This is a genomic window from Streptomyces sp. NPDC127100 (assembly GCF_042724095.1).
Lineage (GTDB): Bacteria > Actinomycetota > Actinomycetes > Streptomycetales > Streptomycetaceae > Streptomyces.
The window spans coordinates 1-55,458 of sequence record NZ_JBHXFL010000004.1 but is presented as its reverse complement, the minus strand read 5'-3'; the positions used below and the strand labels follow the sequence as shown (position 1 = coordinate 55,458).

The window sequence follows — 55,458 nt, the reverse complement described above, 5'->3', positions numbered from 1 at the left end:
TGGGACGGAGTGGCCATCGGCAGGGCCGCTCAGGACACCACGATGCTCGACGAGATGCTCGGTGAACTCCTCGAGCCGATGCACCGAGGACCGGGAAGCGACGGCTGACACTTGGGCGCGTACGACGAATGGGTCTGGGAGTACCGGGGCTACCGAGCCGATGAGGAGGGTGTGCGGGAGACCTTGTGTGCTCTCGGCAACGGGGTGTTCGGTGTCCGAGCGGCCGTTCCGGGAGAGGGAAGCGGTGCCGGTCACTACCGAGGCACCTACGCTGCCGGGTGCTACAGCAGTACCTCGGTGCGGGTCGAAGGGCGGACCGTGCGCTGCGAGGCGATGGTGAATCTTCCCGACTGGCTGTGGGTGCGCCTGCGGCCGATCGGCGAGAACGGAGCCGAGGAACCCTGGTTGTCGGTGGACGCCACCGAACTCCTGCAGTACCGGCAAGCACTCGATCTGCGTAAGGGCGTTCTGTCCCGCCTGATCCGCTATCAGGACCGGCGACGACGGCGCACCCGTGTGGAGCAGCGCATTCTGCTCAGCATGGACGATCCGGCCCTGGCCCTGGTGAGGGTGCGCATCACTGCGGAGAACTGGAGGGGAAGCCTGCAGGTCGAGTCGTCCGTGGACGGAACGGTGACGAACAGTCAAGTGGATCGGTACGAGGCCTTCGGCAACCAGTACTTGACCGACATCCGCTCCGGTCACCGTCCCGGCGACGGCATCGTGGTGGTCGCCTGCCGGCCCGCGGGCTCCCGTGTCTCGATCGCCGTGGCGGCTGCCACCCGTCTCCTCGGACCGGGCGACGCCGGCCTCGCATCTGTCCGTACCGAACATCCTGTCGCCCCAGGTCTTCGGCGCCCGAGCACACTGATCCACGTGCCCGTAGAGCCCGGGCGTACTGTGGACCTGGCCAAGACCGTCGCCTTGCTGACCTCGTCGACGTGCCCTCCCGGTCGGCTGACGGAACGAGCTGTGACACGGGTGGCGTCGGCACCCGATCCGGTCGAGCTCACCGCCCGGCACGAAGCGGCGTGGCGGGAAGTCTGGCACCGGTCGCCTCGCCCTTCCCCCGTCGTGGCGAAGCAGGGCTACCGCCTGCACCTGTTCCATCTCCTCCAAACGCTCTCCCCCCATAGGGCAGGGCTCGACGCCGGGTTCCCCGCCCGCGGGCTGCACGGTGAGGAGTACCAGGGAAGGGTCTTCTGGGACGAACTGTTCACCGTGCCCTGGCTGTCCCGTCACTGGCCCCCGACAGCTCGCGCACTTCTCGACTACCGCTACCGCCGGCTCCCCGCGGCCCGTGCGGCTGCCGCCGAAACCGGCCTGGACGGAGCGCTCTACCCGTGGCAGAGCGCAGCGAGCGGCAGCGAGGCCACCGTCCCTGCCGTACTCAATCCCCTCAGTCAGCGCTGGATCGCCGACCACAGCGCCCTGCAACGGCACGTCAACTCCGCGATCGCCTACAGCATCCACCAGTACACCCGGCTGAGTGGTGACGACGAGTACCTCCACGGGAGGGGAGCCGAGATGATCACCGAAATGGCCCGAATGTGGGCGTCCGCCGCAGCGCCCCACTTCGATGGTCACCGCTACCACATCGTCGGGATCATGGGACCGGACGAATACCACGACGCCTACCCCGACAGCGCACCGGGCCTGCGGGACAACGCCTACACCAACATGACGGCAGCCTGGGCCCTCTCCCACGCCCACCGGCTGTGGAACGGCCTGCCTCCACCCCGGCGTGAGCAGTTGGCCGAGCAACTCTCCATGGAGCCCGACGAGCCGGACCGCTGGCTGACGATCTCCCGCCGGATGTACATACCGTTTCACGACGACGTCATCAGCCAGTTCGACGGATACGGGCAGCTGGCCGAGTTCGACTGGGAGGGCTACCGTGCCCACCATTCCGACCTGCGAAGACTTGACCGCATACTGGAGCGGGAGGGTGATCACCCCAACCGCTACAAACTCAGCAAGCAGGCCGACACCCTGATGCTCGGCTACCTCTTCAGGCCGGACGAACTGACCGGCCTGCTCCGCCGACTCGGGTACTGCGTCGACGAAGGCATCTGGCAGCGCACCGTCGACTACTACCTGCCCCGGACCACCCACGGTTCCACCCTGAGCCTCGCGGTCCACGCGCACGTACTCAGCGATCTCGGGCACCCCGCCGCCGAGACGTTCACCCGGCGGGCCTTGCGGGCGGACCTGGACGGCACCGACAGGACGGGCACCTCCTACGGTGTCCACCTCGGTGCCATGGCCGCGGCCCTGCGTCTGGCCACCGAGCTCAGACCGAGGCCAGAGTGAACACGTCCAGTCCGACCTGTGAGGTCAGTCCCGCGGGCGTGGCACAGTCGAGGAGGTCCAGGGAGACGTTGGTTATGGTCCACGTGACCGTCGCTCCCTGGAACGTTCCGGAGGCCACCGACCCTGTGAAGGCGTCCACCTGCTGTCCGGCCACCTGGGAAACGGTCCGGGTCACTTGCAGGGTGCTCGTCGAGCCGTCCGACCACTTGACGACGTTGACGGCGCTGCCGCTGTCCAGCAGATCAAGGCAAGAGCTGCTTGCCGTCGCGGAGAACTCGATGGTCCCCGACGTGATCGAGGTGTTGGGCGCGACGCACGGGCCGAGATTGTTCGTGCCGGTGATGGTCACGGTGCGGGGTGCCAGCGTCAGCCCGGGACTGTACGAGATGTTCTGCGTACCCGTGCACGTTACGAGAGTGGCCGCGGACGCGGGAGACGTGCCGATGACCACACCCGCGCCGACGAGGCAGAACAGCGTCGACCACGTTCCCAGCCGGCGGCGAAGACGGGTTCGTCCGGAGTCGAGGAGGCCGGTGGTCCCGGCGGATGGCGAGGCGGTCATGGATTCTCTCCTGACGAGAGGGAAGGACGCGTTGCCTGTCAGCGTCGGCGCACCACGCACACGGGGCAAGGCGAGAAGTCGCCAACCGACGTCCGCCGGAACGCGGGCCGGCCGCCTGCCGGACGGTTGGCCGAGCCGGCGTCCACGGTCCGATGCCGCGTCACCCCGGACAGCGCTCGGAGGTGCCCGCCGCCGGGCCGTCACAGACACGACGTCACCGCCATGCGCCCGCTCACACCCCGTGTGCTGCCCGTGCCCCTTCCGAAGCCGCACACTCCCTGTCCGCGACCGTCCATGTCCACCACAGTCGAGGACGTCCTCACCCCTTCCACAAGAGGAAACAGCATGCCTGCCTTACGTCGCACCGCACTGGCCCTGGCCGCCGGCACCGCTGCCGCACTCCTGACCACCGGACAGGCTCTGGCCGCCTCCGGCAACGCCAGCGGCACCTTCTACTACACCGACCTCCTCGGTGGCAGCCAGCAGGTCACCAACCCCGAACGAGGCACCTGCAAGCTCGTCTCCACCGTCGGCACCAGCGTCGACAACCAGACCGACGCCACCGTCGTCCTCTACACCGACACCAGCTGCGCTCTGCTGGCCAACCCCGTCTCCCCGGGCAGCACCATCACCTTCCTCTTCAAGTCCTACCGGGTCCTCTGAAGTGCGTCACGGCCTCACGCGTCGGTTCCCCACGTCGCGTGAGGCCGTCGAAGTGCCATGAACCTGTCCGGTACAGACGACGAACGGGGAACATCCGTGTCGATTCTCGAGCCCGAGAGGCTGGCCGCCACGCCGGAGGGCCTTCAGGCACTCAGGGGCCTGGCCGATCAAGCGCTGGTCGCTGCGCAAGCGGGCGCACGGAACAAAGCGGGGCCGCTGCCCGCCGGCGGTCCCGCGGCGCTGGCCCGGCGAACCCGGCACCTGCTGCCTGAGGTACTGCCGGAACACGGGACGGGGGACGCCGAGGCCCTGGTGCCCCTGGCACGCCTGTTCAGCTGGGGAAGCGTGTCCCTGGGGCACCCCGCGACAGCGGCCTTCCTGCAATGCCCGGCGTTGACAGTGGCCGCGGCCGCCGACTTGGTGGCCAGCGCGATGAACCAGTCCGTCGACGTCTGGGACAGCGGGCCGCTCGCCATCGAGTTGGAGAAGGCGGTCCTGGAGGAGCTTCGCCGGCTGGCCGGCCTGCCGGCAGGGGCGTCGGGGGTGACGACGCCCGGCGGTTCCATCTCCAACCTGCTGGCGGTCATCGTGGCCCGCGACACCACGGGATCGGCGATGACCGGTGCCGATGTGACCCGCCTCGGTCTGCAGTCCGGCACCCGCCGCCTGCGCGTGGTGTGCTCGAGCGAGGCGCACATCAGCGTCACCCGCGCTCTCGCCGCCGCGGGTTTGGGAGACGCAGCAGCGAGCGTGGTGCCCGCCTGCGCCGACGGACGGATGACAGCGTCCGCGGTGGCGGCCGCACTTGCGGACCTGCCGCCCCGGGACGCCGCGTTCCTGCTGATGGCCACCGCGGGGACGACCGACCTCGGCGCCATCGATCCACTGCCGGAACTCGCCGACTTGGCACGAGAACGTGGCATGTGGTTGCACGTGGACGCGGCATACGGGGCCGGGATGCTCTTCTCTCCCACCCTGAAGCCTCTCTTCGCCGGTATCGACCGCGCGGACTCGGTCACCATGGACCTGCACAAGATGGCCTGGCAGCCGGCTTCCTCCAGTGTGCTCCTGCTGCGAAACCCCGATCACTTCGCACCGCTGCAGCGCGAAGTCGCGTATCTCAATCCCGGCGACGACGAAGAAGCCGGTTACCCCAACCGGCTGGGCCGCACCCTGGAGACCACGCGCCGTGCCGACGCCCTCAAGGCTGCCGCCGCCTTCCGGGCCCTGGGCAAGGACGGCATGGCCGCGTTGGTCGACCACTGCCACGCCCTTGCCGTGCACGCCCGGCAGGTCGTCGAGGCGCACCCCAAACTGGAGACGCACTACGCGGCCGTCCTCATCCGGGTGGTCTTCCGGTACCTACCGCGCCGCCCGGAACTGGCCGACCAGGTCAATGCCGCCCTCCGCCGACGGCTGCTGACCGAGGGCAGCGTCGTCATCGGCCGCACCGAGCGCGCGGTGGGCGGCGCAAAGCGCATCCACCTGAAGCTCACGTTGATCAATCCTTCGGCGACCCGTCAGGATGTCGAGAACCTGCTGGCCAAGGTGGTGAGCGCCGGAGAGGCGGAGGAAGAGCTGGCCGAACGCGCGCAGCGGGCACCTCGTGCGACCGAACCAGGTGCATCCCGGTGAGCGGGCCCGGACACGAGACGGCTCCCGCGCCGGTCCCGGGTGCTTCGCGGCGACCATGGCCACGCGTCGACCGGCAAGCGTTGCAGGCCGGCCGCACAGCCCGCCTGGCGCAGTGGATGGCGCGGCGCGACGTGGATCACCTGCTGCTCACCGGGCCGGACCAGATCCGCTATGCCACCGACTTCCGGGCGCAGTTGGTCAGCGAGAGCACCGACTGGTACGCCGCCGTGGTGGACGCGTACGGCGAAGGGGACATCTTCGTCCCCTATGTCGACGCCGCGGCGCCCGGACCGGCGTTGCCGCACAAGATGCGCGGTATCTTCCCCCTGCCTTCGTGGGCTCCTGCCGCCTGCCACCCACGGCAGTGGGTGCGGGCCGTGGCAGCGGTCCTGCGTGCCAGGCACGCCCACCACGTGGCCTACGACTCCTTGGACGCCGGGATCCTTCACGATCTGGCGGCCGAACTGCCTCAAGTGCGGTTCACGCCATGTGCCGCGGAACTGTTCGCCATTCGTGCGGTCAAGGACCCGCTGGAGATCAGCCTCGTCGAGGCGGCCTGCCGAATCAACGCCGCGGCTCTGCAGGCGGCGCTGGACGGTGCGCGCCCGGGCATGTCCGATCACGAACTGCTGGCGGTGGCCGCCGCCCACCAGCACGACTCGGGCGCCGAGTTCGTCACTCACTCGGTGTGCAACGTCCGCAAGGGGACGGGGGGCTGGTTCGCCGACGGAGCAGTGCTGCAGGAGGGAGAACCGTTCTTCCTCGACACGGGATGCCACGGCCACGGGGGCTACGCCTCCGACGCCGCCCGCACCGGGTGGCTGGGAGAGCCCGCCCCCGCGGTCCGGCGCGCGTGGCGGTCCCTGCTGACCGCTTACGAAGCCGGCCAGGAAGCCGCTCGCTGCGGGGTACGCGTCTCCCGGATTCACGAAGCGATGAACGACTGCCTCGTCCGGCAAGGGCTGCCGCCCACCCCGTACGGCACCGGTCACGGTATCGGCCTGCGCTGTTGCGAACTGCCCACGATCCACAGCGCGAGTCTCACCGATCACGACGACGTTCTCCGTAGCGGCCACGTCATCGCGCTGGAGCCGGAGACGGCGGTCGAGTCGGAAGGTCGCGTCTACGTCCTGAAGGTCGAGGACAATTTCGCTGTCGAGGAGCAGGGGCTGCGGCTGCTCACCACGCCTTCCACGACGTGGCCCGATTGATGTGGTTCCTCGCGGGCTTCCCGCGGACAGGACGTGGTCCACCCGTCGAATGTCGTGCAGGAGGTCGTCATGGCATGGATGGTTCTGGTGCTGGCCGGGATCATGGAAACCGTGTGGGCGACGGCACTGGACGCCTCACGCAACCTTTCCCGGTTGTGGCCGGCAGTGCTGTTCCTCGTCGCCCTCATCCTGAGTATGACCGGTCTGTCCTACGCGATACGGACTGTACCGATCGGTACCTCCTATGCCGTGTGGGTCGGCATAGGCGCCGTCGGCACCGCCGCGTACGGCATGGTCCACGACCACGACCCCGCGACCTCGGCCCGCCTTCTGTGCCTCGGTCTGATCGTCACAGGCGTTGTCGGCCTGAGGTTCCTGCCCTGATGCCACCGTGCTCGTGGGTAAGCCCCGCCATGCACACGTGTCGCCGCGGGACCCGCACGAGCGTTCACGAGTACCCCTCCACCTCACCGAAGGAGCCCCATGCGTACATTGCGTCGTATCACTCTCGGCGTCACCGCGGCTGCGGCCGGCGTCACCCTTGTCGCGACGACCACTGTCCCCGCCTCGGCCGCGACGCCGATCACCGGACAGTTCGAGTACAGCGACCTGCTGGGCGGCAACAACCGCATCATCAACCCCAGCGAAGGCACCTGTTACTACGTGACGAGCGTCGCCCTGAGCGGGTTCAACGACACCAACGCTCGCGCCACCACCTACACCGACCTCAACTGCACCCTGCTGGGTACCGTGGTCAACCCCGGCAACACCGCAGCCTTCCCCTTCAGCTCCGTCCGTTTCACCCTGCCTTAGCACCACGGGGCCTCAGCACCACGCGCGGCGCACCCCGCCTTCGCCCGGCCGCCGCGCCGGCTGCTGCTCCTGCGTCCTTTGGCCTGCCGGCCCTGGAGGACCGGCAGGCCAGAGGCAGCAACCGGGGAGCCGGGCGGAAGGCCGAAGGGCCGGGTTCCGTCCCGGCGGTGCGGGAGAACCTAGGCTTGCTCCATGAACCGATGGGAGAAGCTGACCGGTGGCAGTTCCGGCGAGCAGTACGCCGCTCGTTTCGCGGAGCTCGCCGAACAGGGACGGGACGTGCACGGCGAGGCGCGCTTCTGCGCCACGCTCGTGCCTCCCGGGTCACGCGTGCTGGACGCCGGCTGCGGCACCGGGCGGGTCCTGATCCAGCTCGCCGGCCTCGGCTACGACGGCGTGGGGGTGGACCTCGACGCCTCCATGCTGGCCGTGGCACGCCGGAACGCGCCACGGCTGACCTGGCTGCAGGCCGACCTCTCGGACTTCGACCCGGCCACCGCGGGCGTCACCCCCGGTTTCGACCTCGTCGTCGCCGCGGGCAACGTCTTCCCCCTCCTCGCTCCGGGCACCGAGGCCGCCGTCGTCGCCACGCTGGCCCGGGCCCTGCGCGCGGGCGGCCTGCTCGTCGCCGGCTTCGGCCTGGACCGGGACCACCTTCCCGTGCCGCCGACCCTGACCCTCGCGGAGTACGACGCCCACTGCGCCTCGGCCCTCCTCACCCTCACCGACCGCTTCGCCACCTGGGACGCCGACCCTTACGACGGCGGCGGATACGCGGTCAGCGTCCATCGCCGCTGAGGGCGGTCCCGCACACCGGCCGGCGCTCAGGCGGACTCCTCGACGAGGTCGGCCGGACCGGGTGTGGTGGGGGAGGCGTGTCCTGACAGGGCGAGCGTCAGGTCCAGTTCGGCGAGCAGGCAGCGGATCACGTGCTCGACGCCCGCCTGCCCGTCCAGGCCGAGGCCGTAGACGTACGGGCGGCCCAGCAGCACCGCCCGCGCGCCGAGCGCGAGCGCCTTGAAGACGTCGTCGCCGGTGCGGACGCCGCTGTCGAACAGCACGGTGAGCCGGTCGCCGACCGCCTCCGCCACGCCGGGCAGCGCGTCGGCCGCCGCGATCGAACCGGCCACCTGACGCCCGCCGTGGTTGGAGACCACCACGCCGTCCATCCCGGCGTCGGCGGCGAGCCGGGCGTCGTCCGGGTGCAGCACGCCCTTGAGGACGATGGGGCCGTCCCAGTTCTCCCGCAGGAACGCCAGATCCGGCCAGGTCTTGGCCGGGTCGGAGAACATGCCGACGAAGTGCATCACCGCCGCGTTCGGGTCCTCGTGCACCGGCTTCGCCAGACCCGCCCGGAAGGCCGGGTCGGAGAAGTAGTTGGCGGTGCCCACGCCGTGCAGGAAGGGCAGGTACGCCTGGTCCAGGTCGCGCGGGCGCCACGACAGCAGCGGGGTGTCCAGGGTGACGAAGAGGGCCGTGAACCCGGCCGCCCGCGCCCGGCCGAGGAAGCTGCGGGCCACCTCGCGGTCCTTCGGCCAGTACAGCTGGAACCAGCGTTCGGCGTCCCCCATGGCCTCGGCGACCTGCTCCATCGGCGTACTGGACGCCGAGGACAGCACGAACGGCACGCCCTGCGCGGCGGCGGCCCGGGCGGCGGCCCGCTCCGCGTCCGGATGCATGATCGACAGCACGCCCACCGGCGCCAGGGCCAGCGGGGCCGGCAGGGCGCGCCCCAGCACCTCGACCGAGAGGTCCCGCTCGTGCACGTCCCGCAGCATCCGCGGCACGATCCGGCGTCGCTCGAGGGCCCGCCGGTTGGCGCGGGCCGTGGAGCCGTCGCCCGCGCTGCCCGCGACGTACCCCACGGGGCCGGGGCCGAGCCGGTGCCCGGTCAGCTCCTCCAGCCGGGTCAGGTCGGTGGGCAGCCGCGGCACCGCGCCCGTCATCCCGTTCAGGTAGATCTCGTACTGGAAGTCCGCCCAGTGCTTCGCCATCCGTACGTCCCGCCTCTCGTCGTCCAGCCAGCGCGCCGCCAGCACCCTACGCGCGGGTGGGACAGGGCTGATCCGGCGGGTGGGGGACTGTTTCGGGAGTGTTTCCGGCCTATTGGCGAACGCGCGGATCACGTCATCCGGCCAGCACACATGATCAAGAACCGCCCCGTTCCGGACTTGGAACGTTCTAATTCCGTGACTTCCCGCCACTGATTCAACACGCAAGGTTACTGAAATCCGTGGGGTCGATGTGTCTTTCGGCGGCGGACTCGGCAGACTCGCGCTCGCCGTCCGGCACCGACCGGGCCGTACGGCACCACCCTCCAACCGAGCGGAAGGATGCACACAATGCGGAACACCGCGCGCTGGGCAGCGACTCTGGGCCTGACGGCCACCGCCGTCTGCGGGCCCCTCGCAGGGGCCTCGATCGCCTCCCCGGCCACCGCCCCCGCGTCGCTCTACGCCCCGTCGGCCCTGGTGCTGACCGTGGGGCAGGGAGAGAGCGCTGCCACCGCCGCACCGCTGCGCGCCGTCACCCTGACCTGTACGCCGACGGCCTCCGGCACCCACCCGGCCGCCGGCCCCGCCTGCGCGGAACTGCGCGCCGCGGGTGGCGACTTCGGTGCGCTGGCGGGCGACTCCGACGTGCTGTGCACCCGGCAGTACGCCCCGGTCGTCGTCACCGTCGACGGGGTCTGGCAGGGACGGCGCGTGTCCTACGAGCGCGCCTACGCGAACGAGTGCGTGAAGAACGCGGGCAGTACGAGCGTCTTCACGTTCTGAGAGACCGGGACCGCGCGGTCCACGCGACGTGACCGGCTGCTCGCTGCTGGGGAGTGCGAGCACCGCCGCGTGGACGGTGCCGGTCCCGCACCGGGGACGGCGGACGGAGTGGGGCCGTCCGCCGTTCCCCGGCACCCTCACCCGTCACCGTCACCGTCACCCGTGACTCGGCCCTCGTCGGGCGGCCCGTCGGCCCGCCCGGACGACCGCGCACGGTGGCTGGTGTCGCACCAGGGGTAGCGCCGGCTGCGACGGCAGGTGCACAGGGCGACCCGGAAGCGGTCGGAGGACACCGTCGTGCCGTCCTCCAGCTCGATCTCCACCGGCCCCTCCACGAGCATGGGCCCGCGGCGCTGGACGGTGATCCGGCGGGGCGGTTCAGACGGGGAGTTCGGCACGGACGACCACCAGCTCCTCCTCGTTGTCGGCCTGGGACAGCAGGCCCCGCTGCCGCAGCCAGTGCTCCCGGCCGCGGACCACGGGGCCGAAGGCGATCCGCTGCCGCCTGGTCACCGCCGCCTTCAGGCCGGCGTCCCGCAGAAGTGCGACCGTCCGCCCGGGGTCACTGAGCGCGGACTGCACGAGCAGCAGCACCCCGCCGGGCCGCAGCAGGGCGGGCGCCTCCCGGCAGATCCGGTCCAGCACCAGCCGCCCGTCGTGGCCCGCGTCCCAGGCCCGGGCCGCCCCGCGGGGCCGGCGCCCGGCGCCCGGCGCCGGGACGTACGGAGGATTGGCCAGGACGAGGTCGAACGTCTCGCCCCGTACCGGAGTGAAGAGGTTGCCGCGCAGGACCCGGACGCGGGCGCCCACCCGCGCCGCGTTCAGCCGGGCGGCCCACACCGCACGCCGTGACACGTCCACCGCCGTGACACGACCGCCCCGCCGGGCCGCCGCCAGCGCCAGGGCGCCCGAGCCGGTCCCCACGTCGAGCACGGCCGCGCCCGGTGGCAGCGACTCGTCGGACAGCGCCCCGACCAGCAGGGCGGTGTCCTCCTGAGGGGCGTAGACGCCCGGTAGCACCATGAAATTCACGAAACCCACGTACCCCCGCAGTCACGGAATATGGGAGGTTCGGGCAGGCTCGCGGGTCACGTCCGGCAGGGGAGTGCGCAGCGACGACCGGCCGGCTCGCCAGTCGGCGAGCAGCCGGTCGGCGAAACGGTCCTCGAGGTGGCCGGTGGCGTCGATACCGAAGACGACGTCCGCCGCGAGCTGGGGTTCCTGCTCCAGCAGGCCCTCGATCACCTCGTGCCGGACGATCTGCTCGTGCACCGCGTCGGCCTCGACGTGCTCGTCGTAGAAGTGCTCGGCGGCGGGCCCCGCACCGGTACGGCGCATCGCCTCGGCGAGCCGCCGGGAACCGGGCGACGAGGTGATCTCGACCGCCGCGAAGTGGCCGACCAGGGCGCCGCGCAACGCCCGGTGCAGGCCGAACAGGGACATCATGTTCACGGTGGCCAGGCACTCGGCCGAGGCCGCGTCGAGGTGACGCCCGTACGTCGTGTCCAGCCCCAGGTCCGTCATCAGGTCGGCGAACAGCCGGGCGTGCACCCGGTCGGCGCGGCCGCCGCCGTACTCGTCGAACTCCACCGCCGCCATCGCCGCCTTCGCGCGGCCCCACAGCCGCGGCAGCACCCACGCGTGCGGGTCGGCCTCCTTGAGGTGGTACAGGGAGCGCTGGGCCGCGTACTCCCGCAGGTGCCACAGCTCGCCCTCGTCCCGCAGGAAGTGGCTGACACCCTTGCCGTCGACGGGCTCGACCAGCAGTGCCCCGACCGCGTCCGCCACACTGTCGTGGACCGGTGTGTCGGCGCGCAGCGCGGACAGGAAGCGGTCCTCGAGCGCCGCCCGGGTGCGCAGCAGGCCGGGGTCCCACTCGAGGTCGGGGGACACACCGGCGAAACCGCGGTAGTGCAGCTCGTAGCACTGGTACAGGGCGAGCTGCAGGTCGTCGCCGTACGGTGACGCGGCGGTCACGTCCTCGGGGCGGGGCAGCGGGCCGGTGCCGAGCAGATACGAGCCGACGGCCGCGGAGAGCGGGCCCCGGGCCGTCGGCAGCTGTGGTTCTTGGCGGACGTTCTCCATGCGTCGCGGGTACCCGGGACGCGCCGTCGCATCCGCGCCGCGCCGGGCACCCGTGCCGCCGCCCTACTCCTCGCCGGACTCCTCCTGCGCCTCGACGTTCGGGGAGGTGGCGTCGCCCGCCTCGCCCCGGTGCCGCCGCTCCCCGGCGGACTCCGGGTCCCGGGTCTCGGCCTCCTCGATCTCGCGCATGACCTCCTCGACGGCCGTCTCGGGCTGCTGGTGACTGCGGTCGTGGTCGTGGGACACGAAGCGCTCCTCTTCTCGTTCGGTTCGGTGCCGCCGGCCCCGTCCGGGGCCCGCGGCGGTGTCAGTCGGCCGCGGACGCGACGCGCAGCGGCACGGGGCCGGGGGCGGCGGGCTCCTCGTCGCGGCGGACGACCTCCGCCCACCAGGACGGCCCGTCCTCGATGTGCCGCAGCAGGACGCCCTCACGGATCGCCCAGGGGCACAGCGTCACCGACTCCAGTCCGGTCAGTTTCATCACCGTGTGCCCGACCACCGCGCCCGCAAGGCTCTGCGCGGCCCGCGGAGCGGAGATGCCGGGCAGACGGGCCCGCTCGGCCGCGGGCAGGCCGGCCAGCCGGCCCACCGCCTGCTTGAGGTCCGCGCACGTCATGTGCCGTTCGACGAAGGGGCCGTGCCGTCCGGGCAGAGCCCCGCACAGCCTCCCGAGCTGCTGGAACGTCCGCGAGGTCGCCACCGCCGTGCGCGGTCCCTCCCAGCGGATCCGCGCAGCCACGTCCCGCAGCTGGTGCCGGACCGCGCGGCGCAGGGCCCGTAGCTGCTCCGGCTGCGGCGCGTCCTGGCCGCCGGCGAGGAACTCGTGGGTCAGGCGTCCCGCCCCCAGCGGCAGCGAGGCCACGAAGTCGGGCAGCCGGCCCCGGCCGAAGGCGACCTCCAGCGAGCCGCCGCCGATGTCCAGCAGGGCGAGCGGTCCCGACCGCCAGCCCATCCAGCGCCGGGCGCCGAGGAAGGACAGCTCGGCCTCCACCTCGCCCGGCAGGGTGCTCAGAGCGACCCCGGTGCGGGTCCGGACGGTGTGCAGCACCTCCCGGCGGTTCGGCGCGGCACGCACCACGGCGGTCGCGAAGGCCAGCGGGCCGGCCGCACCCCAGCGGGCCGCGGTGCGGCCCGCGTCGGCGACCGCCGCCACCAGCCGCTCCACGGCCTCCTCGGGGACCGGAGCACCAGGCGGGACCTGCTGGGACAGCCGCAGGCGCCACTTGGCCGTGTGGACCGGCAGCGGAACGCCTCCCTCCGCGTCCGCCACCACGAGCCGGACGGTGTTCGACCCGACATCCACCACGCTGATTCGCATGAAGGCGCAGGTACCCACTCAGGGGCCGGTCCAACTGTGCCCCGGCCGGGCGTCTCAGGCCAGCTGCCGTCGCACCAGCTCGTGCAGCCGGCCGCTGGTGTCCGCCAGCAGCTCGGCCGGCGGACCCTGCTGGGCGACCCTGCCGTCCTCCATCACGATCACGCGGTCGGCGTCCAGCACCGTCGTCAGACGGTGGGCGATGACGATCCGGGTGGCGTTCAGCGCCTTGGTCGACTCGATCACCGTGCGCTGGGTCTCGTTGTCCAGGGCGCTGGTCGCCTCGTCGAGGAACAGGACGCGGGGCCGGCGGATCAGCGCCTGCGCGATCATCAGCCGCTGCCGCTGGCCCCCGGAGACCGCCCCGCTGCCCGAGACGATGGTGTGCAGGCCCATCGGCATCCGCTTGATGTCCTCGGCGAGCCCCGCCATCTCGGCCGCCGCCATCGCCTCCTCGGGCGTGTACGGCTCGGTGCCGCAGATGACGTCCAGGATCGAGCCGGTGAACGGCTGCGCGTGCTGGAGCACCACACCGCACTGACGGCGTACGGCGGACTGGTCGAGGGCGGCCAGGTCCTGGCCGTCGTACAGGACGCCGCCCGACAGCGGGCGGTCGAAGCCGATCAGCAGCCGGAGCAGGGTCGACTTGCCGCAGCCGCTGGGCCCCACGATCGCCACGAACTCGCCCGGCCGCACCGCGAACGACACGTCGTCCAGGACCAGCGGCCCGTCGTCGGAGTACCGGAACGACAGCCGCCGCGCCTCGATCGCCCCGGACAGCGGCCCCGGCCGGGTGCTCCCGGTGCGCACCTCGGGTGCCGCCTCCAGCACCGGCTTGATCTCCTCGAACAGCGGCAGCGCCGCCACCGCCGACACGAACGCACCGGTGAGCTGGGTGACCGAGGTCAGCAGCATCGTCACCGAGGTGTTGAAGGTGAGGAACGCCGCCGCCGACATCGAGCCGCGGGCCGGCCCGGCCAGCAGCATGAACATCAGCAGCGTGCACAGCGGCAGGTACACCGCTCCGAGCACCGCGTTGAGGTTCTTGATGCGCCCGGCCCTCTGCTGGAGCTCACGGCTGTGCGCGAACCGCTCCGCCCAGGCCGCGTAGGCGTAGTTCTCGGCCGCCGCGACCCGCAGCTTGGGCAGTCCGCGCAGGGTCTGGAAGGCCTGGTTGTTCAGCTTGTTGGTGAGCCGCACCAGCCGCCGCTGCCAGCGCACCTGCCACAGCCCGAGGCCCAGGAAGACGCCGGCGACGACCACCAGCATGCCGATCGCCGCGAGCGCCATCGGCACGCTGAACCAGAGCAGCAGCCCCAGGTTCATGGCCCCGACGGTCACCGACTGGGCCACCGTCGGACCGACCCCGGCGAGGAGTCTGCGGATCGCGCTGATGCCCATGGCCGCGCTCGCCAGCTCACCGGTGGAGCGCTCGGTGAAGAATCGGGTCGGCAGCCGCAGCAGCCTGTCCCACACGGCCGGCTGGAGGGTCGCCTCGATACGGCCCTCCAGCCGCAGGATCGTGAGGTTCTGCAACAGCGTGAACGCCGCCGCGACGACACTGCTCAGCATCACCGCGAGACACACCTGCACGATCAGCCCGGTCTGGGCCTTCGGCACGAACTCGCCGAGCACCTTGCCGGTCGCGACCGGCACCAGCGCGCCGATCGCCACCGTCACCAGCCCGGCGAGCAGCAGGCCCGCCAGGTCACCGCGCGTGCCCCGCAGACAGAACCGCAGCAGCCGCAGCGGACCGAGCCGGCGCTCGGGCAGCGGCCGGTAGAACATCACCGCGCGCGGCTCGAACTCCTCGGCGTTGGCCTTCTCGACCGGTGTCTCCCGGCCGGTCGCCGGGTGGACGGCCACGTAGCCGCCGCGCCGCCACAGCAGCGCCACCGGCGCGCCCGAGAGGGCACGGTGACCGACCAGCGGCCCGACGTCGTCCCGCCACCAGCGGCCGTCCAGCCGTACGGCCCGGGTCCGGACGCGGGAGGCGAGGGCGATCCGCTCGACCGGGTCGAGCCGGTCGCTCTCGGTGCTGTTCTGCGCGGGCTCGGCCAGCGTGATCCCGGCCGCGCGGGCGACCAGCGCGCAGGCCGCGTGGGTGGCGTCGGTGTCGGCGGACGTGGCCCGCTTGTCCGGCCGCCTGCCGATGGAGGCGAGCAGGGTCCGGTCGGCCCGGGCGCGTACCGCCTCACCGGCCTTGATACCGGCCGCCGTGCGCGTCTCGTGGCTGCGCTCCAGCTGCTCGATCCAGCGGTCCAGGGTGGTCAGCAGCCGGTACTGCTGGTCGACCATGCTCTGCCACAGCGCGGGATCCATCAGCAGGTCGGCGGCCGCCTCGTCGCCGTACACGGCGCCGTACTGCACGCTGCCGGGCGGGACCTGCATCCAGAAGACGTCGTCGTCCGTGGGGGCCGCCGCCCGTTCGGAGGCCATCGGCGCCTGGAAGAGGATGGACAGACTGCGCCCGACGCCCAGGGCGAGCGCGTACTCCAGCGGGCTCGTCGTCGGCGGCACGTACTGCGGGTTGCCGTACTCGTCGTACGACCAGGTCTGCGTGTGCGCCGGCTGGTACAGCTCGCGCAGCCCGATGCGGTGCACCACGCAGTCCCGCAGCGGCCGGGCGACCAGTGTGTGCTGCGGGCCGGCCACCGGTCCGAGCAGTACCGAACCCGCCTCCAGGCGGCCCAGGTGGTGCCAGTGCCCCTGCTGCCCGGCGTCCACCGCGAACAGGTCCACCGCGCCGGACACGACCAGCCAGAGCACCTGGGGGCCCTCCAGGTCGAGACGGGTGAACCCGGCGCAGTCCACACGCGTGCCCAGGGAGCCGAGCGCGCCGAGGACGAGATCGCCCTGCCCTTCGTGCACCGTCGTCATCTCACCGCTCCCCGACCAGCGCCGCGTACGCCCCGCCGCGCGCGACCAGTTCCTCGTGCCGCCCGCGCTCCACGACCGTGCCGTGCGCCAGGACGACGATCTCGTCGCTGTCCCGCACGGTGCTCAGCCGGTGCGCGATGACCACGCACGCGCAGCCCCGCCGGCGCAGGTTGTCCATCACCACCAGCTCGGTCTCCGCGTCCAGCGCGCTGGTCACCTCGTCCAGGACCAGGATGCTGGGCCTGCGCACCAGCGCCCGCGCGATCTCCAGACGCTGGCGCTGCCCGCCGGAGAAGTTGCGGCCGTCCTGCTCGACCCGGCTGTGGATGCCGCCCGGACGGCGCATCACGACGTCGTACAGCGCGGCGTCCCGCAGCGCCTCCACCACGGCGTCGTCCGGCACCGAGGGGTCCCACAGGGCCACGTTGTCGCGCACCGAGCCCTCGAAGAGGAACACGTCCTGGTCGACGAAGGAGACGGAGGACGCCAGCGCCCCGCGCGGAATGTCCTCGAGGCGCTGCCCGTCGATGCGGATCACGCCCTCCCACGGGGTGTACAGGCCGGAGATCAGCCGGGACACCGTGGACTTGCCGCTGCCCGAGCCGCCGACGAGGGCCACCTGCCGCCCCGGCCCCACGGTCAGGTCGAAGCCGGTCAGCAACGGTTTGTCGAGGGGGCTGTAGCCGAACGAGATGTTCTCCAGCTCGACATGGCCGTGCAGCCGGCGCGTGGAGTCGCCGCCGCCGGGGCGGGCGTACAGCGGGTCGGTGCGGAAGTTCTCCACGTCCTTCAGCCGGGCCACGTCGGCCGCGAAGTCCTGGATGCGGCCCGCGACGCCGTTCAGCCGGGTCAGCGGTGCCGTGAAGCGGGTGACCAGCGCCTGGAAGGCGACCAGCAGACCGATGGAGATGTGCCCCTCGACCGCCCGCATGCCGCCGATCCAGAGGATCAGCGCGCTGTTGACCGTGGCGAGCGTCGGCGCGACCACCCCCAGCCAGGCACTGGGCACCCCGAGCCGCTGCTGCTCCTCCAGCGTGGTGGCGTGCTGCCCGGCCCACTTGCGGAAGTAGCCGTCCTCACCGCCGGTGGCCTTCATCGTCTCGATGAGCTGAAGACCGGTGTACGACGTGTTGGTCAGCCGCGCCGTGTCCGCCCGCAACTTCGCCGTCCGGGTGGCGCGCAGTCTGACCACGACCCGCATCGCGACGATGTTGAGCAGCGCCACGCCGATGCCGACGAACGTGAGCTGCGGGTCGTACGTGTACAGCAGCACGGCGTACAGCACGACGACGATCGCGTCGACACCCGCCGCCGCCAGGTCGCGGGCCAGGGTCTCGGCGACGGCGTCGTTGGACTGCAGGCGCTGCACCAGGTCGGCCGGGCTGCGCTGCGAGAAGAACGTCACCGGCAGCCGCAGCAGGTGCCGCAGGAAGCGGGCGCTGGAGAGGGTGGAGGAGATGATGCGGCCGTGCAGCAGGTTCGCCTGCTGGAGCCAGGTCAGCACCACCGTGAGCAGGACGCACGCCGCCATGGACGCGAACAGCACGCCCAGCAGCGAGGTCTGCTTGCCGATCAGGAACATGTCGATGTAGGTGCGGCTCAGCGCGGGCACCGCCGCGCCCACCGCCACCAGCAGCAGGCTCGCCAGCACGGCCGCCGGCAGCGTGCCCGCGGTCCCGCGCAGCCGGGCCGGCATCGCGCCGAGCACGCCCGGCCTGCGGCCGCCCCGGGCGAAGTCCGGGCCGGGCTCCATGGTCAGCACGACCCCGGTGAAGCTGCCGTCGAAGTCCTCCAGGGACACGAAGCGGCGGCCCTTGCCCGGGTCGTTGATGAACACCCCGCGCCGGCCGAAGCGCCGGCCCATGCCGTCGTAGACGACGTAGTGGTTGAACTCCCAGAACAGGATGGCGGGCGCCGTCACCTCGGCGAGGGCGGCGAGATCCATCTGCATGCCCTTGGCGGTGAAGCCGTAACCGCGTGCCGCCTTCAGGAGGTTGCTGGCGCGCGAGCCGTCGCGCGAGACGCCGCAGGCGATGCGCAGCTCCTCCAGCGGGACGTGCCGGCCGTAGTGGCCGAGCACCATCGCGAGGGAGGCGGCGCCGCACTCCACGGCCTCCATCTGGAGCACGGTGGGGGTACGGACGGTCTTCGCCCGGCTCCTCGGCACCTTGCGGCTCGGCGGGGCGGCACGGCGTCTGCCCCGGGTGTCGGTCGCGGTACTCACGGCAGCAGCCAATCGACGGGACGCTGCCCGGACAGCCGGATGGAGCCCGTGGCCGGCGTCATGGAGGTCAGTTCGAAGGGCGGCCCGTCCGCGGACGACCACGCGTAGCCGCTCTTCGTGGACGAGGAGGTGTCGAGGCGGACCGTCACGGCCACCGGCCGGCCGTCCTTCGTCAACTGCTCGCCGAGCTGGCCGTCCCCGAGGAACGCGCCGATCGACTGGGCCGACTGGGCCGAGCGGTCCACCGACTTCACGTGGCCGTGCAGCACCCCGAACTCCTGCGCCGGCACCGACTGGACGGTCAGGTCGACCGGGGCGTCGGCGGGAATGGCCCCGGCGTTCTCGGCGGGGACGTAGACGGTGGCGTACAGCGGGTCGCCCGCGTGGGCGACCTTCTCGATCGACGCGACGTTCGCGCCGGTCCCGATGATCTGGCCGACGGAGGCGGCGAGCGCGCTGACGCGGCCCGCGTCGAGCGAGCGGACGACGGTCTCGCCCTCCGCGGTGCGGACCCTCAGCACGGGCGAGTCGGCGGCCAGCCGCTCACCCTGACGGACGAGGACCGCGGTGACCTGGCCGGACACCGGGCTCTGCAGGACGTAACTGCCCTGCCCGTGGGTCAGGACGGCGGGCGCGCCGACCGTCGAGGCCACCGAGCCGGTCACCGCCCACACGGACGCGGCGGCCATCGCGACGACGGTCACGGACAGCACCAGCCAGCCCTGCGGGCGGGCGAAACGCACCGGGAGGTCGAGCTCCTCCGGTGACTGGAGTTTGGCGAGGGCCTGTTGGCGGAACTGCACGTCGGACGTATCCCAGGAGAGCGCGAAGAAACCGTCGGGGAACCGCCGAAAAGTCCCGGAGCCGGGTTACGGCTCCGGGACTCAGCGGCACAAGGGCGCGATCAGAGACCGGCGACCAGGTTGGTGACCGGGGCCGTGTTCAGGCCGGTGACACCCTCGACGGTGCCGACGGCCGTGTTGAGCAGACCCGAGACCGGGGCGATGCCGTCCACCAGGCCGGTGACGGTGCCGACGGCGTTCACGTTCAGACCGCCGGAGACGTTGTCGAGCTCGGCGTCGGAGATCTCGACGGTCTCGAAACGGGGGGTGGAGTTCATGATGGAACTTCCCTTCGTATAGCCAATTCACAAGGGGGGAGCGGCCCCCTCTGGGGACAGATGACGGCCGCGACCGCGGCGACCGGGGCGCCCTGGATCCGGAGCCCTCCGCGGCCCCCGCGGTGCGATGGATCAAAGCACGCGGCCGGTCGGCCCTTCCAATCAATCACCCCTCCGACCTGGACACTTGCGACGCCGGGGCGCCGATACGTGCAGGGCCGCGCACGTCTTCGCGGCGACTTCTTCACACCGGGCGGGGCGTCGGGCCCTCCGGCCCCTTGCCCGTGCCGCCGCGAATCCGGCACTCCGGTCCCAATGGCGTGCGCGGGGTCCGTGGCTTGTGGAGAACGGCCGGTCGGGGTGACCGGGTTGGGCAATCGATGTGCAGATTCCCTGAAGCCGGGATTCCGCTCCGTGATTTCGACGCAGCGTCACCGGGCGGAAACGGAATGTGGCGAACCGGCGGGATTGAACGGCCCGTGCGGCCCGCGCGTACCAACAGCCGTCCAGGCGCCCCCCGACAGCTGCCCACCGGCGGCACGGACCCCGTCCCAGGAGGTCGAGAAGGTTGAGTCACAAGCGAATCCCGAAGCGCAGGGCCGCGATGGCGGCAGGTTCAGTGGTGGCGCTCGGCGCGGCCGCCCTCCTGCTGCCGCACGCCAACGCCTCGCAGGGCGGTGATGGTTCCGGCTCCACCGCCGCGGCGCCGCGGACACTCAGGGCGGCGGACGCCTCGGACCTCGCCGCACGGCTCCCCGGGCTGCTCGGCGACGCCTTCGCCGGCTCCTACTACGACGCCGGCAAGCGGCAGCTCGTCGTCAACGTCGTGGCCGGCGGTGACGACGACGCCGCCGCGCGGGCCGAGAAGGCGGGCGCGGCCGTCCGCGAGGTGGACAACAGCATGGCCGAACTGAGCGCCGGCGCGCGGACGCTGAAGACCGAGGCGACCATCCCCGGCACCTCGTGGGCCGTCGACCCCCGGACCAACAGGATCCTCGTCACCGCGGACCGCACCGTCACCGGCGCCGCGTGGGACCGGCTGGAGTCCACCGTCGAGAGCCTCGGCCCGGACACGGCCACCCTCAGGAAGTCCGGCGGCACGTTCACGACCTACGTGTCCGGCGGGGACGCCGTCTTCGGCGGCGGCGCGCGCTGCTCGCTCGGCTTCAACGTCACCGCGGGGGACGGCTCGCCCGCCTTCCTGACGGCCGGTCACTGCGGGGTCGCCGCCGCACAGTGGTCCGACGCGCAGGGCGGGCAGCCGATCGCCACCGTCGACCAGGCGCTGTTCCCCGGCCGGGGCGACTTCGCCCTCGTCACGTACGACGACCCCGCGACCGAGGCGCCGAGCGAGGTGAACGTCGGGAACCGGACCGTCGCCATCACGGGCGCTGCGGAGGCGACGGTCGGACAGCAGGTCTTCCGGATGGGCAGCACCACCGGACTGGCCGACGGGCAGGTCCTCGGCCTGGACGCGACCGTGAACTACCCCGAGGGCACCGTCACCGGCCTCATCCAGACCGACGTGTGCGCCGAACCCGGGGACAGCGGAGGCTCCCTCTTCACGCGGGACGGCCTGGCGATCGGCCTCACGTCCGGCGGCAGCGGCGACTGCACGGTGGGCGGCGAGACCTTCTTCCAGCCGGTCACCACGGCCCTGGAGGCGGTCGGCGCCTCACTCGGCGACACCGGCGCGGCGGGGGGAGCGGACGCCGGCGGCGGCGACGCGGTGGGCGGTGCGGGAGCCGCCGGCGGCGACGAGGCGGGCGGTGCGGGAGCCGGCACGGGCGAGCAGGCCGGCGGTGAGGACTCCGGTGCCGGGGACCAGGCCGGTGACGGAACGGGGGTCGCCGACGCCGGCGCGCGCCATGAGGACCGCTGACGCCGGGCCGGTCACGGCCCGGGGCCGCTGACGCTCGTGACGGCACGGGGTCCGGCGGGGCTGCTGACCTCCGCCACCCCGCCCCGCCGCCCCGCGCGGACCCACGGACCCGGTCCGGCCCTCCGGGGGGAGGGCCGGACCGGCGCACGCCCCGCTCGGGGACGCCCCGACCGGCGCGGCATCCCCGCGCATCCCCGACACCCCCGGTCCACGCGGCGCCCCCGCGGGGCGCGTCCCTTTGTCCCGGCAGGATCGCGGGTTCCCCGTTCGCAGGGGCTGCGCGGCCGTCCCATACGCGCTGTAATGGCGACGTGGTCGGAGAGGGCGCTGCGGAACGCGGGACGAGAACGCTGCGTGCCGAGGGTGCCCTGAAGGCCGTCGCGTCCGTCCCGGACCGGGGTGGGCGACTGCGCCGCGTCCTCGAACAGGCGCTCGTGTTCGGCGGGGCCGCCTTCGCCGCCGTGTACACGCCCGGCGAGGACCGCGAACTGCTCTGCCTCGCCGAGTCGGTCGGTGTGCCGAGGACGCTGTACGGCGTGCGCGACAGCTATCCCGCGGACGGCGGCTCCCCGGTCGCCGACGCCCACCGGGCCGGTACCGCGGTGTGGCTCGGCCCCGCGGAGTTCGCCGGGTCCGCCGAGTCGCGGCACGTGCCGTCCAGCGGCTTCTCCCTCGCCGCCCTGCCCGTGCCCGGGGACGGCGGCTGTCTGCTCGCCCTGACCGAATGCCCGGGCGGCTTCGGCCCCGAGGACCGGGCCTGTCTGCGCCTGGTCGCCGAGGCCGTCGTCGGCCCCGCCCCGCCCGTCGCCGCCGAGAGCCGGCAACTGCGGCCGGACGCGTTCTCCCTGGCCATGGACACCGGCCGGGTCGAGGTCGGCGACGACATCCTGCGGCTGTTCGCCCTCGCCCCGGGCGACTTCGACGGCAGGGTCGAGACGCTGCTCGGCCTGACCGTGCCCGAGGACCTGCCCTCCCTGATGTCGGTGGTGGAGGCCGGCCACATGACCATCGGGGACCGGGAGCTGGAGTTCCGGGTGCTGCGGCCCACCGGCCCGCCGAAGTGGCTGCGGCTGCGGGGGCGTCTGCTGCCGGGCGGCGACGGACGGCCGGCCCGCCTCGTCGGCACCGTCGCCGACGCCTCCACCCTGCGCCCCGACGTGACCGACGTCGCCCGCGTGCAGCGCCTGGCCGCCGCGCTGGCCACGGCCGGCACCGTCCGGGACGTCAGCCAGGCCGTGGTCGCCGCCCTGCGCAGGCCCCTGCGCGCCGACCGGATCGCCCTGGCCGAGCTGGAGAACGACCGGCTCGTGGTCACCGTCCTCGACCCGCCCGAACCGGAGTCGTGGCCCGAGTTGTGGCGGCTGGAGTGGCGCACCGAGTGGCCCGACGCGCCCGTCCGCGCCATGCCCACCCTCGCCTCGGCGCTGCGCGAGGGCCGCGCCCGGATCTGGCCCGCCGGCACCGCGCTGGAACCCGCGCTCGCCGACGTCGGCCCCGGCGGCCTGGCCGTCCTGCCGCTGCCGGCCGCGGGCCGTACGGCCGGCGTCTGCCTGATCGGCTGGGACTCCCCGCACGACTTCGGCCCCGACGAGCGCGCGCTGCTCACCGCCTCCGCCGGCCTGGCCGGACAGGCGCTGATGCGCGCCCACGCCTTCGACGCCGAGCACGAACTCGTCGGCATGCTCCAGCGCCAGCTGCTCCCGCGCCGCCTGCCGGAACTGCCCGGCGCGGTCGCCGTCGCCCGCTACCTGCCCAGCACGGCCGGCCTGGAGCTCGGCGGCGACTGGTACGACGTCATCCCGCTGCCCGACCACCATGTCGCCCTGGTCATCGGCGACGTCCAGGGCCACAGCGCCGGCGCGGCCACCCTCATGGGCCAGATGCGCACCGCCCTGCGCGCCTACGCCGTCGAGGGCCACCCGCCCGACGTGGTCGTCTCCCGGGCCAACCGGCTGCTGACCGACATGGGCACCGACCTCTTCGCCACCTGCGCCTACGTCGACCTGGACATGGAGGAGGGCTCCGCCTGGTGCGTCCGCGCGGGACACCTGCCACCGGTGCTGCGCCACCCCGACGGCACCACGGAGATCGCGGAGGCCGAGGGCGGCCCGCCGCTCGGTGTGGTGGCGCAGGCCGACTTCCCGATGAGCCCGCTCCGGCTGCGGCCCGGCACCCTGATCGCCCTCACCACGGACGGGCTCGTGGAGTCCGCCGACGCCGACATCGACGAGGGCATGGACCGCTTCGCGCACGCGCTGTCCGTGTCCGACCCCGCCCACCTCGGTCTCCTCGCCGACGCCCTGCTCGGCAACGCCCCCCGCAGCGACGACGTCGCCCTGCTGCTGGTGCGCTACGACGGCATGGAGACGCTCCCGCGGCGCGAGACGTGGACGGTGTGGCGGCTGCCCGAGGCCGTGCGGCACGCCCGCCGCTTCACCGGCCGCACCCTGCGCTCGTGGGGAGTGCCGGCGGCCGACATCGACGCCGTGCTCCTGGTCGTCTCCGAGTTGGTCACCAACGCCCTGGTGCACACCGACGGCGCGGTCCGCCTCGACCTCGTGCTGGTGGGGGGCCGGCTGCGCGTCGCGGTCGCGGACGCGTCGCCGCGTACGCCCGTGAAGCCGACCAGCATCGGCTGGGAGGCCACCGGCGGGCGCGGCATCCTGCTGGTCGAGGCGGTGTCGGCGACGTGGGGGACGCTGCCGGTCAGCGGCGGCAAGCAGGTCTGGAGCGAGATCGCGCTGGGCCGCTGATCCCGCACCCCGGGGCCGGCCGGTGGGCAGGGCCGGTCCGGGAAGGAACAAGTGCCCGTTTTGCCGGCACATGTCCGGGGACCCGAAGGAGATCCGCACCGCACACAGAAGGAAGATGATGCCCCGTGATCGCGGACACCAGTGAGAAACCCGTCGTCCGCCGCCTGGAGACGGGCTGGTCGACGGCCCGCCGCCTGCGCGGCGAGGGTGGCGCCATGCGCACCTGGGTGCCGGCCGTCGAGGACGGCGACGTCCCGCGCGCACCGCAGGCGGGCCAGGAGTCGAACATCGTCAGGGGTGAGGACTGACCACACCCCGGGACCGAAGATCGTCGATGCGCCGGCCGTCGTGCCGGCGCGGCCCGGGTCCGGGCCCGTCCGTCTGCCGCCCCCGCGGAGGCGGCACGCCGCTGGTGTCTCAGCAGTGGGTCTTGGCCAGCAGCTCCAGGATCTCGGCCGTGGTGCCGGTCTCGCCCAGCCGCGGGAAGATGCGCTCGACACTGTTGCGGTGGGCGTCCGCGTCCATGTCGCTCATGGCGTCGGTGGCGAGCGTGACGTGGTAACCGTGCTCGTGCGCGGCCCGGGCGGTGGACTCCACGCCGATACTGGTGGCGATGCCGGTCAGCACGATCTGGGTGACGCCCCTGCGGCGCAGCGCGACGTCGAGTCCGGTGCCGTGGAACGCCCCCCAGTTGCGCTTGGTGACCCTGATGTCACCGGGGTGACCGGCCAGTTCGTCGACCACGACGTCCCAGCCCTCGGGCCGGGGCCCGCCGGCGCCGCCGACGTCGGTCCGGCCGGGCACGGCGTCCGCCCCGTCCGCGGCGAAGGAGACCCGGACCAGCACCACGGGCAGGTCCCGCGCGCGGAAGGCGGTCGCCAACTCGGCGCTGTGGGCCACGACGTCGGAACCGGTGTGGGGGCGGGTCGGCGCGGCGACGATGCCGGCCTGGAGGTCGACCACGACGAGGGCGGTGCGGGGGTCGAGGGCGGTGACTGCCATGGGGGAGGGCCTTTCGGACGGTTCGGGTGGTGCGGGTTGCTCGGGTGGACGCGCCCCGGCGTACGCGGGTGCGACGGTCCGCCGGACGGGGCCCGGGGTCACGGCCGGGTCAGCCGCTCCAGCAGGGCGAGTGCGTCGAGGACCGTGTCCCGTTCCGCGGCGGTGCACCGGTCCTGGAAGGCCCGGGCCAGCCACTCCTCGCGGACCTGCCGGTTGTCCTCGGTGCGGGCGCGGCCGGCCTCGGTGAGGGTGACGAGCTGGCGTCGGCCGTCCTCCGGGTCGGGGCTGCGGCGGATCAGTCCCTGCTGGTCGAGGGCGGCCAGCGTGGCCGCCATCGACTGCGGCCGGACGCCCTCGGCGGACGCCAGCGCGCTGGCGGTGGCCGCACCGTGCTTGCCCACCAGCGTGAGCGCCGACACCTGGGAGGGCGTGAGGTCCTCGTCCCGGGCGACCTCCCGGATGCGCCGCCGCAGCCGGCTGAAGACCACGTGCAGCTCGCGCGCGGCACGGGCGGCGGAGTCGGAGATGCCCGCGGCGGGCCCCTCGGCGTCGGCTTCCATGTCTCCACCGTAGATTCGACAGGTAGGACTGTCCAGTTCTGCCTGAACAGTTTTACCTGATCATTCGGGCCGCCGTGCCGCTAGGCTGGATCCGTGCGTCTGCTGCTCATGTCCGACACCCACCTGCCGAAGCGGGCCAGGGAGCTGCCCGCGCCCCTGCTGGCGGAGATCCTGCGGGCCGACGTCGTCCTGCACGCGGGGGACTGGGTGGACACGGACACGCTCGACCTGCTGGAGGCGCGCAGCCGGCGGCTCGTCGCGGTGTACGGCAACAACGACGGACCCGGGCTGCGGGCCCGGCTGCCCGAGGTGGCCCGCGCGGACCTCGGTGGTCTGCGCTTCGGCGTCGTCCACGAGACCGGCGCCGCCCAGGGCCGGGAGGCACGCTGCGCCGCCCGCTTCCCCGACCTCGACGTGCTGGTCTTCGGGCACAGCCACATCCCCTGGGACACCACCGCCGGCACCGGTCTGCGGCTGCTCAACCCCGGATCGCCGACCGACCGGCGCCGCCAGCCGTACTGCACCTACATGACCGCCACGGCCACCGGCGGTCGTCTGGAGGACGTCGGACTGCACCGCCTGCCGCGCCGCTGACCCGCGTCGCGGGCGGCGCTCGGCCGCGTCGGAGAACTGGGGAAGGGCAGCGCCCGAAGGACGCTGCCCTCTACGTGCCGGGTCGCTCCGTGTCGGGGGGAAGCGGCCCGGGCGCTACGAGTGTGCGCTGTCACGGACCTCCTTCCGTCACAAGTACCGCGGAGGTCATGCATGCCTCGTTCGATGCCGGGCGACTACCCCTCTGCGCGCGGCTCACACACGCGGGCCGGAGGACTTTTTCCCCAGCGGGCCCGCGCGCCGGTCAGCCGGCCGACGGCCCGGTCCAGCCGGCCGTGACATGGCCCAGCCTGACCCGCTGCGGGTGGTCGCCGACCGGGACGGAGACCGACTTCTCGCCGGTCGCGAAGTCGATGGCGGTGACCTGGTCGGCACCGCTCTCGGAGATCACGCAGTGGGTGCCGTCGCCGCTGACCGTGGCCCAGTACGGCTTGGCGGCGCCGACCAGCGGGCCCTCCTTCAGCGTCGTACGGTCGACGACGGTCGCGTAGTCGTCCATGGTGCCCGCTACGCAGATCCTGGCGCCGTCCGGACTCATCGACAGGCCGTGGTGCCGCGAGTCGTTGACCCAGGTGGTGCGGTCCTCGCTCGTGGCGGGGTTCTTCGGCAGGGTCTTGGTCCGCGTGATCCGGTCGGTGGCCAGGTCGTACTCGAAGAAGCCGTTGAAGAAGGAGACCTGGAAGTACAGGGTGGACTCGTCGGGCGAGAACACGGCCGGCCGCACGGCGTCGGAGTAGTCTCCGAGACCGATCGCGTCGAGGCGCTCGCGCATGTCGATCACCTTGACCTGCCGGAACGTCGTCGCGTCCACGACGGTGATGCGCCGGTTGCCCTTCGTCCAGTCCAGCCAGGGGGCGTCGAGCGCGGTGTTGACGTCGCCGATGGACATGTTCCAGATGTACTTGCCGTCCCGGGTGAAGATGTTCTCGTGCGGCTTGTCCCCCGTGCCGAAGGACCCCACCTGCCGGCCCGTGCCGATGTCCAGCACGTGCACGGTGTTGGACGTGGAGGCCGACACCGCGACGCGGGTGCCGTCCGGCGAGACCGCCATGTGGTCGGCACGGTAACCCGACACGGGGAAGCGCCAGTTGAGGCTCCCGGTGGCGAGGTCGATGGACACCACGTCCGCGAAGCTCGGCCGGGAGACCACGACCGACCTCCCGTCCGGCGTCGAGTACATGTCGTCCACGAACTGGTCGTGTCCCTCGCCCACGCCGTTGCGGATGGCCTGGAAGTAGATCCAGCGGATCGGATCGGCGTTGATCTCGGCCATCCGCTGCGCCTTGTCCGGGACGACGCCGATCCGGCCGATCCGCGCGAAGTCGCCGGTGGACGCGATGACGTCGGCGGTGCCGTCCCAGTTGTTGCCGACGAACATCACCTCGCGCAGCGCGGCGGGGGCGTCCGGGGACGCCGTGCCGGCGGTCGCGGTCGCGGGAGCGGCGAAGGTGAGCGCGAGGGCGGCGGCCACGGAGCAAAGGTGCCTGGGTCGGGGAACAGGCATGCTGCTCTCTCCTCTGAAGGTGGGGCGGGGCGGGGGGAGCGCGCGACGGCGCGGAATCTGAACAGAGCCGCTTTCAGAGTGAACTTACTGAAAAGTAAGGAAGGGATGCCCCGCTCCACAAGACCGCGTACACGACAAAATTGAGCCCGGTGCGGGAGGGCGGCGGAACCGGGCGGGAAGGGGCACGCGGGTGACGGGCAGGTTCAGCGGGCCCACGGGCCGCTACGGCGGCAAGTCCGCCGCGCAGCGCAAGACCGAACGGCGCCACCGCTTCCTGGACGCCGCGCTCCGGCTGTTCGGCGACACCCCCGGCTACCGCGCCACCACCGTCGCGGCCCTCTGCGAGGCCGCCGGCCTGTCCACCCGCCAGTTCTACGAGGAGTTCCGCACCCTGGAGGACGTCCTCGCCGCGCTCCACCTCCAGGTCAACGCCTGGGCGGAGGAAGCCGTCCGGGCCGCGGCGGCCCAGGCGTCCGGCCTGCCGCTCGCCGAACGCGCCACCGCCCTCTTCCGCGCCTACGCCTCGAACGTCACCGCCGACCCGCGCCGCATCCGCATCACCTTCGTCGAGATCATCGGCGTGAGCCCGCGCCTGGAGGAACAGCGGCTCGCCCGCCGCGCCCGCTGGATCGACCTCATCCGCGACGAGGCGGAATCGGCCGCCGCACGCGGCGAGGCGGCGACCCGCGACTACCGGATCGCCGCCACGGCGTTCATCGGCAGCGTCAACGGACTCCTCCACGATTTCAGCGCCGGCCGGGTGGACGCGACGCTGGACGAGGTCGTCGACGAACTGGTCCGCCAGCTCCTGTCCATACTCCGGCCGCCCCACTGGCCCCCCGGCGACCGGGGGACCTGAGCGGGAGGCGGGTCCCGGGCCGGCTACTCGTCCCAGGCCTGGATCATGGTCTGCCGGACGATCTTCCCGTCCCGCAGCGACATCATCGACTCCGCCAGGACGCGGACGCCGTCGGGATAGGCGCAGGACTCCGTGTAGGCGGCCTGGTCGCCCTGGACGACGCAGTTCTCGAGCCGGTGCGTCATGTCGCGGCTGTAGACGTCGTCGAGCATCTCGGCGATCTCGTCACGGCCGTGCAGGACCTTGGGACTGCTGGGCTGGGCGTACCGGTCCACGATGTGGATCTCCGCGTCGTCCGCGTAGAGCGACAGAAGGGCCGCCGCCGTCTCTTCCTCGATGCCCCGGCGCAGCGCTTCGGTGTCGAAGCCGGGGCTTGTGCTGGTGCCCATGACGACCTCCTTCGAAGGTCGCGGCCCGACCGGGAGCGGGCCGCTGAGGGCCTCTCCTTCGAGCCTCCTCCGCCGGGACGGCTCCGGCAAGCGCTGCCGGCGCATCCCGGCACCGATGCTCCCGACGGGTGAGGACGGTCGCCCGGCCGTGTCCGCCACCGGTCCGTCCGCGTTGCCGAAGGCATGATCCCAACACGACGCATCGCCGCCGCCGTCGGTCTCGCCGCGGCCCTCACCGCCCTCGTCGCGCCGACGGCGAGTGCCGCCGGCCCGGGTTCGGCGGGAGCCGGAGCGCTCGGCCCGACCCTCCAGTCGCTCGCCGTCGACGGCCTGTCCGACGGGGGCAAGGACGCCCGGACTACACCCACCGTCCAGCTGCACCGGCCCGACACCCGTGACCAGATGCGGCAGACCGTCGGTCTGCTGTCCCCGGTGATCGGCGCACTCGCCCCGAGCTGACCCCCGCGGCCGATCCACGAAGGGCCGCCCGCACCGGGCGGCCCTCACCTGTGCGCGGGCTCAGCCGCCGGTCGCCAGGAACTGCGTCGCCGCCAGCTCCGCGTACAGCGGGTCGGCGGTCACCAGCTCCCGGTGCGTGCCGACCGCGCGGACCCGGCCCGCGTCCATCACGACGATCCGGTCGGCCGCCGTCACCGTGGACAGCCGGTGGGCGACGACCAGCACCGTCGTCGTCCGCGCCACGTCGGCCACCGTGTCCCGCAACGCGGCCTCGTTGACCGCGTCCAGCTGAGAGGTGGCCTCGTCGAGCAGCAGCAGCCGGGGGCGGCGCAGCAGGGCCCGGGCGATGGCGACACGCTGGCGCTCCCCGCCGGACAGCTTGGTGCCCCGGTGCCCCACCAGCGTGTCGAGGCCGCCCGGCAGCCTGGCCACCAGGTCGTCGAGGCGGGTCGTCTTCACCAAGGCGGCGAGCGTCCCGTCGTCCGCCTCCGGGTTGCCCAGCAGCAGGTTCTCGCGCAGCGAGCCGGACAGCACCGGCGCGTCCTGCTCCACGTATCCGATCGCGGCGCGCAGCGAGGGCAGTTCCCACTCCGCGAGGCCGCGGCCGTCCAGCGTGATCTCACCCGACTCGGGGTCGTAGAACCGCTCGACGAGGGAGAAGACCGTCGTCTTGCCCGCGCCGGACGGACCGACGAACGCCGTCATCCCCCGCGCGGGCACGGTGAACGTCACCCCGTGGTGGACGTACGGCAGGTCGTCGGCGTACCGGAAGCGGACGTCGCGGAAGGCGAGGGCGGCGGGGCGTTCGGCGGGCGAGGGCAGCGGGGCGGACCGCACCGGCGGCTCGGCGGGCAGGCTCAGCGCCTCCTGGATGCGGACCAGGGCCGCCGCGCCCGTCTGGTACTGCGCGACCGCGCCGATCACCTCCTGGAGGGGCGATATCAGGAAGAACACGTACAGCAGGAACGCCACCAGCGTGCCCACGTCGACGGCCCCGGTCGCCACCCGCGCACCACCCACCGCGAGCACCGTGATGAACGCGATCTGGATGGCCAGCCCCGCCGTGTTGCCGGCCGCCGCCGACCACTTGGCGGCCCGCACGCTCTGCCGCCAGGACTCCTCGGCAGCCTCGTGCAGCACCCGCTCCTCCCGGTGCTCGGCACCCGACGCCTTCACCGTGCGCAGGGCGCCCAGCACCCGTTCCAGCGCGGCCCCCATCACGCCGACCGCCTTCTGGGCCTCCTTGCTCGCCCGGTTGATCCGCGGCGCGATCAGCCCGATCACCGCCCCCGCGCCCGCGATCACCGCCAGGGTGACACCGAGCAGCACGGGATCGACCAGTCCCATCATCACGACCGTCGCCACGAGCGTGAGCCCGCCCGTGCCCAGGCCGACCAGCGAGTCGGAGGTGACCGTCCGCAGCAGCGTCGTGTCCGAGGTGACGCGCGCCATCAGGTCGCCCGGTTCGGTGCGGTCCACGGCCGGGATGCGCAGCCGCAGGAGGTACGACGCAAGCGACCGCCGCGCGCCGAGGACCACCGACTCGGCGGTGCGCCGCAGCACGTACGAACCTAGGGCGCCCACCACCGCGTTGGCGACCACCAGGCCGGACATGGCCAGCAGCGCGCCGGTGATGGCCCGGTCGTGCGACAGGTCGTCGATCAGGCCCCGGGCCACGAGCGGCAGCAGCAGCCCCGTCACGCCGGTGAGCAGGGAGAGCAGGGCGCCCCCGAGGAGGGCCCACCGGTGCGGCCGCACGTACCCCAGGAGCAGGCGCCAGGCGGGCGGGCCGGGCTCCGTCTCGGCGATGCTCAACGGCTCTCCTTCGGCAGACGGCAGACGGCGGACGCCCCAGGCTACGTCGGCACCGCGCGGCGCGGCTCGCGGTTTCACCGCCTCCGTCCGGCCGCGAACCCGGCCGGACCGCCCCGTCACGGGATCTTGCCGATCGGTTGCGCGTAGGGTCTGGGGAGAACGACGAGTGGCCGAAGAAGGAGTCAGAGCCATGGCGCAGGAAGTACGCGGCGTGATCGCACCGGGCAAGGACGAGCCGGTACGGATCGAGACGATCGTGGTGCCCGACCCGGGACCCGGCGAGGCCGTGGTCAAGATCCAGGCCTGCGGCGTGTGCCACACCGACCTGCACTACAAGCAGGGCGGCATCAGCGACGACTTCCCCTTCCTGCTCGGCCACGAGGCCGCGGGCGTGGTGGAGTCGGTCGGCGCCGGGGTCACGGACGTGGCTCCCGGCGACTTCGTCATCCTCAACTGGCGTGCGGTGTGCGGCAAGTGCCGGGCCTGTCTGCGCGGGCGCCCCTGGTACTGCTTCGACACCCACAACGCGGAGCAGAAGATGACCCTGGCCTCGACCGGCCAGGAACTCTCCCCGGCACTCGGCATCGGCGCCTTCGCCGAGAAGACGCTGGTCGCCGCCGGACAGTGCACCAAGGTCGACCCGGCCGTCTCCGCCGAGGTGGCCGGACTGCTGGGCTGCGGCGTCATGGCGGGCATCGGCGCCGCCATCAACACCGGCAACGTCGGCCGCGGCGACACCGTCGCCGTCATCGGCTGCGGCGGCGTCGGCGACGCGGCGATCGCCGGCTCGCACCTGGCCGGCGCGTCGAAGATCATCGCCGTCGACATCGACGACCGCAAGCTGGAGACCGCCCGGAGCATGGGCGCCACCCACACCGTCAACTCCCGCGAGGGCGACCCCGTCGAGGCGATCCGCGAGCTGACCGGCGGCTTCGGCGCCGACGTCGTCATCGAGGCGGTCGGCCGCCCGGAGACCTACCGGCAGGCCTTCTACGCCCGCGACCTCGCCGGCACCGTCGTCCTCGTCGGCGTGCCGACCCCCGAGATGAAGCTGGAACTGCCGCTGCTCGACGTCTTCGGGCGCGGCGGCTCGCTGAAGTCGTCCTGGTACGGCGACTGCCTGCCCTCCCGCGACTTCCCGATGCTCATCGACCTCCACCTCCAGGGCCGTCTGGACCTCGGCGCGTTCGTCACCGAGACCATCCGGCTCGACGAGGTCGAGAAGGCCTTCGAGCGGATGCACGCCGGTGACGTGCTGCGTTCCGTGGTGGTGCTGTGATGACCGCCCGCATCGAACGCCTCGTCACCTCCGGCACGTTCAGCCTCGACGGCGGCACCTGGGACGTCGACAACAACGTCTGGCTGGTCGGCGACGACCACGAGGTCGTCGTCATCGACGCCGCCCACGACGCCGACGCCATCGCCGAGGCCGTCGGGGACCGGCGCCTGACCGCCATCGTGTGCACCCACGCCCACAACGACCACGTGAACGCCGCCCCGGCCCTCGCCGAGCGCACCGGTGCGACCATCTGGCTGCACCGCGACGACATGCCGCTGTGGCAGCAGACCCACCCCGACCGGGAGCCGGACGCCTGGCTGACCGACGGTCAGGTCATCGAGGCCGCCGGAGCCGACCTGACGGTCCTGCACACCCCCGGGCACGCCCCCGGCGCCGTCTGCCTGTACGAGCCGGTCCTCGGCGTCGTCTTCACCGGCGACACGCTCTTCCGGGGCGGTCCCGGCGCCACCGGCCGCTCCTACTCCCACTTCCCGACGATCATCGACTCGATCCGCGACCGGCTCCTCGCGCTGCCGCCCGGGACGGAGGTCCGCACGGGCCACGGCGACTCGACCACGATCGGCGACGAGGCCCCGCACCTCCAGGAGTGGATCGCACGCGGCCACTGACACCGGACCTCGCGGCACTCGGCGCCAAGCTGGGAGACACGCGGAAAAGGTGACAGAAGATGTCCGGCTTCCCGGGCAGTCTCGATCACGACAGTTCGTGGCGAGAGGAAACGGGAGCCGGACATGGCAAAGTCACTCGAGGGCAGGGTCGCACTGGTCGCCGGAGCGACCCGCGGCGCCGGACGCGGCATCGCCGTGGAACTCGGCGCGGCCGGCGCCACGGTCTACGTCACCGGCCGCACCACCCGTGCCCGGCGCTCCGAGTACGACCGCCCGGAGACCGTCGAGGACACCGCCGACCTGGTCACCGAGGCCGGCGGTCACGGCATCGCCGTCCCCACCGACCACCTCGTACCGGCGGAGGTCGCCGCGCTGGTCGACCGCATCGCCCGCGAACAGGCCCGCCTCGACGTCCTGGTCAACGACATCTGGGGCGGGGAGAACCTCTTCGAGTGGGACAGCCCCGTCTGGGAGCACGACCTCGACAAGGGCCTGAGGCTCCTGCGGCTCGCCGTGGAGACCCACGCGATCACCAGCCACCACGCCCTGCCCCTGCTGCTGCGCAGCCCCGGCGGACTCGTCGTCGAGGTCACCGACGGCACCGCCGACTACAACCGCGACCACTACCGGGTCTCCTTCTTCTACGACCTCGCCAAGTCCTCGGTGCTGCGCATGGCCTTTGCCCTCGGCCACGAACTCGGGCCGCGCGGCGCCACCGCCGTCGCGCTGACGCCGGGCTGGCTGCGCTCGGAGATCATGCTCGACCACTTCGGCGTACGGGAGGAGAACTGGCGCGAAGCCCTCGACCGCGTCCCCCACTTCGCCATCTCCGAGACCCCGCGCTACGTTGGGCGCGCCGTGGCCGCGCTGGCCGCCGACCCGGGCGTGGCACGCTTCAACGGCCACTCCCTGTCCAGCGGCGGACTCGCACGGGAGTACGGTTTCACCGACCTCGACGGCAGCCGCCCCGACGCCTGGCGCTACCTCGTCGAGGTCCAGGACGCGGACAGGCCGGCGGATGTGACCGGTTACCGCTGACCGCCGGGCGCCCACGCACTACCGTCGGCGCCATGACCGACACCATGCGCTTCGAGGGACACGGCGTTCTCGTCACCGGCGCCGCACGCGGCATCGGCGCCGCCACCGCCGCGCGGCTCGCCGAGGAGGGGGCCGGGGTACTGGTGACCGACGTGGACCGGGCCGAGGCGGAGCGGACCGCGGCGGCACTGCGCGAGCGGAAGCTCAGCGCCGAGGCGTTCCCCTGCGACGTCGCGGACCGGGCGTCCGTCGAGGCGGCGGTCGCCCGGGCCGTGGACGCCTTCGGCTCCCTCGACGTGCTGGTCAACAACGCCTACGCCTGCACGCCCGACGCCCCGCTCTTCGAGGACGAGCCGGACGAGGTGTGGGCGCGCGACCTCGACATCACCCTCACCGGCGCCTACCGCTGCTGCCGCGCCGCGCTGCCCCACCTGGCCGCCTCCGGGCGCGGCGCCGTCGTGAGCATCGGCTCGGTCAACGGCGCCCGGGACTTCGGCAACCACGCCTACAGCGCCGCCAAGGCGGGCCTGGCCTCCCTGACCCGCACCCTCGCCGGACACGCCGCCGCGCGGGGGGTCCGCGTCAACCTGGTGGCGCCGGGCACCGTGCGCACCACGGCCTGGGAGGGCCGGGACGACGAGCTGGCGGCATTGCGGGGGCTGTATCCGCTGGGGCGCGTGGGGGAGCCCGGCGACATCGCGGCGGCCGTCGCCTTCCTCGCCTCGCGCGACGCGTCCTGGATCACGGGGACCACCCTGACCGTCGACGGCGGTCTGACCGCGATCGACACCGGGTTCCGGCAGGCCCTGCTCGAGCGGGGCGGCACGGACTGACGGGAACCCCGGCGGCGGGCCGTCCGGTGGCGTTTGTCACTGTTTCGTCGCGATGCCTCGCGGAGGGCAACCGAAGCCGCCGCCGGGTTGTCTAGCAGGCGGGGATCGCACCACGGGCGACCTTCCGCCCATTCCACCGTTTCGACGTGAAAGGCTGACCGGCCATGGGGGACATACGCAGACGGGGAGCCGTCGCACTCGGGCTCACCGCACTGGTGGCACCGCTCACGCTCGCGCTCGGCGCCGCACCGGCGCAGGCCGCGAGCTGCAGCACGCAGACGGGCCCGTACCAGAAGAAGGTCGAGAAGTTCCTCGGCCGCCCGGTCGACGGCAAGCAGTCCGCCGCCGACTGCAAGGCGATCCGGGCCTTCCAGACCAAGCACGGCATCACGCCGAACATCGGCTACGCGGGCCCCGTCACCTGGGGCGTGATGGACCTGATGCAGAAGCAGAAGGCCGTCGGCAAGAACCCGAACAAGTCGGGCAAATGTCCCGTCAACAAGGGGCGCATCGCCTGCGTGGACCTGACCCTCCAGCTCAGCTGGATCCAGGACGGCAGGAAGCTCGTCTACGGCCCGGTGCCGGTCCGTACGGGCCGCAACGGCTACGAGACCCGCACCGGCCTGAAGAAGGTCTACTGGCGGCACATCAACCACGTCTCCACGATCTACAACGTGCCGATGCCCTACAGCCAGTTCTTCGACGGCGGCCAGGCCTTCCACTCGGTCGGCGTCAGCATGTGGAACCCGCCGGGGTCCCACGGCTGCGTCAACATGACGAAGACCGACGCCAAGAAGTACTGGTCGCTCCTGAAGAACGGCGACGACGTCTACGTGTACGGGCGCAAGCCGGGCACCTGACGGGCGCAGGCGCCCGGCGGGCACGGACCCGTCACGCCTGCGGCGCGTCTCCGAAGTCGGGGATCTCCAGCCTGACCCCGCCCTGCCGTGCGGACTCGTGCGCGACGACGCCCGGCAGGGTGTAGCGGGCCGCGACCCAGGCGTTCACGGACGGCAGGGTACGGGTGCCGACCGCGGTCACGAAGTCGTCCGCCAGGAAGTGGTGGCTGCCCTCGTGCCCGTTGCGCAGCCGGTCGAAGGACCGCGGCAGGCGCGAGCGGTCGTGCACCGGAGCCGAACCGGAGGTGAAGGCGGACCGCAGCTCGGGCGCGACGTGCTCGAGGGACGGGTCGTCGGGCGCCGTGACCGGCACGGGCTCGAGCAGCTCACTGATGTCCCGCACCCCGTTCTTGTCCTGCCAGAGCGCCACCGTGGCGAGCTGCTCCATGCTCGCCTCGGTGCCGAAGAAGCGGAAACGGGACTCGCGGATGTACGAGGGGTAGCCGACCCGCCGGAACTCGTTCGTGCGGAACGACCCGCCGCCGGCCACCTCGAACAGCGCGGTGGCGTTGGAGAAGTCGTTGTCGAACCGGCTGACCGACCGGTCGAAGACGCCGTCCCCGCGCTCGTCCACCACGCCGATCGCCGAGACGCTCACCGCGTGCGTCCGCCAGGCGCCCAGCACCCCGCCCACCGAGTGCGTCGGGTAGAGCATCGGCGGATAGCTGGCGGTGGACTTCCACTCCTCGCCCCCGCTGTACCGGTACGCCTCGTAGAACCCCAGGTCCATGTCGTGGACGTAGTCGCCCTCGGCGTAGAAGAGCCGCCCGAAGGCGCCCTCGGCGATCCGGTCGCGGGCGTGCACGGTGGCCGGGTGGTAGTGGCTGGTCTCGCCCATCATGTAGATCAGTCCGGTCGCCTCGACCGCGCCGATGATCTCCGCGATCTCCTCGGCGGTGATTGCCATGGGGACCGCCGAGTACACGTGCTTGCCCGCGGCCAGCGCCCGGAGCACCAACGGGCCGTGGGTCCAGCGCTGCGTGAAGATCGCGACGGCGTCGACCGCCCGCGAGTCCAGCATCGCCTCGTAGGTGGGGTACGTGCCGGTGAGTCCCTCGGCGGCGGCGAGCCGCTTCGCCCGTGCCGGCACCAGGTCGGTGACGTACACGTCGCGCACGCCGGGATGGGCCAGGAACAGCCTGGCGAACTGGCCGGAGAACTGACCGGCACCGACGATGCCGAGGGAGAACGTCATGGAGGGCGTGCCCTTCGCTGGTCGAGGTCGGGCCGGCCTGCCGGGAGTCCTTCGCGGCGCCGGCCGGCCGGACGGTGACGGCCGTCACGTCGATGCCGTACCCACCCGAGGCGCACCGGCACTCCTCCGCGGCCGGTCCACGGCGTGATCCGCGGGACACCCGTGAAGGCGGGCCGTGTGCGCCAGGACACAGCCGCCGTGCACGAACTCGCCCGTAGGTCTTGACAGATGGGAAGATCGACGTGACCAGTAACACGGTCCGATATGTCCGATTGGCTCGCGATTACTCACATCGTCTTCACGCCCGGCGCCGTATGCTTCACAGCATGTCCACCACTGTTGAACCTTCTTCCGAGCGATCGGCTGCCGAGGTCAACGAGGAGATCCGGGCCCTGTGGCTCCGGTCGGGCGGGACACTGAGCGTCGAGCAGCGCGAGGAGTACCAGCGGCTCGTCCTGGAGTGGGCCGCCGCGGCCCCCGAGCCGGTGAAGGCCGCCTGACCCTCCGAAACTCCTCGGCCCGGCGCCGTACAGCCCCGGCCTCCGGCACCCCTCGACGGGGTGCCCTTCTCGTACCGGCCCCCGGCCGTCCGTCACGGCGCCGCCGGCTCCGTCCGGCGGCGCCCACCGTGCCTCAGCCCCAGGTGGCCGAGTAGTACCTCCGGTACGCCTTGCGGTCCCGTTCCGTGCGCAGCCATCGTGTCGCCGTCAGCGCGATCAGGCTGCCCGCGATCACCAGCAGACCGGGACCGACGTTGCGGCGGTCCGTGAGCCGGGAGACGAGCGTGGAGCCGCCGGTGCCCGTCACCGGCGCCGGCGCCCCCGGTGCCGCCGCGCCCGGAGCGGCGGTACCGGAGGCCGGAGGCGCGGGCGCGGCGCGCCGCCCGGACCCGTCCGGCGACGAGACGATCAGCCGCATGCCGAGCGACGTCAGCGCCTCCGTCACCGGCTGGAAGAACGTCGTACCGCCCTTGGCGCAGTCGCCGCTGCCTCCGGACGTCACGCCGAGCGCGATCCCCTCGGAGAACATCGGGCCCCCGCTGTCCCCGGGTTCGGCGCACACGTCCGTCTGGATGAGGCCGGAGACCGTGCCCTCCGGGTAGTTGACCGTGGCGTCGAGCGCGGTGACCCGGCCGTCGCGCAGGCCGCTGGTACTGCCGCTGCGGAACACCCGCTGCCCGACGGCCGCTTCGCCCGTGCCCGTGATGCGGACGCCCTTGCCGCCGCCGACCGCCACCACGTCGGAGCCGTTCCCCGCCCCGCCGTTCGTGTACGCCACCAGGGAGAAGTCGTCCCCCGGGAAGCTGTTGGCGACGGTCCTCCCGAGCTGCCGGCCGCCCCCGTCGTCCCCGAACCAGACCGACCCCGTCGGGCCGCAGTGACCGGCGGTGAGGAGGAAGTCCCCGCGGCCGTCGGTCACGTTGAAGCCCGCCGAACAGCGGCCGGCCGTCGACAGGATCGGCCGCCCCCCGTTCAGGCGCGTCGTGAACGCGCCCTCGATGCGTTCCATGCGGACGAAGCCGCCGATGCCCTCCGCGACCCGCGTCAGCCGTGCCCATTCGGCCGCCGGGACGGTGCTGTCACCTCGGACCACCACCTCGTTCGACCGGTAGTCGAGGGCCCACGCCGTCCCCGCCACCCGGGGCGCCGAACGCAGCGCGGACGTCGCCGACTTCAGCTCCGCCATGCTGTGCGGGACGACCTCCGCCGCGGCGCCCGCACGCCGCACCTCGCCGGCCGCCTCGTCGTCGGTGACCGCGACGACCGGCCGTCCGTCGGGGCCGATCCAGTGACCCGCGGTGCGTGAGGCGCCGAGGCGCGCCACCAGTGCGCTGCCGGTGCCGGACGCCGGCAGTGCCAGTGTGCGGGAGGCGGCGGGGGCGTCGGGCGGTTCGCTCGCCACGGCCCGGGTGACCATCGTGCCGCCCACCAGAAGCCCGCCGACGGCGGCCAGCCGTGCCACTCGCCGGACGATGCGTCGTCGTGCGTGCCTCATGCGTGCGCTCCCCGAGCCGGATGCGCGGCGTCACCACCGCGGGGGCCTGCGGACGTCGAGCGCCCTCCCTCCATACGGGCCCGGGCACGGCCGTGTTCACCGGGCCGGCGGCGCCGTACGGCCCGTGGCGGGCGGGCCGTTCCCGGCCAGCCGCAGCCAACTGCCCTCGTCGCCCCACACGGAGGCCGCGTCGAGATAGGGCCGCAACAGTCCGGTGAGCACGGCGTCACCGCCACCGCCCAGCGTGTCGGAGGCGATCGTGCGGGCGATCCCGGCCAGGAAGTCGGCGAGCTGGACCCGCGCGTCGTGGCGCGCGTGGACCAGCCGCAGCCCGTCGAGGCGGACGCCGCCGAGCCGGGCCCGCTCCTCGATCCAGGCGACGGCCTCGGGCGTCAGGGTGTTCTGCCGGTCGTGCACCAGGCGGACCGGCCGTCCGGGTGCGCTCCAGTGCGCGGCGGTGGCGACGACGGCGGGCAGCAGCGGGTCCAGGACCGGGACCGGCGCGGGTCCGGCCGTGAGGCGGGCCCGGTAGGCGTCCGCGCGGTGCCGGGCCGCCGCGAGCCGTTCCAGGGTCGCGGCCGGGCCGGCCGGCGGCCGTGCCCCGCGCAGCACGTCCACCGCGCGGAAGAAGGTGTCGACGGGCGCCGCCCGCTCCTCGCCGCCCGTGCCGTTCCCGTTGCCGCGCACCCACAGGAGCCGGTTGGCCGACGTCAGGAACTCCCGCCAGTCCTCCTCGCCGAAGACCGGCCGTCCCGCCCGGAACAGCGGGAGGGCACCGGCCGGATCGCCGAGCAGCACGGCGACGGTCCGGTCCACCACGAAGAACGCCTTCTCGGTGAGGTGCACGTGCGCGTGCCCGTGGATCGGACCCGACGGGCCGAGCAGCCACTCCAGCACCGGCCGGTGCTTCTCGCGCAGCAGGTGGTTCGCCTTGTACTCCTCCGCCGGCGACCGGATCCGGTCCCGTACCGTCAGCACGGCCTCGGCGGCCGAGGCCACGGGCAGGCACACACCGGCGTGCGCGAACACGTCGGTGTTCCCGCCGGTGAGGTTCTCGCCGTCCGACCCCGACTCGTCGCACGCGACCTCCAGGAACGCCCCGGCCGGCGTCCCCGGCATCCCGTCGCCCCGTTTCCCGGTCACACCACGGCCACCTATCTTGAGCCCCATGACCAGGATCCCGCAGGACCCGCCCGGTGAACCCGACCCGCTGCAGGAGCTCACCCTCGACCGGCTGCGCCGCCGCACGAGCATGAAGTGGCGCACCCACCCCGCGGACGTGCTGCCGCTGTGGGTGGCCGAGATGGACGTGCCGCTCGCCGGACCGGTCGTGCGGGCCGTCACCGACGCCATGGAGCTCGGCGACACCGGTTATCCCAGCGGCACCGCCTACGCGGAGGCGCTGGCCGCCTTCGCGGGCGAACGCTGGGGCTGGGACGGCCTCGCCGTGGAACGCACCGCGATCGTGCCCGACGTGATGCTCGGCGTCGTCGAGATGCTCAAGCTGGTCACCGGCCCCGGTGACCCGGTGATCGTCAATCCGCCGGTGTACCCGCCGTTCTTCCAGTTCGTGACGCACCTGGACCGGCGTGTGGTCGAGGCGCCGCTCGGCGCGGACCTGCGCATCGATCAGGCGGCGCTGGAGGACGCCTTCCGGCGGGCGGTCGCCGGCGGCGGGCGGGCCGCCTACCTGTTGTGCAGCCCGCACAACCCGACCGGCACCGTGCACACCGCCGAGGAACTGACCGCCGTCGCCGCCCTCGCCGAGCGGTACGGCGTGCGGGTCGTGGCCGACGAGATCCACGCGCCCGTCGTCGCCGGCGGCGTGCGGTTCGTGCCGTACCTGAGTGTCCCCGGAGCCGGCCGCGGCCTGTCGCTGATGTCGGCGTCCAAGGGCTGGAACCTGCCCGGGCTCAAGGCGGCGCTCGCCCTCGCCGGGCCCGGTGCCGCGGGCGACCTGGCCCGGATGCCCGAGGAGGTCGGGCACGGCCCGAGCCACGTCGGCGTCATCGCCCACACCGCCGCCCTGCGCCACGGCACCGCCTGGCTCGACGCCGTGCTCGCCGGGCTCGACAGGAACCGCCGGCTGCTCACCGACCTGCTGGCCGCGCACCTGCCCGGTGTCGTCCACCGCCCCGGGGAGGCGACCTACCTCGCCTGGCTCGACTGCCGCGCGCTCGGCCTGGGCGACGACCCGGCCGAGGTCTTCCTCCGGCGCGGCCGGGTGGCGCTCAGCCCGGGCCCGGACTTCGGCACCGGCGGCGCCGGACACGTCCGGCTCAACCTCGCCGCCTCGCCGGAGGTGATCACGGAGGCGGTACGGAGGATGGCGTCGGCCCTGGTGTGAACGGGCGGCGCGCGCACTTGCCGGGTACGGGCGACGCACGCGGGGGAGCGGCCCTAGACTTCCGGACCATGGACGACGAGGCGTCACTGGACCGGCTCGGTGCCGGCAAGTATCTGTTGGTCACCAGCTACCGCAGGAACGGCACCCCGGTCGCCACTCCGGTGTGGGTCGTGCGGGACGGGGACGCGCTCGGCGTGTGGACGGCCGCCGACTCCTGGAAGGTCAAGCGGGTGCGCAGGCGTGCCGACGTCCTGGTCGGCCCCTGCGACGTGCGGGGCACCCCGACCGGCGACCAGATCCCCGCGACCGCCGAGATCGGCGACGCGGCCACGGCCGGCCGCTACCGCGGGCTCATCGCCCGCAAGTACGGCATCGTCGGACGGCTCACCCTCTTCGGGAGCCGGCTGCGCCGGGGACTGGACGGCACCGTGGGGATCACGATCACGCTCACGCCGTGAGGGCCGACTCAGGTCCAAGCCCGGTACGGCTCGTCGACCAACTGGAAGACCGGTTCACCCCGTACCGGGTCCTTGGCCGTGGACAGCCGGACCCGGTCCCCGCTGTGAATGCCGATGAGCGGACCCGTGACCCGGCCGCGCAGCACGAAGCCCTCGGTCATCTCGATCAGGGACACGTTGCGCGCGGCGGGGGTGTTGCGGTGCACGACCGTGGCGTGCCGTACCGTCCCGGTGCCCTCGCTGCGCTCCGTCCGCAGGTCGCTGCCCCGGCAGACCGGACACAGCAGCCGGTGGTACATGGAGGTGCCGCACCAGGTGCAGCGCTGGAAGTAGATGGCCTCGGTCTCCGGGGCCCGGTGGTCGAGCACGCCCGTCGGGGAGCCGGCTGCCTGCTGAACGACGCTTCCTGAGGGGTGGTACACGCTGGTCAACTCCCTGCACTCGGGCCGGAATCCCGCGTGCCGTCGCCGGGCACGCGTGTGCGCGGCAGACCGTGCCACCGTGCACGCCGCCAGAGTATGGCACTGAGTGCCACGCGTAAAGGTGCCGCGTGCCGCGGAATCTACGGCCCGGTTGGCGGAGATGGGCTCATTGGCCGAAGAAATATGGCACTGAGTGCAGTCTCTGGCGGCGGGGAGCGCCCCGCCATCGCGTCCGGGGCGTCGCATACGATCACGTGCGGCCGTCCCGAGGAGTCCCGCATGCCGTCCGCCCGCCCCCGCGTCCTCTACGTCACCGACCTCGCCTACCAGGCCCGGGGGCGTCGCTACTGCGACGAGGACATCTTCCTCACCTCCCGGCTGCGCGAGGACTTCGACCTGGCCCTGTGCGACCCGCGCGACGCGGCCGCCTTGCTGGACGGCTTCGACGCGGTCGTCGTCCGCAACAGCGGGCCGGTGCTGGGCCACCGGGCCGCGTACGACGCCTTCCGCGAGCGGGCGGCCGCTTGCGGTGCCCGCGTCTACAACCAGCTCACCGGCCGAGCGGACATGGCCGGCAAGCAGTACCTGCTCGACCTGACGGCCGCCGGGTACCCCGTCATCCCGACCGTCGACCGGACCGGGCACCTGGACCGGCTGCCCTGGGCCGAGGAGTACGTCGTGAAGCCGAAGCTGGGCGCCGACTCCCTCGGGCTGCGGTTCGTCCCGGCGGACCGGGTCCGGGAGGCGGTGCGCGCCGGAGCCGGTGACGTCCTCGTCCAGCCGCGCGTCGACTTCGCCTACGAGGTGTCCTTCTACTTCGTCGACCACGACTTCCAGTACGCCCTGTACGCGCCGCACCCCGACCGGCGCTGGCAGCTGGAACCCTACGAGGCCACCCCGGAGGACCTCGAGTTCGCACGGCGGTTCGTCGAGTGGAACGGCATCGAGCACGGCATCCAGCGCGTCGACGCCTGCCGCGCTCCCGGCGGCGAGCTGCTGCTCGTCGAACTGGAGGACCTCAACCCGTACTTGTCGCTGGACGCCCTCGACGAGCCGCGCAGGGACGCCTTCGTCGCCGCCATGAAGGCCGCGCTGCGCCGCCTTCTCGACGCCTGACGGAACCGGTCGGCCCGGTCCGCCTAGCATGGCGGGCATGGACGTGTTTCTCGACCGGCTCGACCCGGACATGTGCGTGGTCACGGCGGTGGCGGACGGGGAGGAGGCGGGCTGTCTGGTCGGCTTCGCCTCCCAGTGCTCGATGGAACCCGTGCGGTTCGTCGTGTGGCTGTCCGAGGTCAACCGGACGTTCCGGGTGGCCCGGTCCGCCGCGTACCTGGCCGTCCACCTGCTCGCCCGGGAACAGCACGCGCTGGCCGAGGTGTTCGGCGGGCGGACCGGCGACGACGTGGACAAGTTCCGGCACGTCCGCCGGCGCACCGGGTACGCGGGGGCGGTCGTGCTGGAGGACGCCGAGGCGTGGTTCGTCGGCCGGGTCCTGGAGCGGATCACCGGAGGCGACCACGTCGGTTTCGTCCTCGAACCGGTCGAGTGGGGCGGTCGCGAAGCGTCCGGCGGGCCGCTGCTGCGGCTCGGCGACGCGCGCACCATCGAGCCCGGCCACCCGGTGGACTGACCCGCGCCGCTACGGCTGCTCCACCGGGTTGTCCGGCACCTGTATGTCGAGGACGCAGACGTCGTCCCGCAGTTCGTCCTCCGTCAGCAGCGCGGCCAGCAGCGGCTCCAGGGTGCCCGCCCGGTCGGCGTGGTGGGCCGCGGCGGCACTCGCGAGCCGCTCAAGACCCCGGTCGATGCCGTCGGACGGCCGCTCCACCAGGCCGTCCGTGTACAGCAGGAGGCGGTCGCCCGGCTCCAGGAGGCACTCCGCCTCCGCGAAGACGGGGGCGTGGCTCGCGCCGAGCAGGATGCCCTTCGGCCGGTCGAGGTAGCGGGCCTTCCCGGCGCGCAGCAGCAGCGGCGGCAGATGGCCGGCCTGCGCCCACAGCAGACGTCGCCGCCCGGGCGAGTAACGGGCCAGGACCATGCTCGCGGTGCCGTGGGCGCCACGGGAGTGCAGCAGCAGCGCGTTGAGGCGGGCCAGTGCCCCGGTCAGCGAGGAACCGGTGACGACCATGCCCTTGGCGGTGAAGCGCAGCTGGGCCATCGTGGCGACGGCGTCCACCCCGTGACCGGCGACGTCACCGACCACGAACAGCGCGTCCCCGTCGGGCAGTTCTATGGCGCTGAACCAGTCGCCGCCGACCTGCACGCCCGCCTGCGCGGGCAGGTAGGCGACCTCCACACGCAGCCCGGCCGGCCGCAACGGGCGCCGGGGCAGGGGCAGCAGCGCGTCCTGCAGCCGGGCCGCCAGCGTCCGCTCGGCCAGCAGCACGCCCTGCTGGGTCAGCATCGCCCGCTCGCTCTCGACCAGCGCCAGCTCCGCGAGGCGCCGTGCGGTCAGGTCCTGGACGAAGCCGTGCACCTCCACGGGCGTCCCGTTGTCGTCCGTCACCGCCTCGGCGACGATCCGCAGGTGCCGGACGCCGGCCGGTGTCCTGGTCCGGAAGGGGAGGTCGCACGGCCGTCCCTCGCGCGTCAGCGCGCGCACGGCCCGCGTCAGCGCGGGCACGTCGTCCGGCAGCGCGAGGCCGGGCAGGCCGGTGAGGGCGACCGGGCCGCGTCCGCGGTCCCGGCCGAAGATGGCGAAGACCTGCTCGGACCAGGCGGCCTCGCCGGCGACCAGGTCCCAGTTCGCCCAGCCGAGGTCGCCCAGCCGCTGGAGGTCGGCCAGCCGCTGCTCCTGCCGGTCGGAGGCGTCGTGCCGGACCCAGGACAGTACGAGCCCGTCGCCCAGCGGAGCCGCCCGCACCGAGTACGTGGCCGCTTCCGCGCCGGCGTCCCCCGCGTCCCGGTGGGCGAAGGGCTCGCCCTCGTACGGCTCCCCGGTGGCCAGCGTCCGCAGGCATCCCTGGCGCAGCGGCTCGGCGACCGGCTCCGGCAGCCACTCCCGGAGCTGCCGGCCGGCCGGGTCCGCGCCGCCGGCGAACTCCGCTGCCTGCGCGGTCGCGGAGTCGACGCGGAAGTCCGTGACGTGTCCCGAGGGCGCTCGCACCGGGGTGAGCAGCACCGCCGCGACCGGCAGGGCGTCGAACACCCGCTGCACGTCGCCGGCGGCGCCGGCCCCGGCGGGCCGCGGCCGGCCGCGGTACGACCGCAGCCACCCGGCACACAGGCGGGCGACGGCCCGCAGACGGTCCCGGTCGCCGGAGGTGAAGGGGCGGCCGTCGACGGGGCGGAGCACGCCGAGGCACACGTCGGCCGGCGCCCCGGGCGGCACCGGCAGCCAGGCCTGGGGCCGGGCGCGTCCGGACGGGCCACCGGCCGGCGGCCATCCCTCGGCGTCGTCCGGCCAGCGCGGCTCACCGGTGCGCAGGGCCTCCAGTGCGGACGTCCCGCTCGACGGCGGCACCTGGGGCCATCGGGCGGCCGCCGCTTCGTCGAGACCGGAGTGGCCCATCAGCTCCAGGCCGCCCGAGGGCACCCGGGCGCAGAGCACCACCGCGTCCGCGCCGACGGCGGGCGCGAGCCGCCGGTGGAGGCAGCGGGCGAGTTCCTGCGGGGAGGCGACGTGCGTCAGGGCCTCGGCGAGGCCGGGTGGGACGGCCGGCGCACCGTCCGGGAGACGGTCGTCGGAGGGACGGGCGTCGGGGAGCTGCGGGGCCGGCGCCCCGGCGCGGCCCGGGAGTGGATCCGCGTCGGCGGGCGGTGCCAGGGTGCCGAGCGTGATCCAGCACTCCTCCAGCAGCGTGCGCCGGCCCTCCTTCGCCCGCCGGGCCAGCGTCTCGCGCGCCGCCTCGGCGGAGACCCCGGTGAGCGCCATCACGGCGCCCTCGGCCCGTGCCACGACGGCCGTCGTGGTGGCGCGATCGCGCAGCCGTTCGATCTCGGCACGCTGTCCGGCGACGACCCGGGCCAATGTGGCCAGGTCGGGCGCGGCGCCGGAGTCCGTCGGCGTGGCGTGCTCGCTCGTCACGCGACGAGCATGGCACATGGACCGGCTTTCGACGGCCGCCATTCGGCAGGTGATTCTTTTGCCGCCCCCGCGGCGCCGGCCGGGTGGGCCCCGAGGCGAGGGGCGGGCGTCCGCCGGCCGCTCCGGCGCACGCCCGTCCCGTGCGCCCGCGGGCGCGGGTCAGCGCCCGGCCGCACCATGCCCGACCAGGGCCTCGGTGACCGCGCGCACGCTGCGCGCGATGTGCTGGAGCTGCTGGAGCTCGGCCGCGTACAGCTTGATCGTGTGCTCGATGACGGACTCGGGCAGACCCAGCCGCGGCAGGTCGGCCCGGGCGGTCTGCAGGGCGGTACGGGCCACCCGGACCTCCTGCTGGACCTGGATCTGCGCGTGGCGGGCGAGCAGGACGGGGTGCCGGATCAGGGCCGGATAGCCGGCGTAGCGGGCCGGCACCAGCTCGCGCAGCCACTTGGCCGCCGAGCGCTCCCAGTCGTAGCTGCCGGGGTTCTTCACCTGGCACGGCCAGTCGGGGCCGAGGCGCGTGGTCGTCAGGGGCATGATCATCGCTTCCGGGTGTGCGGCGTCGACGGGGTGCTGCGACGGGTGGGGGGCGGCCCCGGCCCAGGGGAGTGACCGGGACCGCCGCGGGCGCTCGCGCAGGCGATGCCCGACCGAACACCCGGGGCGCGCCGGAGCGGGTAGGAGTCGGCGGCCAGGGTGTTCGCGCAGGTGCGGACGCGGTCCGGGCGTCCGGGTCGCGATCCGTGAGCAGTATTTATATATGCCATCTGCTTTGCAAGACGTATGAAAACATTCATGCCCGCTGAGGTGGGAACGGCCCGCGGACCGATCCGGTCCGCGCCCGGCGGGCCGGTCAGTCCCGCAGGAAGAACTGGTGCTGCTCGGCGATCTGCTCGTACTCCTCGAGCCGGGCCTGCGTCCGCTCCGGATCGGCGTCGGTCATGGCCTGGAGCAGCGCCGCGCACATCACGCCCGGCGCCGCGTAGGAGTCGAAGACCAACCGGGAGCCCGTGCCGGTGGCGAAGGTGACGTCGGCCTCGTCGACCACCGGGCCGAGCGCCAGGTCGGTGACCAGCGCCACCTTCAGCCCGGCCCCGCGGGCCACCCGTAACGCGTCGAGGGTCTCCTGGGCGTGCCGGGGCAGGGAGAAGGCCAGCACCCAGGTCCCGCCCGCCTCCCGGGACTGCAGCAGGGCGTCGTAGGCGACGCTGCCGCCGCGGGTGACCAGCCTGACGTCGGGGTGGACGCGGCGGGCGGCGTAGGCGAAGTACTCGGCGAGCGACACGGAGATCCGCAGCCCGAGGACGGTCAGCGGCGCCGACGCGGCCAGCTTCCGGCCGGTCTCGACGACCTGCCCCGGGTCGGCGAAGTCGCGCCGCAGATTCTCCAGGTTCTCGATCTCGGCGTCGACGGCCGCCTGCAGTTCGTTGCCGCCGTTCTCCTCGGCCGGGGCGCCGCCGCGGCCGGCCAGCGCGATCGACTGGAGCCGTTCCCTCAGCGCCGGGTAGCCGCTGAAGCCGACCGCCGACGCGAACCGGGTCACCGACGGCTGGCTCACACCGACCCGGTCGGCCAGGTCCGTGATGGACAGGAACGCCGCCTCGGTCAGGTTCTCGATCAGGTACTGGGCGATGCGCCGCTGGCCGGGGGAGAGACGGGGACGGTCGAACAACGCCCTCAGCCGGGACGTGGGGGAGACCTCCGTCTCCGGGGCCGTCCGTCCCGAGGTGATCGCCGATGCCTGTGCGCGTGCCTGCTGCGGCGATGGCACGGGCGTGCCTCCTTTGTCTCCCACGGAGGTCAACATAGCCCACCGGCCGCGCCCGTCAGGGCGCTGTTCCCGGCCGGTGGAGCCCCGCGCGGACGGGCGCCGGGCCTGGCGCGGAGGAGACGTGACGGGTCGTGGGGGATAGCACCGCGCCGGGCGGGAACCCGCCGTCAGGAAGATCCCCCACCAGCCACGAGGAGCCCCGTCATGACCGTCCCCGAGGAGAACCGGCCGAAGACCGACACCACGGACGACGTTCTCGACCAGCGTGACGAGAACACGCCCCGCACGCCCGGTGGCACCGGCCGGACCATGCGCGAGGCCCTGGAGGAGGCCCACGTGCGCCCCGACGACTACGACGAGGAATGACCGCCCCGTAAGCCGCGCGCCGGCCCCGCGCCCCGCGGCGCCCGATCCCGAGCAGCATCCGACCCCGACCACCGGCAGGTGACATCGTATGAGCGCCATCAGCGCGCTGGAGAAGGCTCTGGAGAACCGATGGGAGGCGCTGTGGGCGCGGGTACGCGACAGGGAGCCCGTCGAGATCCTCGACGCCCTGCGCACCGAGTGCGACAGCAACGCCGTGGTCTGCGCCGAAGGCCGGGTCATGGTCCCCAACGCCTACGACGTCGAGCTCGCCGAGGTCGTCCACGAGGAACTGGCGCGCCATGACGGCCGGGTGGGCCAGGTGCTCACCGACAGCCTCGTCCGGCACGCCGAGCGGCGCGGATACGAGTGGGCGGGCCCGCTGGCGGTGCACGTGGGCAAGTCCGCCGACGTGCCCAACGGCCGCTATCGCGTGGCGAGCGGCGTGCTGCCGCACGTCAGCGCCCAGGGGTTCCCGAACGCGGCGTCCTGACGGCGAGGGGAGCGCTGCCGTCCGTCCCGTGAGCCCCGGGCGGGGTTCAGCGCGGCGGGCCACCACCGGGCAGTGCCGTCTCCGGCACCACGAGGTCGGCGCGGTCCCGGGTCGCGGCCACCAGTTCGGCGTTGCGCTGGTCCGTGCCCCGCACCCAGGCCACCGCGTCCTCCGGCGACTTGCCGAACTCCTCGTGCCGGGCCACCAGCCGGCGGACCCGCTCCTCCTCGGGCACCTCGCAGAACCACACCTCGTCGAGGTGGGCCCGCACCCGTGCCCACGCGCCGGTGCCCAGCAGGAGGTAGTTGCCCTCCGTCACGACCAGCCGGGCCGTCGGCGGCACCGGCACGGCCCCGGCGAGCGGCTGCTCCAGCACCCGCTCGAAGCCGGGCGCGTAGACCATGTCCTCCGCGTCGTCCGTGCCGTCGCCCCGCCCCTCGCGCAGCCTGCGCAGCAGCGCCGCGTACCCGGCCGCGTCGAAGGTGTCCGGCGCGCCCTTGCGGTCCCGGCGGCCGAGCCGGTCCAGCTCGGCGTCGGCGAGGTGGAAGCCGTCCATGGGGACGTGGGCGGCCCACGCCCCGTCCGTCCCGTTCAGCTCCCGCACCAGAGCCGCGGCGAGCGTCGACTTCCCGGCACCGGGACTCCCGGCGATACCGAGGATCGCGCGCCGTCCGCCGCGCGGGAGGGAACGGGCCCGGGTGAGCAGGTCGTCGAAAGTCAGCGGCACACCGCAGAGTGTGCCACCCGGCGGTCCGCCGCCGTCCGGCCGCCCGCCCCCGCGGCAGGACGGCCCCCTGTGTCAGGTACCACCCGATGGGACCCGCTCCGGCGGGGAACTGTGTCGGGTATGACGACGCAGCTCGGGCTTCCCGACGACATCCAGGCCTGCCTCTTCGACCTCGACGGGGTCGTCACCCGGACGGCGGTGGTGCACGCCGCCGCCTGGAAGGAGACGTTCGACGCCTTCCTGCGCGAGCGGGACGGCGCGGACTTCCGCCCGTTCACCGACTCCGACTACGACGAATACGTCGACGGCCGCCCCCGCGCGGACGGTGTGCGCACCTTCCTCGCCTCCCGCGGCATCGAACTGCCCGAGGGCACTCCCGACGACCCGGCCGACGCGCAGACGGTCAACGGGGTCGGCAACCGCAAGAACGGGCTGGTCCTGGAGAAGATCCGCACCGAGGGCGTCGAGGCGTACGACGGCACCCTGCGCTACATCGACGCGGTCCGCTCGGCCGGGCTCGCCACCGCGATCGTCTCCTCCAGCGCCAACACCGTGGACGTGCTGCGGTCCATCGACGCCGAGCGCCTGTTCGACGTACGGATCGACGGCGTGGTGGCGCGCGAGCGGCGACTGCCGGGCAAGCCACGTCCCGACACCTTCCTGGCCGCCGCCCGCGACCTCGGCGTCGAACCGTCGCGCGCCGCCGTCTTCGAGGACGCCCTCGCCGGCATGGACGCCGGCCGTTCCGGGCACTTCGGCTACGTCGTCGGCGTCGACCGTGTCGGCCAAACCGACGCGCTGTACGCCCACGGCGCCGACCGCGTCGTCAAGGACCTCGCCGAGCTGGAGGGCCACGCATGATCACCAACCGGACCTACGCGGTCGAGCCCTGGTCCGTGCGCGAGACGGAGCTCAACCTCGACCTCCTCGCCCAGAGCGAGTCCGTCTTCGCCCTCTCCAACGGGCACGTCGGCTGGCGCGGCAACCTCGACGAGGGAGAACCGCACGGCCTGCCCGGCAGCTACCTCAACGGCGTGTACGAACTGCACCCGCTGCCCTACGCCGAGGCCGGCTACGGCTATCCCGAGTCCGGGCAGACCGTCATCAACGTCACCAACGGCAAGCTGCTGCGCCTGCTCGTCGACGACGAGCCGTTCGACCTGCGCTACGGCCGGCTCGTCAAGCACGAACGCACCCTCGACCTGCGGCGCGGGGTGCTGGAGCGGTTCTGCGAGTGGACCTCTCCGGCCGGCTCGACCATCAGGGTGCGCTCCACCCGGCTGGTCTCTCTCACCCAGCGGGCCATCGCCGCCGTCGAGTACGAGGTGGAACCCGTCGACAGCCGGACCCGGGTGGTCATCCAGTCCGAGCTCGTCACCAACGAGAGCCTGCCCGAACCGGACGGCGACCCCCGTACGGCCAAGGCGCTGAAGTCCCCGCTGGAGCCGGAGGAGGACCTCGCACTCGGCCCCCGGCTGCGCCTGGTCCACCGCACCCGGCGCAGCGGCCTCAGGGTCGCCGTGGCCGCCGACCACGTCGTCGACGGCCCCGAGGGGACCACCACCGACAGCGAGAGCAACGAGGACGTGGCCCGCCTGACCATCACCTCCTCGCTGGAGCCGGGGCAGCGGCTGCGCGTGCAGAAGACCGTCGCCCACGGCTGGTCCAGTGCCCGCTCCCGGCCCGCGATGAGCGACCAGGTCGAGGCGGCGCTGGCCGCCGCGGCGCAGAGCGGCTGGGACGGACTGGTGGCCGAACAGCAGGCCTACCTCGACGACTTCTGGGCCCGGGCCGACGTCGAGGTGCACGGCGACGAGGAGATCCAGCAGGCCGTCCGCTTCGCCCTGTTCCACGTGCTCCAGGCCGGCGCCCGCGCCGAGCAGCGGGCGATCCCGGCCAAGGGACTGACCGGTTCCGGATACGACGGCCACGCCTTCTGGGACACCGAGATGTTCGTCCTGCCCGTACTGACCTACACCGAGCCGAAGGCCGTCGCCGAGGCGCTGCGCTGGCGGCAGGACACCCTGCCGGCCGCCCGGGACCGCGCCGCGCAGCTCGGGTTCCGCGGAGCCGCGTTCCCGTGGCGGACCATCGACGGCTCGGAGGGCTCCGCCTACTGGCCGGCCGGCACGGCCGCCTTCCACGTGGGCGCCGACATCGCGCACGCGGTGGTGCGGTACGTGGCGGCGACCGGCGACACCGACTTCGAACGGGACACGGGCCTGGAGCTGCTGGTGGAGACCGCCCGGCTGTGGCGGACCCTCGGCCACCACGACCACCACGGCGTCTTCCACATCGACGGCGTCACGGGCCCCGACGAGTACAGCGCCATCGCCGACGACAACACCTACACCAACCTCATGGCGCGGTCGAACCTCCTCACCGCCGCCGACGCCTGCGAACGCCACCCCGACGAGGCGACCCGGCTCGGCGTCGACGACGAGGAGAGCGCCGCCTGGCGGGACGCCGCCGAGAGCGTGCACATCCCCTACAACGAGGAACTGCGCGTCCACGAGCAGGACGCCGGCTTCACCCGCCACCAGCGCTGGGACTTCGCCGCCACCGGCGAGGACCAGTACCCGCTGATGCTGCACTTCCCCTACTTCGACATCTACCGCAAGCAGGTCGTCAAGCAGTCCGACCTCGTCCTGGCGATGTACACCTGCGGGAGCTGGTTCGACGCGAACTGCGACGAGGACCAGATCGCCCGCAACTTCGCCTACTACGAGCCGCTGACCGTGCGGGACTCGTCCCTCTCGGCGTGCTGCCAGGCCGTCGTCGCCGCCCAGACCGGACACCTGCGCCTGGCCTACGACTACGCCGCCGAGGCCGCCCTGATGGACCTGGCGGACCTGGAGCACAACACCCGCGACGGGCTGCACATCGCCTCCCTGGCCGGGACGTGGATGGCGCTGGTCGCCGGCTTCGGCGGCACCCGCCGCGACGGCGAGAGCCTCCGCTTCTCGCCGCGGCTGCCCGAGAAGTTCAGCCGGCTGGCCTTCCGGCTCCAGTTCCGCGGCCGGTGCGTGAGCGTGGAGATCGAGGCCGACAAGGCGACGTACACGCTGCTCATGGGCGATCCGCTGACGATCCACCACCACGGGAGTCCGGTGCTCATGAACGGCGACGGCCCCGTCACCCTCCCCGTCCCCGCCCCGGAACGGCGCCCCACCCCCGAGCAGCCCCCGTACCGCCGGCCGAACGTCCGCTGACCGGTCGCGCGCGCCGGGCGGACCGGACCGGGGCGACTGGCCGTAAACCGCCCTGCGGATCCGCGGGGTGCGGGTTAGCGTGACCGTGATCAACGGGTTGCCCCGGCTCCCGCCGGCGCGGCAGGAGGCGGGGTTCGAGCGGCCCCGCGGACGGCGGGCGGTGAGGGGTGCACGATGGCCGACGGCGCGAGCGCCCTGCTCACCGGTGGACGGCATCCGCAGGCGGCGGCTTCGCCCGGCGCCTCCGGGCGCCCGGGCGCGAACACCCCGCTCGCCGCGGTGGCCGCCGTCTTCACCCTGGCCCAACTGCTGCTCGTACGCCCCGGCCTGGGCCTCGGCTGGGACGAGATCGTCTACGTCAGCCAGGTCACGAACCACCACCCGGCGGCCTTCTTCAGCGCCCCGCGCGCCCGCGGCGTCTCCCTGCTGGTGGCGCCCGTCGCGTCCTGGTCGTCGTCCACCGCGCTGCTGCGCGTCTACCTCGCCGTGCTCTCCGGCGCCGGCCTGTACCTGGGGCTGCGGGCGTGGCGGGGCCTGTTCCCGGTGCGCGTCCTGGCCACCGCCGGCGCGTTCTTCGCCTCCCTGTGGGTGACCCTCTTCTACGGCCCGCAGGCCATGCCCAACTACTGGGTCGGCATCGGCGCCCTGATCTGCGTCGGCTGCTTCCTGCGGGCCCGGCGGGACGGGTCCGGGCCCGCGGTCCTGTGGGGAGTGGCGGCCGGCGCCGCGCTCATGGCGTGGATGCGGCCCACCGACGCCGTCTGGGTCACCCTGCCCCTGCTGGTCCTCGTCCTGGTCCGCAGGCACGGGCGGCTGCTGCTCGCCCTGGTGGGAGGCCTCGCCGCCGGGGGAGCGGAGTGGGTGGCCGAGGCGTACGCCTGGTACGGCGGCCTGGGGGAGCGCCTGGCGGAGGCCTCCCGCATCCAGGGCGGACTCGGCCTCCAGATCGCCGTCGACGACCAGCTGCGCAGCCTGGGCGGACGCGCCCTGTGCCGCCCGTGCACCGGATCGATGCCGCCCCCGGTGATCACCCTGTGGTGGTTGCTGCTGCCGGTCGTCGCCCTGGTCGCCGTGGCCGTGGCGGTACGGGCCCGCCGCACCGCCCGCACACTGATCCCGCTCGCCTGCGCCGCCACGTCCGCGCTGCCGTACCTGTTCATGATCGGGTACGCGGCGCCCCGCTTCCTCCAGCCCGCCTACGCCCTGCTGGCCGTCCCCGTCGCCGACGCGCTGTGGCACCTGGCCCGCACACCCCGCGGCCGCCGCCGGCCGGTGGGCGCGCCGCTGGTCGCCCTCGCGCTGGCCGGGCACCTGGCCGTGCAGCTCGTCGTCCTCGTGTACACCGTGGACCGCACCGCCGAGAGCCGCGAGGACTGGGCCCGCGCCGCCGACGCGCTGCACCGCCTGGGCGTCCGCCCGCCGTGCCTGGTCACCGGCCACGAGGCCATCCCGGTCGGCTACTACACAGGCTGCTCCTCCGGCGCGACCGCCGGCAACAACGAGAACACCACGGTCGCCGACATCCTGGACACGGCCCGCCGCATCCCCGTCGCCGCCCTCACGGCACCGGGCGGCACCCCGCCCGACTACGCCCGCTCCTGGACGGCGCACCGCGTCGGTGACCTGAACATCCGGGTCGCTCCCCCGGGTTAAAGATCGCGAATCGGGAAACGCGAACCGGACACCGACATGATCGAGCCGACGCCACGCGCAAGGGAGGCAGCGATGGGCACGGACCCGATGGCCGACGACGCCTACCAGCCCACCGGAACGAACGAGGAGCAGGAGGACGCCGCGCCCCTCGACCTCCAGGACGCCGTCGACGAGCGGGACTACGACGACACGCTCGACGAGGGCTACTCCCCGCCGGAGAAGCCCCTCGGCGTGACCAAGCACGGCACCACGGCCGCCGAGCAGCACGACGGGGAGACCCTGGACGAACGGCTCTCCCAGGAGGTCCCCGACGTGTCGGCGCCCGAGGGGGACGGTGTGGGCGACGAGCCCGGAGGCGAGGGCGAACCGGTCGACCCCGAGGCCGGCGCCGAGCGGTCCGGCCGCCTGGTCGCCCCAGACGAGGGCGTGCGCACCGACACGACCAAGGAGACGGTCGCCGAGGACGTGGGCATCGACGGAGGCGCCGCCGGAGCCGAGGAGGCCGCCATGCACGTCGTGGACGACGAGACGGCACTTCCGGACGGCGAGGAGAGATAGCGGGCACGGAACGCCGTGAGGGGACCCCCCCGCCGGGCGGTCCCCCCACCGCGGGTAGCGCAGGGGACCAACTTGTAGAAGGCGGCGGGGCCCACCACGGCCACCCATTTAAAGGGCCCATAA

General features: G+C 73.2%; 55 protein-coding genes (1 of these 55 only partly in view). 31 read left to right on the top strand and 24 right to left on the bottom strand.

The annotated features are described in order from the left end of the window. Window positions 1-108, top strand: the end of a protein-coding gene (locus ACFWJB_RS06710; RefSeq protein WP_385459364.1) for a triose-phosphate isomerase. It extends 648 nt beyond the left edge of the window; only the last 108 of its 756 coding nucleotides appear in the window; its start codon lies off the left edge, out of view; it ends in the stop codon at window positions 106-108. Window positions 109-111: 3 nt separating this feature from the next. Further along, a complete protein-coding gene (locus tag ACFWJB_RS06705) occupies window positions 112-2,313 on the top strand; it encodes a glycoside hydrolase family 65 protein (RefSeq protein WP_386920659.1) in 2,202 nt (733 codons plus the stop codon). On the opposite strand, the gene ACFWJB_RS06700 is transcribed toward ACFWJB_RS06705, so the two are convergent. Next, entirely contained in the window at window positions 2,294-2,875 is a 582-nt protein-coding gene (locus ACFWJB_RS06700; protein ID WP_386920657.1) for a hypothetical protein, read from the bottom strand. The two genes, ACFWJB_RS06705 and ACFWJB_RS06700, sit on opposite strands and share 20 nt — an antisense overlap. Window positions 2,876-3,220: 345 nt before the next feature. Here ACFWJB_RS06700 and ACFWJB_RS06695 point away from each other — a divergent pair, with 345 nt between their 5' ends. The 6 genes from ACFWJB_RS06695 to ACFWJB_RS06670 all read left to right on the top strand — a co-directional run bounded on the left by ACFWJB_RS06695 (window position 3,221) and on the right by ACFWJB_RS06670 (window position 7,995). Then, a complete protein-coding gene (locus ACFWJB_RS06695) occupies window positions 3,221-3,538 on the top strand; it encodes a hypothetical protein (protein WP_385459371.1) in 318 nt (105 codons plus the stop codon). A 96-nt stretch (window positions 3,539-3,634) separates the two neighbouring features. Continuing rightward, the gene (locus ACFWJB_RS06690; RefSeq protein WP_386920655.1) at window positions 3,635-5,173 is read left to right on the top strand and encodes a pyridoxal phosphate-dependent decarboxylase family protein; all 1,539 of its coding nucleotides are present in this window, start codon (window positions 3,635-3,637) and stop codon (window positions 5,171-5,173) included. Continuing rightward, a complete protein-coding gene (locus ACFWJB_RS06685) occupies window positions 5,170-6,384 on the top strand; it encodes a M24 family metallopeptidase (protein ID WP_385459375.1) in 1,215 nt (404 codons plus the stop codon). Before ACFWJB_RS06690 ends, ACFWJB_RS06685 begins: the two co-directional genes overlap by 4 nt. A 69-nt stretch (window positions 6,385-6,453) precedes the next feature. Next, window positions 6,454-6,768, top strand: coding sequence for a DMT family transporter (locus ACFWJB_RS06680; protein ID WP_386920653.1), 315 nt, complete (start codon window positions 6,454-6,456; stop codon window positions 6,766-6,768). Between the two features lie 99 nt (window positions 6,769-6,867). Beyond that, window positions 6,868-7,197 (top strand): hypothetical protein, encoded by a 330-nt coding sequence (locus ACFWJB_RS06675; protein WP_381843596.1) that lies wholly within the window; start codon window positions 6,868-6,870, stop codon window positions 7,195-7,197. Window positions 7,198-7,389: 192 nt separating this feature from the next. After that, window positions 7,390-7,995 carry a class I SAM-dependent methyltransferase gene (locus tag ACFWJB_RS06670; protein WP_386920650.1) on the top strand — a complete coding sequence of 202 codons (606 nt, stop codon included), beginning with the start codon at window positions 7,390-7,392 and terminating at the stop codon, window positions 7,993-7,995. A 26-nt stretch (window positions 7,996-8,021) separates the two neighbouring features. Here the strand turns inward: ACFWJB_RS06670 and ACFWJB_RS06665 are convergent, their stop codons facing one another. Continuing rightward, window positions 8,022-9,191, bottom strand: a complete 1,170-nt coding sequence (locus tag ACFWJB_RS06665) for a lactate 2-monooxygenase (protein WP_385459380.1) — start codon at window positions 9,189-9,191, stop codon at window positions 8,022-8,024. A gap of 348 nt (window positions 9,192-9,539) precedes the next feature. On the opposite strand from ACFWJB_RS06665, the gene ACFWJB_RS06660 reads away from it, so the two are divergent. Beyond that, entirely contained in the window at window positions 9,540-9,974 is a 435-nt protein-coding gene (locus tag ACFWJB_RS06660; RefSeq protein ID WP_385459382.1) for a protease inhibitor, read from the top strand. A gap of 137 nt (window positions 9,975-10,111) precedes the next feature. Here the strand turns inward: ACFWJB_RS06660 and ACFWJB_RS06655 are convergent, their stop codons facing one another. The 9 genes from ACFWJB_RS06655 to ACFWJB_RS06615 form a co-directional block, all read right to left on the bottom strand. Next, window positions 10,112-10,372 carry a CDGSH iron-sulfur domain-containing protein gene (locus ACFWJB_RS06655; protein ID WP_385459384.1) on the bottom strand — a complete coding sequence of 87 codons (261 nt, stop codon included), beginning with the start codon at window positions 10,370-10,372 and terminating at the stop codon, window positions 10,112-10,114. After that, window positions 10,353-10,997, bottom strand: coding sequence for a HemK2/MTQ2 family protein methyltransferase (locus ACFWJB_RS06650; protein ID WP_385459386.1), 645 nt, complete (start codon window positions 10,995-10,997; stop codon window positions 10,353-10,355). The genes ACFWJB_RS06655 and ACFWJB_RS06650 overlap by 20 nt, the downstream gene beginning before the upstream one ends. Window positions 10,998-11,027: 30 nt before the next feature. Further along, the gene (locus ACFWJB_RS06645; RefSeq protein WP_386920647.1) at window positions 11,028-12,059 is read right to left on the bottom strand and encodes an iron-containing redox enzyme family protein; all 1,032 of its coding nucleotides are present in this window, start codon (window positions 12,057-12,059) and stop codon (window positions 11,028-11,030) included. Window positions 12,060-12,122: 63 nt separating this feature from the next. After that, a complete protein-coding gene (locus tag ACFWJB_RS06640) occupies window positions 12,123-12,305 on the bottom strand; it encodes a hypothetical protein (RefSeq protein WP_385459390.1) in 183 nt (60 codons plus the stop codon). Between the two features lie 61 nt (window positions 12,306-12,366). Further along, on the bottom strand, window positions 12,367-13,377 hold the full coding sequence (locus ACFWJB_RS06635; protein ID WP_385459392.1) for a Ppx/GppA family phosphatase: 1,011 nt from the start codon (window positions 13,375-13,377) through the stop codon (window positions 12,367-12,369). 54 nt (window positions 13,378-13,431) lie between these two features. Next, entirely contained in the window at window positions 13,432-16,254 is a 2,823-nt protein-coding gene (locus tag ACFWJB_RS06630) for an NHLP bacteriocin export ABC transporter permease/ATPase subunit (protein ID WP_385459394.1), read from the bottom strand. Window position 16,255: 1 nt separating this feature from the next. Further along, entirely contained in the window at window positions 16,256-18,478 is a 2,223-nt protein-coding gene (locus ACFWJB_RS06625) for an NHLP family bacteriocin export ABC transporter peptidase/permease/ATPase subunit (RefSeq protein WP_386920644.1), read from the bottom strand. Beyond that, a complete protein-coding gene (locus ACFWJB_RS06620; protein WP_385459398.1) occupies window positions 18,475-19,281 on the bottom strand; it encodes an HlyD family efflux transporter periplasmic adaptor subunit in 807 nt (268 codons plus the stop codon). The genes ACFWJB_RS06625 and ACFWJB_RS06620 overlap by 4 nt, the downstream gene beginning before the upstream one ends. A 101-nt stretch (window positions 19,282-19,382) precedes the next feature. Continuing rightward, entirely contained in the window at window positions 19,383-19,598 is a 216-nt protein-coding gene (locus ACFWJB_RS06615; RefSeq protein ID WP_385459400.1) for a type A2 lantipeptide, read from the bottom strand. Between the two features lie 568 nt (window positions 19,599-20,166). Here ACFWJB_RS06615 and ACFWJB_RS06610 point away from each other — a divergent pair. The 3 genes from ACFWJB_RS06610 (at window position 20,167) to ACFWJB_RS06600 (ending at window position 24,541) form a co-directional block, all read left to right on the top strand. Continuing rightward, entirely contained in the window at window positions 20,167-21,480 is a 1,314-nt protein-coding gene (locus tag ACFWJB_RS06610) for a S1 family peptidase (protein WP_386920642.1), read from the top strand. Window positions 21,481-21,791: 311 nt separating this feature from the next. After that, the gene (locus ACFWJB_RS06605; protein ID WP_386920640.1) at window positions 21,792-24,233 is read left to right on the top strand and encodes a SpoIIE family protein phosphatase; all 2,442 of its coding nucleotides are present in this window, start codon (window positions 21,792-21,794) and stop codon (window positions 24,231-24,233) included. 125 nt (window positions 24,234-24,358) lie between these two features. After that, complete coding sequence (locus tag ACFWJB_RS06600; RefSeq protein WP_385466653.1) at window positions 24,359-24,541, top strand: hypothetical protein; 183 nt, start codon at window positions 24,359-24,361, stop codon at window positions 24,539-24,541. A gap of 109 nt (window positions 24,542-24,650) precedes the next feature. Here the strand turns inward: ACFWJB_RS06600 and ACFWJB_RS06595 are convergent, their stop codons facing one another. Together ACFWJB_RS06595 and ACFWJB_RS06590 are read right to left on the bottom strand one after the other, a co-directional pair. Continuing rightward, window positions 24,651-25,235: a hydrolase gene (locus tag ACFWJB_RS06595; RefSeq protein ID WP_386920638.1), complete on the bottom strand. Its 585-nt coding sequence runs from the start codon at window positions 25,233-25,235 to the stop codon at window positions 24,651-24,653. A 98-nt stretch (window positions 25,236-25,333) separates the two neighbouring features. Beyond that, window positions 25,334-25,795, bottom strand: coding sequence for a MarR family winged helix-turn-helix transcriptional regulator (locus ACFWJB_RS06590; RefSeq protein ID WP_386920636.1), 462 nt, complete (start codon window positions 25,793-25,795; stop codon window positions 25,334-25,336). Window positions 25,796-25,888: 93 nt separating this feature from the next. Between ACFWJB_RS06590 and ACFWJB_RS06585 the strand changes: the two genes are divergently transcribed. Further along, on the top strand, window positions 25,889-26,389 hold the full coding sequence (locus ACFWJB_RS06585; RefSeq protein ID WP_386920634.1) for a metallophosphoesterase family protein: 501 nt from the start codon (window positions 25,889-25,891) through the stop codon (window positions 26,387-26,389). A gap of 262 nt (window positions 26,390-26,651) precedes the next feature. Here ACFWJB_RS06585 and ACFWJB_RS06580 read toward each other — a convergent pair whose 3' ends face one another. Further along, on the bottom strand, window positions 26,652-27,911 hold the full coding sequence (locus ACFWJB_RS06580; RefSeq protein ID WP_386920632.1) for a YncE family protein: 1,260 nt from the start codon (window positions 27,909-27,911) through the stop codon (window positions 26,652-26,654). A 190-nt stretch (window positions 27,912-28,101) separates the two neighbouring features. Here ACFWJB_RS06580 and ACFWJB_RS06575 point away from each other — a divergent pair, with 190 nt between their 5' ends. Further along, window positions 28,102-28,770 carry a TetR/AcrR family transcriptional regulator gene (locus ACFWJB_RS06575; RefSeq protein ID WP_386920630.1) on the top strand — a complete coding sequence of 223 codons (669 nt, stop codon included), beginning with the start codon at window positions 28,102-28,104 and terminating at the stop codon, window positions 28,768-28,770. A gap of 23 nt (window positions 28,771-28,793) precedes the next feature. On the opposite strand, the gene ACFWJB_RS06570 is transcribed toward ACFWJB_RS06575, so the two are convergent. Beyond that, window positions 28,794-29,159: a nuclear transport factor 2 family protein gene (locus ACFWJB_RS06570; protein WP_385466670.1), complete on the bottom strand. Its 366-nt coding sequence runs from the start codon at window positions 29,157-29,159 to the stop codon at window positions 28,794-28,796. A gap of 183 nt (window positions 29,160-29,342) precedes the next feature. On the opposite strand from ACFWJB_RS06570, the gene ACFWJB_RS06565 reads away from it, so the two are divergent. After that, window positions 29,343-29,618, top strand: a complete 276-nt coding sequence (locus ACFWJB_RS06565) for a hypothetical protein (RefSeq protein WP_386920628.1) — start codon at window positions 29,343-29,345, stop codon at window positions 29,616-29,618. A 60-nt stretch (window positions 29,619-29,678) separates the two neighbouring features. On the opposite strand, the gene ACFWJB_RS06560 is transcribed toward ACFWJB_RS06565, so the two are convergent. After that, window positions 29,679-31,433 (bottom strand): ABC transporter ATP-binding protein, encoded by a 1,755-nt coding sequence (locus ACFWJB_RS06560; RefSeq protein WP_386920626.1) that lies wholly within the window; start codon window positions 31,431-31,433, stop codon window positions 29,679-29,681. Between the two features lie 190 nt (window positions 31,434-31,623). Between ACFWJB_RS06560 and ACFWJB_RS06555 the strand changes: the two genes are divergently transcribed. From ACFWJB_RS06555 to ACFWJB_RS06535, 5 genes are all read left to right on the top strand, one after another. Beyond that, window positions 31,624-32,712: an S-(hydroxymethyl)mycothiol dehydrogenase gene (locus tag ACFWJB_RS06555; protein ID WP_385466679.1), complete on the top strand. Its 1,089-nt coding sequence runs from the start codon at window positions 31,624-31,626 to the stop codon at window positions 32,710-32,712. Continuing rightward, window positions 32,712-33,341, top strand: a complete 630-nt coding sequence (locus tag ACFWJB_RS06550) for an MBL fold metallo-hydrolase (RefSeq protein WP_386920624.1) — start codon at window positions 32,712-32,714, stop codon at window positions 33,339-33,341. The genes ACFWJB_RS06555 and ACFWJB_RS06550 overlap by 1 nt, the downstream gene beginning before the upstream one ends. A gap of 123 nt (window positions 33,342-33,464) precedes the next feature. Further along, complete coding sequence (locus ACFWJB_RS06545) at window positions 33,465-34,379, top strand: SDR family oxidoreductase (protein WP_386920622.1); 915 nt, start codon at window positions 33,465-33,467, stop codon at window positions 34,377-34,379. 32 nt (window positions 34,380-34,411) lie between these two features. Next, the gene (locus tag ACFWJB_RS06540; RefSeq protein ID WP_386920620.1) at window positions 34,412-35,212 is read left to right on the top strand and encodes an SDR family NAD(P)-dependent oxidoreductase; all 801 of its coding nucleotides are present in this window, start codon (window positions 34,412-34,414) and stop codon (window positions 35,210-35,212) included. Window positions 35,213-35,376: 164 nt separating this feature from the next. After that, window positions 35,377-36,072, top strand: a complete 696-nt coding sequence (locus tag ACFWJB_RS06535) for a L,D-transpeptidase family protein (protein ID WP_385466691.1) — start codon at window positions 35,377-35,379, stop codon at window positions 36,070-36,072. A 31-nt stretch (window positions 36,073-36,103) separates the two neighbouring features. Here ACFWJB_RS06535 and ACFWJB_RS06530 read toward each other — a convergent pair whose 3' ends face one another. Further along, the gene (locus ACFWJB_RS06530) at window positions 36,104-37,306 is read right to left on the bottom strand and encodes a Gfo/Idh/MocA family protein (protein WP_386920618.1); all 1,203 of its coding nucleotides are present in this window, start codon (window positions 37,304-37,306) and stop codon (window positions 36,104-36,106) included. A 314-nt stretch (window positions 37,307-37,620) separates the two neighbouring features. On the opposite strand from ACFWJB_RS06530, the gene ACFWJB_RS06525 reads away from it, so the two are divergent. Next, window positions 37,621-37,806 carry a hypothetical protein gene (locus ACFWJB_RS06525; protein WP_385466696.1) on the top strand — a complete coding sequence of 62 codons (186 nt, stop codon included), beginning with the start codon at window positions 37,621-37,623 and terminating at the stop codon, window positions 37,804-37,806. A 133-nt stretch (window positions 37,807-37,939) separates the two neighbouring features. On the opposite strand, the gene ACFWJB_RS06520 is transcribed toward ACFWJB_RS06525, so the two are convergent. Beyond that, window positions 37,940-39,301, bottom strand: coding sequence for a S1 family peptidase (locus ACFWJB_RS06520; RefSeq protein ID WP_386920616.1), 1,362 nt, complete (start codon window positions 39,299-39,301; stop codon window positions 37,940-37,942). 96 nt (window positions 39,302-39,397) lie between these two features. Further along, the gene (locus ACFWJB_RS06515) at window positions 39,398-40,444 is read right to left on the bottom strand and encodes a hypothetical protein (RefSeq protein WP_385466702.1); all 1,047 of its coding nucleotides are present in this window, start codon (window positions 40,442-40,444) and stop codon (window positions 39,398-39,400) included. Between the two features lie 25 nt (window positions 40,445-40,469). On the opposite strand from ACFWJB_RS06515, the gene ACFWJB_RS06510 reads away from it, so the two are divergent. After that, window positions 40,470-41,648: a MalY/PatB family protein gene (locus ACFWJB_RS06510; RefSeq protein WP_385466705.1), complete on the top strand. Its 1,179-nt coding sequence runs from the start codon at window positions 40,470-40,472 to the stop codon at window positions 41,646-41,648. Between the two features lie 68 nt (window positions 41,649-41,716). Further along, complete coding sequence (locus ACFWJB_RS06505) at window positions 41,717-42,106, top strand: PPOX class F420-dependent oxidoreductase (protein ID WP_385466708.1); 390 nt, start codon at window positions 41,717-41,719, stop codon at window positions 42,104-42,106. A gap of 8 nt (window positions 42,107-42,114) precedes the next feature. On the opposite strand, the gene ACFWJB_RS06500 is transcribed toward ACFWJB_RS06505, so the two are convergent. Further along, window positions 42,115-42,528 (bottom strand): Zn-ribbon domain-containing OB-fold protein, encoded by a 414-nt coding sequence (locus tag ACFWJB_RS06500; RefSeq protein WP_385466711.1) that lies wholly within the window; start codon window positions 42,526-42,528, stop codon window positions 42,115-42,117. Window positions 42,529-42,807: 279 nt separating this feature from the next. Between ACFWJB_RS06500 and ACFWJB_RS06495 the strand changes: the two genes are divergently transcribed. Both ACFWJB_RS06495 and ACFWJB_RS06490 read left to right on the top strand, forming a co-directional pair. Further along, complete coding sequence (locus ACFWJB_RS06495) at window positions 42,808-43,644, top strand: hypothetical protein (RefSeq protein WP_385466714.1); 837 nt, start codon at window positions 42,808-42,810, stop codon at window positions 43,642-43,644. Window positions 43,645-43,672: 28 nt separating this feature from the next. Then, window positions 43,673-44,161: a flavin reductase family protein gene (locus tag ACFWJB_RS06490; RefSeq protein ID WP_385466717.1), complete on the top strand. Its 489-nt coding sequence runs from the start codon at window positions 43,673-43,675 to the stop codon at window positions 44,159-44,161. A gap of 9 nt (window positions 44,162-44,170) precedes the next feature. On the opposite strand, the gene ACFWJB_RS06485 is transcribed toward ACFWJB_RS06490, so the two are convergent. The 3 genes from ACFWJB_RS06485 to ACFWJB_RS06475 form a co-directional block, all read right to left on the bottom strand. Further along, the gene (locus tag ACFWJB_RS06485) at window positions 44,171-46,576 is read right to left on the bottom strand and encodes a SpoIIE family protein phosphatase (protein ID WP_386920904.1); all 2,406 of its coding nucleotides are present in this window, start codon (window positions 46,574-46,576) and stop codon (window positions 44,171-44,173) included. Window positions 46,577-46,717: 141 nt separating this feature from the next. Continuing rightward, window positions 46,718-47,101, bottom strand: a complete 384-nt coding sequence (locus ACFWJB_RS06480) for a hypothetical protein (protein WP_385466720.1) — start codon at window positions 47,099-47,101, stop codon at window positions 46,718-46,720. Between the two features lie 310 nt (window positions 47,102-47,411). Then, window positions 47,412-48,329: a MurR/RpiR family transcriptional regulator gene (locus ACFWJB_RS06475; protein ID WP_386920612.1), complete on the bottom strand. Its 918-nt coding sequence runs from the start codon at window positions 48,327-48,329 to the stop codon at window positions 47,412-47,414. Window positions 48,330-48,533: 204 nt separating this feature from the next. Between ACFWJB_RS06475 and ACFWJB_RS06470 the strand changes: the two genes are divergently transcribed. Further along, a complete protein-coding gene (locus ACFWJB_RS06470) occupies window positions 48,534-48,695 on the top strand; it encodes a hypothetical protein (RefSeq protein ID WP_385466726.1) in 162 nt (53 codons plus the stop codon). An 88-nt stretch (window positions 48,696-48,783) separates the two neighbouring features. Continuing rightward, window positions 48,784-49,185, top strand: a complete 402-nt coding sequence (locus ACFWJB_RS06465; RefSeq protein WP_386920610.1) for a DUF3662 domain-containing protein — start codon at window positions 48,784-48,786, stop codon at window positions 49,183-49,185. A gap of 46 nt (window positions 49,186-49,231) precedes the next feature. Here the strand turns inward: ACFWJB_RS06465 and ACFWJB_RS06460 are convergent, their stop codons facing one another. Next, complete coding sequence (locus tag ACFWJB_RS06460) at window positions 49,232-49,912, bottom strand: nucleoside/nucleotide kinase family protein (protein WP_386920608.1); 681 nt, start codon at window positions 49,910-49,912, stop codon at window positions 49,232-49,234. 120 nt (window positions 49,913-50,032) lie between these two features. On the opposite strand from ACFWJB_RS06460, the gene ACFWJB_RS06455 reads away from it, so the two are divergent. From ACFWJB_RS06455 to ACFWJB_RS06440, 4 genes are all read left to right on the top strand, one after another. Continuing rightward, complete coding sequence (locus tag ACFWJB_RS06455; RefSeq protein WP_385466735.1) at window positions 50,033-50,773, top strand: beta-phosphoglucomutase family hydrolase; 741 nt, start codon at window positions 50,033-50,035, stop codon at window positions 50,771-50,773. Then, on the top strand, window positions 50,770-53,124 hold the full coding sequence (locus ACFWJB_RS06450; protein ID WP_385466739.1) for a glycoside hydrolase family 65 protein: 2,355 nt from the start codon (window positions 50,770-50,772) through the stop codon (window positions 53,122-53,124). Before ACFWJB_RS06455 ends, ACFWJB_RS06450 begins: the two co-directional genes overlap by 4 nt. Window positions 53,125-53,298: 174 nt before the next feature. Continuing rightward, window positions 53,299-54,777, top strand: a complete 1,479-nt coding sequence (locus ACFWJB_RS06445) for a hypothetical protein (protein ID WP_385466742.1) — start codon at window positions 53,299-53,301, stop codon at window positions 54,775-54,777. 72 nt (window positions 54,778-54,849) lie between these two features. Next, window positions 54,850-55,335: a DUF5709 domain-containing protein gene (locus tag ACFWJB_RS06440; RefSeq protein ID WP_385466745.1), complete on the top strand. Its 486-nt coding sequence runs from the start codon at window positions 54,850-54,852 to the stop codon at window positions 55,333-55,335. The last annotated feature ends 123 nt before the right edge of the window (window positions 55,336-55,458 follow it).

What these genes read in the sequence shown, in the direction of transcription:
- ACFWJB_RS06700 (WP_386920657.1), bottom strand. Translation starts at nt 2,875, where the DNA reads ATGACCGCCTCGCCATCCGCCGGGACCACCGGCCTCCTCGACTCCGGA.
- ACFWJB_RS06695 (WP_385459371.1), top strand. Translation starts at nt 3,221, where the DNA reads ATGCCTGCCTTACGTCGCACCGCACTGGCCCTGGCCGCCGGCACCGCT.
- ACFWJB_RS06680 (WP_386920653.1), top strand. Translation starts at nt 6,454, where the DNA reads ATGGCATGGATGGTTCTGGTGCTGGCCGGGATCATGGAAACCGTGTGG.
- ACFWJB_RS06675 (WP_381843596.1), top strand. Translation starts at nt 6,868, where the DNA reads ATGCGTACATTGCGTCGTATCACTCTCGGCGTCACCGCGGCTGCGGCC.
- ACFWJB_RS06670 (WP_386920650.1), top strand. Translation starts at nt 7,390, where the DNA reads ATGAACCGATGGGAGAAGCTGACCGGTGGCAGTTCCGGCGAGCAGTAC.
- ACFWJB_RS06665 (WP_385459380.1), bottom strand. Translation starts at nt 9,191, where the DNA reads ATGGCGAAGCACTGGGCGGACTTCCAGTACGAGATCTACCTGAACGGG.
- ACFWJB_RS06660 (WP_385459382.1), top strand. Translation starts at nt 9,540, where the DNA reads ATGCGGAACACCGCGCGCTGGGCAGCGACTCTGGGCCTGACGGCCACC.
- ACFWJB_RS06650 (WP_385459386.1), bottom strand. Translation starts at nt 10,997, where the DNA reads ATGGTGCTACCGGGCGTCTACGCCCCTCAGGAGGACACCGCCCTGCTG.
- ACFWJB_RS06645 (WP_386920647.1), bottom strand. Translation starts at nt 12,059, where the DNA reads ATGGAGAACGTCCGCCAAGAACCACAGCTGCCGACGGCCCGGGGCCCG.
- ACFWJB_RS06635 (WP_385459392.1), bottom strand. Translation starts at nt 13,377, where the DNA reads ATGCGAATCAGCGTGGTGGATGTCGGGTCGAACACCGTCCGGCTCGTG.
- ACFWJB_RS06630 (WP_385459394.1), bottom strand. Translation starts at nt 16,254, where the DNA reads ATGACGACGGTGCACGAAGGGCAGGGCGATCTCGTCCTCGGCGCGCTC.
- ACFWJB_RS06615 (WP_385459400.1), bottom strand. Translation starts at nt 19,598, where the DNA reads ATGAACTCCACCCCCCGTTTCGAGACCGTCGAGATCTCCGACGCCGAG.
- ACFWJB_RS06595 (WP_386920638.1), bottom strand. Translation starts at nt 25,235, where the DNA reads ATGGCAGTCACCGCCCTCGACCCCCGCACCGCCCTCGTCGTGGTCGAC.
- ACFWJB_RS06590 (WP_386920636.1), bottom strand. Translation starts at nt 25,795, where the DNA reads ATGGAAGCCGACGCCGAGGGGCCCGCCGCGGGCATCTCCGACTCCGCC.
- ACFWJB_RS06580 (WP_386920632.1), bottom strand. Translation starts at nt 27,911, where the DNA reads ATGCCTGTTCCCCGACCCAGGCACCTTTGCTCCGTGGCCGCCGCCCTC.
- ACFWJB_RS06570 (WP_385466670.1), bottom strand. Translation starts at nt 29,159, where the DNA reads ATGGGCACCAGCACAAGCCCCGGCTTCGACACCGAAGCGCTGCGCCGG.
- ACFWJB_RS06565 (WP_386920628.1), top strand. Translation starts at nt 29,343, where the DNA reads ATGATCCCAACACGACGCATCGCCGCCGCCGTCGGTCTCGCCGCGGCC.
- ACFWJB_RS06555 (WP_385466679.1), top strand. Translation starts at nt 31,624, where the DNA reads ATGGCGCAGGAAGTACGCGGCGTGATCGCACCGGGCAAGGACGAGCCG.
- ACFWJB_RS06550 (WP_386920624.1), top strand. Translation starts at nt 32,712, where the DNA reads ATGACCGCCCGCATCGAACGCCTCGTCACCTCCGGCACGTTCAGCCTC.
- ACFWJB_RS06545 (WP_386920622.1), top strand. Translation starts at nt 33,465, where the DNA reads ATGGCAAAGTCACTCGAGGGCAGGGTCGCACTGGTCGCCGGAGCGACC.
- ACFWJB_RS06540 (WP_386920620.1), top strand. Translation starts at nt 34,412, where the DNA reads ATGACCGACACCATGCGCTTCGAGGGACACGGCGTTCTCGTCACCGGC.
- ACFWJB_RS06535 (WP_385466691.1), top strand. Translation starts at nt 35,377, where the DNA reads ATGGGGGACATACGCAGACGGGGAGCCGTCGCACTCGGGCTCACCGCA.
- ACFWJB_RS06530 (WP_386920618.1), bottom strand. Translation starts at nt 37,306, where the DNA reads ATGACGTTCTCCCTCGGCATCGTCGGTGCCGGTCAGTTCTCCGGCCAG.
- ACFWJB_RS06525 (WP_385466696.1), top strand. Translation starts at nt 37,621, where the DNA reads ATGCTTCACAGCATGTCCACCACTGTTGAACCTTCTTCCGAGCGATCG.
- ACFWJB_RS06520 (WP_386920616.1), bottom strand. Translation starts at nt 39,301, where the DNA reads ATGAGGCACGCACGACGACGCATCGTCCGGCGAGTGGCACGGCTGGCC.
- ACFWJB_RS06510 (WP_385466705.1), top strand. Translation starts at nt 40,470, where the DNA reads ATGACCAGGATCCCGCAGGACCCGCCCGGTGAACCCGACCCGCTGCAG.
- ACFWJB_RS06505 (WP_385466708.1), top strand. Translation starts at nt 41,717, where the DNA reads ATGGACGACGAGGCGTCACTGGACCGGCTCGGTGCCGGCAAGTATCTG.
- ACFWJB_RS06495 (WP_385466714.1), top strand. Translation starts at nt 42,808, where the DNA reads ATGCCGTCCGCCCGCCCCCGCGTCCTCTACGTCACCGACCTCGCCTAC.
- ACFWJB_RS06490 (WP_385466717.1), top strand. Translation starts at nt 43,673, where the DNA reads ATGGCGGGCATGGACGTGTTTCTCGACCGGCTCGACCCGGACATGTGC.
- ACFWJB_RS06485 (WP_386920904.1), bottom strand. Translation starts at nt 46,576, where the DNA reads ATGTGCCATGCTCGTCGCGTGACGAGCGAGCACGCCACGCCGACGGAC.
- ACFWJB_RS06480 (WP_385466720.1), bottom strand. Translation starts at nt 47,101, where the DNA reads ATGATCATGCCCCTGACGACCACGCGCCTCGGCCCCGACTGGCCGTGC.
- ACFWJB_RS06470 (WP_385466726.1), top strand. Translation starts at nt 48,534, where the DNA reads ATGACCGTCCCCGAGGAGAACCGGCCGAAGACCGACACCACGGACGAC.
- ACFWJB_RS06465 (WP_386920610.1), top strand. Translation starts at nt 48,784, where the DNA reads ATGAGCGCCATCAGCGCGCTGGAGAAGGCTCTGGAGAACCGATGGGAG.
- ACFWJB_RS06455 (WP_385466735.1), top strand. Translation starts at nt 50,033, where the DNA reads ATGACGACGCAGCTCGGGCTTCCCGACGACATCCAGGCCTGCCTCTTC.
- ACFWJB_RS06450 (WP_385466739.1), top strand. Translation starts at nt 50,770, where the DNA reads ATGATCACCAACCGGACCTACGCGGTCGAGCCCTGGTCCGTGCGCGAG.
- ACFWJB_RS06445 (WP_385466742.1), top strand. Translation starts at nt 53,299, where the DNA reads ATGGCCGACGGCGCGAGCGCCCTGCTCACCGGTGGACGGCATCCGCAG.
- ACFWJB_RS06440 (WP_385466745.1), top strand. Translation starts at nt 54,850, where the DNA reads ATGGGCACGGACCCGATGGCCGACGACGCCTACCAGCCCACCGGAACG.